Origin of the sequence: Streptomyces asoensis (assembly GCF_016860545.1) — a bacterium.
GTDB classification, from domain to species: Bacteria; Actinomycetota; Actinomycetes; order Streptomycetales; family Streptomycetaceae; genus Streptomyces; species Streptomyces asoensis.
Window position 1 is genome coordinate 1030157 of record NZ_BNEB01000002.1, and the last position, 57671, is coordinate 1087827.

Consider the following 57671-nt stretch of genomic DNA (forward strand, 5'->3'; position numbering starts at 1 on the left):
CCCAGCGGTCGGTGCCCTCGCCGTCCAGGACGAGACCGTGCCCGTCGTCCGCGTCCCCCTGGCGCGGCGGCCGCAGCCGGTTGTCGACGACGGCGGCCAGGGCGTCGGTCATCCGCAGCAGTACCGGCCGGACCGTCGCCGGGACGGGCACGCCCGCGGCGTCCGCCTCGGCCAGCGCGGCCAGCCCGAGCTCCAGCACCAGACCGTGGTACTCGGTGGCCAGTTCGCGGTTGAGTCCGGAGAGGAAGGTGTTGCCGCGCAGGTTCCGCTCCAGCGACCGCAGCGCGTCGGCCCGCCAGCGCGCCGAGGACGGGAACCACCCGAACGCGCAGGACGCGGCGAGCTGCCCGGCGGCCTCGGCGATCACGTGGTTGTTCGCCGACGACCCCCGGCTGGGGAAGGCCGCCAGCCAGCGCTGATGGTGCCAGATCTGCTCCAGCGCCACCGGGTTGTCCTCGAACAGGACGGCCGCGCCCGGCCAGCCGTCGAGCAGCCGGCGGATCCACACCCAGGACACCAGCCGGATCCCCAGCTCGATGCCGCTGGTCCAGTGCACCCCGCGCAGCGGCGGGTTGCCCGCCCACCACGACCGCAGATGCGCGTCGACCCGCTCGGCGTACCGCTCGTCCCCGGTGAGCGCGTAGGCGGCGGCGAGCACGGTGAGGTACTGGTGCCGGGACGGCTCCCAGATCTGCTTGATGTCCCCGACGGTCTCCTCGTCGCGGTAGGGCACGTCGAAGGCGTGGACCCGCGGGGCGCTGCGGCCGGTCTTCGGGTCGAACGACCAGTCGGGGTCGGCCAGATCGTCACGGGACACGCCGAAGAACACGGCGTGTCCGGCCAGCAGCCGGTCCGCCTCGGCGACCAGCCGCTTCGCGGCGTCCGGGGGCACCGCGGCGACCGCCCCCGCGGGCAGTACCGCGGTGAAGCGGGCGCCCCGCACGCCCGGTGCGTCCGGCAGCGACGAGCGCCACTGCCTCCGGCGCACCACGTCACGGGCCCGGCCGCCGACCTCCCGCGGCCCCATCCGGGACAGCCGCCGCAGGTACCAGCCCGCGCTCCCCGAACGCGCGGTCATCGCGCCTCCGCCAGCGTCACCGGGGCGCCGCCGGCCAGAGCGCTCTGCACGGCGAGGGTGGCCGCCGTGGTGGCGACCAGCGACTCCAGCGGCACCGGCATCGGCCCGCCGGTCCGCACCGCCCGGACGAACGCGGCCAGTTCGGCGGACTGGCCCTTGTCCCGGGCCTTGGGCAGCCGCGAACTGACCCACCGCTTGGAGGTGCCGTACACCGAGGCGCGCACGAAGTCGTCGAGCCGCAGCACCTTGCCGTCCGCGACCAGGTCCAGCGTCTCCTTGGGGAAGCCCGACGCCCCGGTCGTGACGTAACTGAGGGTCGCCGTCGACCCGTCCGGGTAGCGCAGCACGATCTGGAGGTCCTCGTTGCCGGGCGTGGCGACGGCGTACACCGAGACCGGGTCGGCCTCGAGGAGCCAGCTCGCCGTGTCGACGAAGTGGCCGCCCTCGCCCACGAACCGCGATCCCTCGGTACCCCCTCGCAGGTACCAGCTGCCGTGGTCGAGCCGCCCCGCGTTGACCAGGTAGCGCAGGCTCGCCGGACCGGTCCGGACGCCGAACCGCTTCCTCGCCTCCTGGAGCAGCGGCGCGAACCGGCGGTTGAAGCCCACCTGGAGCCGGTCGTTGCCGGACTCCTCCACCGCCGCGAGCACGCCGGACAGCTCGTCCTCGGTGAGGGCCAGCGGCTTCTCCACGAACACCGTCTTGCCGGCCAGCAGCGCCTTGCGGGTCAGTTCGGCGTGCGAGCTGTGCCGGGTGACGACGAACACCGCGTCGACGGAGGCGTCACCGAGCACGGCGTCGAGGTCGGTGGTCGCCCGGGCGAAGCCGAACTTGCGCTGCGCGTTGGCCGCGGACAGCGCGGTCGTGGTGACGACGGTGGACAGTTCGACGCCGTCGCGCTGCGCCAGGTGCGGCAGCAGCATCGACGTCGCGTAGTTCCCCGCGCCGACGAACGCGAGGCGCACCGGGGACTTGGCGGCCCGGGGTGGGGCGGACACCGTGCCGCCGGGACGCCTGACCGCGGGCACGGTCACCTCCGGGGTCCGCGCCGGCGGCTCCGCATCGTCGCCGGGGTACCGGAACAGCACGGCCACGGCCTTCAGTTCGCCGTCCTTCAGGCTCCGGTACGTCTCCACGGCGTCGTCGAAGTCGGCGACGTGGGAGATCAGCGGCTCCACGTCGACACGGCCGCGGGCGACGAGGTCGAGGAAGCACGCCAGGTTGCGCCGCTCCGTCCAGCGCACATAACCGATCGGGTAGTCGCGGCCCTCCAGCTCGTACTCCGGGTCGTAGCGCCCGGGGCCGTAACTGCGGGAGAAGCGGACGTCGAGCTCCTTCTCGTAGTACGCGTTCCACGGCAGGTCCAGCCGGCACTTGCCGATGTCGACGACGCGGCCGCGGTCCCGGCTCAGCCGTGCGGCCAGCTCGACGGGCTGGTTGCTGCCGCCGCCTGCGGCCAGGTACACCTGGTCCACGCCGTGCCCGCCGGTGAGTTCGGCGACGGCGTTCTCCACGGCGGCCGAGGCCGGGTCGCCGCAGGCCGCCGCGCCCAGACGCTCGGCGAGCTCACAGCGCGCCGGGTCCGGATCGGCCCCCACGACGACGACTCCGGAGGCCGCCAGCAGCTGCACCACCAGCTGCCCGATCAGTCCCAGTCCGACGACCAGCGCCACCTCGCCGAGCCGCGACTCGCCCTGGCGGACGCCCTGCATCGCGATCGACCCGACCGTGCCGAAGGCCGCGTGCCGCGGCGCGAGACCGTCCGGCACCGGCGCGTAGAGGTTCCTCGGCACCCAGTTCAGCTCGGCGTGCAGCGCGTGCTCGTTCCCCGCGCAGGCCACGAGGTCGCCGGCCTTCACGTCGTCGATCCCCGCGCCGACCTGCTCGACCACCCCGCACAGCGAGTAGCCCAGCGGCGTGTACGAGTCCAGCTTGCCCATCACCTTGCGGTAGGTGGCGGGCACCCCGTTGGTGGCCACGCTCTGCACGACCTTCGCCACCTGGTCCGGGCGGGAGCGCGCCTTGCCCAGCATCGACATGCCGGCCTCGGACACCTTCATGAGCTCGGTCCCGGTGGAGATCAGCGAGAAGGAGCTCCGGACCAGCACACCTCCCGGCTTGCAGCCCGGCGCCGGGACGTCGAGCAGTGCCAGCTCGCCGCTCTTGTAGTTCTGTACGACCTGTTTCACCCGAAGTCCTCTTGTCTCTACGCCTGGGAGGGGGAGTTCCGGCCGGACGCCGAGGTCGCGCCGCGGTACCAGTACTCGAGGGTCAGCACGTGCCACAGATGCTTGGAGTAGTCCTGTTGTCCGGCGGCGTCCGCGGCGACCATGCGCGCCAGCGCGTCACGGCGCAGCAGCCCCGAACGGACGAGCTCGCCGTCGTTCACCACCTCGCGCACCAGCGGCGCGAGATCGCGGCTCATCCAGGCCCGCAGCGGGGCGCTGAACAGGCCCTTGGGCCGGTACACGATCTCCCGCGGCAGGACCGAGGTGGCGGCCTCCTTCAGGACGGCCTTGCCCTGCCGGCCGACGATCTTGCGGTCGCCGGGCACGGCGAACGCCGCCCTGACCACCTCGACGTCCACGTACGGCACCCGCACCTCGGTCGACGCCGCCATGCTCGACCGGTCCGTGTAGGCGAGGTTCAGACCCGGCAGGAACATCCGGGAGTCGCCCAGGCACATGCGGTTCACGAAGTCGTCGAGGTCGTTGTCCTCGTAGACGTCCGCGTGCTCGGTCAGCACGTCGTCGACCGTCCCCGCCAGGTCCGGATCGATCAGGGCCAGCAGGTCGTCCCGGTCGTACATCGTGTAGCTGCGCCGGAACGCGGTCTCCTCCGGCAGGTCGGCGAAGGAGAGGAACCGCTTCGCGAAGCGCACCGACCGGTAGCCGCGCCGCGCCGTGGCCACCGGCAGCCGGTCCACGGCCGCGGACAGACCGCGCCGCAGCGGCCGCGGGACGCGCTGGTAGCGCAGCGCCATCCGGTTCGCCAGATGCTTGCGGTACCCGGCGAACAGCTCGTCGGCGCCCATCCCCGAGAGCATCACCTTGACCCCGGCCTCCCTGGCGGCCGAGCAGATCAGGAACGTGTTGATCGCGGCGGGGTCGCCGATCGGCTCGTCCAGGTGGTGCGTCATCTGCGGCAGCAGGTCGAGCACGTCCGGGGCGATCTCGATCTCGTGCAGGTCGACGCCGAACCGCTCCGCCACCTGCCGGGCGTACCTCAGGTCGTCCGGCATCGCCTCGAACCGGGCGTCCTCGGCGCGGAACCCGATCGTGTAAGCGGAGATCCCGGGCCGGTCGCGGGCCGCCAGCGCGGTCAGGTAACTGGAGTCGAGGCCGCCCGACAGGAAGGTCGCCACCGGCACGTCGGAGAGCAGGTGACGCCGGGTCGACTCCTCGACGACGGCGGCGAGGTCCGGCAGCTCGCCGCTCAGGGCGCGCTCGCGGCCCTCGGCGGCGACGTCCCGCAGGTTCCAGAACCGGCCGCGCTCCACCCGCCCGTCGGCCCGGCACCGCAGCCAGCTGCCCGGCGGCAGCTTCTCCGCCTCGCGGAACGCGCACCGCGAGTCCGGCACCCAGTAGTACAGCAGCGAGGCCACCAGCGCCGCGTGGTCCACCTCCAGCGACCCGCCGGTCACGGCGGCGAGCGCCTTGAGCTCCGAGGCGAACACCAGCCCCTCGCCGCGCCGCAGCAGGAACAGCGGCTTGATGCCGAGCTGGTCGCGGGCGAGCACCAGGTCACCGGTGCGCTCGTCGAAGACGCCGAACGCGAACATGCCGCGCAGCCGGGGCAGACAGTCCGTGCCCCAGCGCCGCCAGGCCTCCAGCAGCACCTCGGTGTCGGAGGTCCCGCGGAAGCGCACCCCGGCGGCCTCGAGTTCGGCGCGCAGCTCGGGCGCGTTGTACAGCTCCCCGTTGTACGTCAGCACGAGGCCGTCCGCGACCATCGGCTGGGCGCCGGTCTCGGACAGGTCGACGATGGCCAGCCGGCGGTGCCCGAGCTGTACCTCGCCGTCACCGAGGGGATGGCCGTACCGCCCCGACCCGTCCGGGCCCCGGTGGGCGAGGGTCTCGGTGAGCCGGTCCGTCACGGCCTTCCCGTCCGGCCACCGGTATGTGCCTGCGATGCCACACATGTGCTACCGCGCCTCCTGGTCGCTGTCCGGGACCCGTGCCGCCCACATGGGCGGCCGCTCCGTCCCCCGCCGTGCCTCGCCCACTGCCTGAACGGCGTGGGAGGTGCCCGCACCCTTGTGCCGGGCCGGGCGCTCGCCCTGGCCGCGCAGCGCGGTGTGCGGCCCGTTCCACAGCGTGCCGTCGGTCCGGTCCCGCGGGTCGGGGTCGATCAGCACCACACCGAGCACCTCGATGTGCTGGTCCGCCAGCTGCCGTGCCACCGTGTGCAGCCATGCCGCGCTGCCGTGCCCGGCCCGCACGACGAGCATCGTCCTGGTGCCGAGGTACTGGAGATCGGTCCACGCCGCGCCCGGCGTCACCGAGCCGACGCCCAGCCGGCGCTCCTCCGGCGGCAGGGCCGCGGCCTGCTCGCCGGTGACCACGGCCGGGTCGCCCGGCTTCGGGCCGCGGCCGGAGAGCTGCCGCCCGGGAAGTCCGTCGACGACGGCCACCGGTCCGTCCGCGGCCAGTGCCCTGGCCAGGTCCAGGGCGATCACGCTCGCGTTGCGCGCACAGCCCAGTTCCAGCAGCGACACGGGTTCGGCGCCCCCGCGCACGGTGCGGGCCAGGGACGTGGTGAGCCGTTCACGGGCCGCCCGGGCCCGGCGGCGCTGCCACCGCCCGCCCGGCCGGTGGGGCAGCTCGGCGACGACCGAGGCCCCCAGGTGCGTGGCTATCTCCCGGCGCAGCACGGGACGGTCCGCGACCACCGCGCCGACCGCGGCCGCGGCGAGCCCGAGGAAGAGCCCGAGGAACAGACCGATCCCGGCGTCGGTGGCGGCGGCCTTGGGCAGGGACGCCCGCACCGCGTAGGGGGCGTCCACGATCTGTGTGCCGGCGACGAGCCGGGGCGTGCCGATGCTCGCCTCCGCCGCGCGCTGGCTGAAGTCGGTGATCTGGGAGGTGAGTTCGGCCCGGCGGGCGTACAGGGACTCCAGGTCCGCCGAGGAATCCGGTCCGCTCGCGCCGTTGCCGTCCCCGATCGCCTTGTTGACCTGGGCCAGTTGGCCCTTGAGCTGGTCACGCTGGTCGAGCAGGGCCTTGGCCTCGGCTTTGGACGCCTCCTGTATCCGCTTCACGTGGTCCGCGACGAACGCGTCGGCCAGCGCCTTGGCGCGGCTCACCGCCTGCGCCTCGCTGTCGCCGGTCACGGTGATCTGGAGGACGTTGTTGGTCAGACCCGTACCGCTGTAGTGCTGCATGAAGTCCTCGGCCTTCTCCCGGGAGCCGAGCGACTTCAGGGCCTGGTCGGCGATCCGCGTGGTCTGGAGCAGCGCGACGTCGGTGCGGATCAGCGTGCCGGGATCGTTCGGCTGGTCCTCCTCGTGCGCGACGAGGATCTTGGTCACCGCGGTCGGCGGCTGCGGCAGCAGGAACGCCACCGCCGCACCGGCCAGCAGCCCCAGCAGCGCGAGGGAGGACCACAGACGGCGCCGCCTGCGCACCGCCGCGACCAGGGCCTGGAGGTCCAGCAGCGGAGAGGCCGCCGGCGACTCCGCGGTCGTGCTCGTCGTCACCCGGTGACCCCCCTCGCGTCGTCCAGTTCGCCCTCGAGGTCCGTGAGCGCGGGCTCCGCCGCGGGCCGCGGGACGCCGGCCGACCGCGTCGCGCGGACCGGACCCGCGAGGACGACGCCGACGACCGCGTGCTTGGCGTCCGCGCACGCCTCGGCGATGCCCGAGAGTTCCGCCGCGGTCCAGCTGCCGGCGCTGACCACGACCAGGGCGCCCGCCTCGTGGTCGCGGTCCGGCACCATCGGCCGGGACACCGGTACCGCGACCGCCCGCAGCGCCGGATTGCTCCCGGCCTCGACGACGAGCTGCCCGGCGGCCCGGCGGGCGATCTCGTCGCCCTCGGGGTGGACGACCAGCAGCCGCTGCGGGGCCGGCAGCCGGTCCCGCAGCCGGGAGCACACCCGCCGGTAGCGGATCTGTCTGCTGGCCTCGTCGCCGGAGGTCTGCGGGGCCGGGATGTCCCAGCGGACGTCGAGGCCCAGCAGCCGGCGCAGCCACGCCCGCGGGCCACGGCCCTCGGGCCGGTGCGTGGGCCGTCGCACGGGCACGTCGACCGTGCCCAGCAGCGCCGAGCCCAGCGCCGCGGTGATCTCCGCCTCGCCCCGCAGCCGCCGGCCCATCCGCGCGGCGGTGAGATGGCCGATGACCGCGAACAGGAAGAACAGCAGCGCTCCGCCCGCGACGAGCTGCGTCCTCGTCGGCGGCGCCTCGCCGGTCGGCCGGGCCGCCGACCCCATGACGACCATGTTCTTCGCCTCGTCGTCGACCGGGTCGGCCTGCTTGATGGTGCTGATGGCCTCGCGCAGGGCGGTGCGCAGCTTCTCCAGCTCGGTACGGGTCTGCACGCTCTCGACGGTGTCGCCCGGATCGGTCGCGTCGGCCAGCTTGCTGATGCGGCGGCTCGTGTCCTCCACCGACTTCTGGAGCGCGGCGAGTTCCTGCGCCGCCTCCGGGTCGGCGCTCTCGGTGGCGATCCGGGTGGCGTAGGAGACGAACTCCTTGGCCACCTGGTCGGAGAGCCGCTGCGCGCGCTCCGGTGTCTCGGCCGTGCCGGAGATCTTGATGATGTTGCCGTCGGTGGCCTTGGCGCCGACGTGGTTGCGCAGGTCGCTGCCGCTCACCCCGGCCCAGCCGAGTCTGGCGGCCGCCCGGTCGACCACCACCGAACTGGTCGCCACCTCCGTCTGGGTCAGCAGCTCGCGTTCCTCCCAGGTCCCCGGCAGCAGTACCGACGCCGAGGTCGTGTAGCGCGGCGGGAACAGCACCGAGGCGCCGTAGCCGAGGAGCGCGCCCACCAGGGCGAACAGGGCGAGCAGCCGCCAGCGCCCACGGATGATCCGCCCGATGGTGACCAGGCGTATCGTGTCATCGCTCAATGGTGCGGCCTTCTTCCCCTGCCGGATCCGGGTCGCGCGCGGTCACCGCGGACCGGTCACGGACGGCGGCGGCGTACGCGGCGAGCAGGGAGCGCTGGGAGTTCCGCCAGGAGAGCGGACCGTTGATCCGCTCCTGGCCGATCTTGCCCATGCGGGCCCGTTCCTCCGGATCGTCCATCAGCTGCGCGATGTGCCCGGCGAACGCGGCCTCGTCGTTGGCGGGGGCGTAGACGGCCGCGTCACCGGCCGACACACGCGCCTCCCGCAGGTCGAAGGAGACGATCGGCCGGCCCATGACCATGTACTCCAGGACCTTGTTCATGGTCGACACGTCGTTGAGCGGATTGTGCGGGTCGGGGGAGAGGCACACGTCGGCGGTCGACAGGTACCGCACCAGGTCGGCGTCCGGCACCCGCCCGGTGAACTCCACCTGCTCCGAGAGCCCCAGCCGCGCGGACAGCTCCACCATCGCGTCGAAGGTGTCACCGGCGCCGACGAACACCGCGTGCCAGTCGGTCCGCCCGAACTCGTCCCGCAGCTTCGCCAGGGCCCGCAACGCGTAGTCGACGCCGTCCTGCGGGCCCATCACACCGAGGTAGCACAGCAGATGGGGCTTGCCGCGCTTGAGCTCCGGCTCGGGCGGCACGGGGTGGAAGCGGTCGATGTCCGGCGCGCTGCGCACCACGAACACGTCCTGCGGCCGCCGGCCGCCGCGGCGCACCGCGGTGTCCCGGTAGCTCTCGTTCGTGGCGAGCACGACGTCCGCCGCCCGGTAGGTCCGCCGCTCCAGCGCGCACACGGCGCGGTAGAGCAGGTCCTTGCCGCGGTCGAACCGGGACAGGTACAGCTCGGGCACCAGGTCGTGCTGGTCGAAGACGAACCGCGCCCCGCGCCGCTTCAGCCACAGCGCCGGCAGGAACAGCAGGTCGGGCGGGTTGCAGGCGTGGACCACGTCGACCGGGCCGACCCCGCGGGCCAGCCGGAGCGTGTGCCAGAGCGCCGTTGCGTACTCCCGCAGGTAACCGGCCGGTCCTCCGGTGGCGGCGCGCAACGGGTAGCGGTGGATCCGCACCCCGTCGATCTCCGCCTCCGCCTCGGTGTCCCGTTTGGTCCCCTGCGGGCAGATGACGTGCACCGTCCAGCCCGCGTCGCGCAGGGTCGTGCACTCCTGCCACACCCGACGGTCGAAGGGCACCGACAGGTTCTCCACCAGGATCAGCGCGCGCCGCCCCGGCCGCTCACGGTCTCTCATGTCACCAGGCAAGGCCCACGTACCCCGGCTCGGCCCGGCGCGCGTCGGCGTCGGGGAGGTGGACGAGGTCGACGATCACGGGGCCGTCGGCGCCGTGCGGCAGCGCCGACAGCACGGCGGGGTCCCTGGTCCCGACCAGGCACACCTCGGCGTGGTCGAGGACCTCCTCGACGGAGTCCGCGAGCAGCTGCGCGAGATGCGGCAGCCTGGTCTCGATGTACTCGCGGTTGGCGCCCAGCAGCCGCGAGAGGCTCACGTTGGCGTCGTAGATCTTCAGGTCGTAGCCCTTGCCGAAGAGCCGCTCCGCCAGCTCGACGAGCGGGCTCTCGCGCAGGTCGTCGGTGCCGGGTTTGAACGACAGCCCGAACAGGCCCGCCCGGCGCTTGCCGGTGCGCTCGACCAGCTCCACCGCACGCTGGAGATGGTCGGCGTTGGAGGGCAGCACATGGGACAGGATGGGCACCGAGACGTCGGCCCGCTGTGCCGCGTGCACCAGGCTGCGCAGGTCCTTGGGCAGGCAGGAGCCGCCGAAGGCGAAGCCGGGCCGCAGGTAGGCGGGGCTGATGTTCAGCTTGCGGTCGGCCAGGAACACGTCCATGACCTGGTGCGAGTCCACCCCGAGCGCCTGGCACACGGCGCCCAGCTCGTTGGCGAAGCCGATCTTGAGGCCGTGGAACGCGTTGTCCGCGTACTTGATCGCCTCGGCGGTCGGGACCGGGACCCGGAACACCTCGCCGGGCAGGCCCTCGTAGAGCGCCAGCACCGCGTCGCCGCTCGCCGGGTCGAGTTCGCCGACGACGGTCTTGGGCGGGTCGAAGAAGTCCTTGACGCTCGTGCCCTCCCGCAGGAACTCCGGGTTGACCGCGACCCCGACGTCCACCCCGGCCGTGCCGCCGACGTACTTCTCCAGGATCGGCACCAGCAGGTTCAGACAGGTGCCCGGCAGCATGGTGCTGCGGAACACCACCGTGTGCCGCCCGCCCCGCTCGGCCAGGGCCGCGCCGATCTCCTCGGTGACCCGCTCCAGATACGTCGTGCACAGGCTGCCGTTGGGTTCCGACGGCGTGCCCACGCAGATCAGCGAGATCTCGCTGTCCATGATCGCCTCGCGGACGTCGCCGGTGGCGCGCAGCGCCCCGGTCCGCACGACCTCGGTGATCAGCTCGCCGATCCGTTCCTCCACCACCGGCGCCTTGCCGTCGTTGACCAGGTCGACCTTCACCTGGTTGACGTCCACCCCGACGACGTCGTGCCCCATGCTGGCCAGGCACGCGGCCGACACGCAGCCCACGTAGCCGAGCCCGAAAACGCTGACCTTCATGACCCGTTCCTCCCCCCGGGCAGGCCCTCGCGGCCTGCCGTCGGCGCTCCGGCCGGACGACGATCCCCGCACATCAGTAGGCCCCCTGCCCGTACAGCACCGCACGCAGCGTCTTCCACAAGATCACCGTGTCCAGGGCGAGCGACCAGTCCTCCACGTACCGCAGGTCCAGCCGGACCGCCTCCTCCCAGGACAGGTCGCTGCGTCCGCTGATCTGCCACAGGCCGGTGAGTCCGGGCTTGACCAGCAGCCGCCGCCGGATGTCCGGGCCGTAGGCGGCGGACTCCTCCGGCAGCGGGGGCCGCGGACCGACGAGCGACATCGATCCGGTGAGCACGTTGAAGAGCTGCGGCAGTTCGTCGACCGAGTACCGGCGCAGCACCGACCCCACCCGGGTCACCCGCGGGTCCCGGCGGAGCTTGAAGAGCAGGCCGGCGCCCTCGTTGCGCTCGGCCAGCTCCGCACGTGCCCGGTCGGCCCCGGCGACCATCGTGCGGAACTTCCAGATGGTGAACTCGCGGCCGTCCTTGCCGACCCTGCGCTGGCGGTAGAACGCCCCGCCCCGGCTGTCCGCCATCACGAGCAGTGCGACGAACAGCATCAGCGGGGCGAACAACACCAGCAGGAGCGCCGCGCCCATCCGGTCGACGACTCCCTTGACCGCCCGGCGGCCGCCGGTGAAGGTCGGCATGCTGACCCGCAGCAGCGGGATCCCGAGCACCGCGTCGATGTGCAGCCGCGGGCCGGCCACCTCCATCAGCACGGGGGCCACGACCATCTCGGCGTCCGTGCCCTCGAGGTTCCAGGCCAGCCGCTGCAACCGGTGCGGTGACCAGTGCGGGTCCGGGGTGACCGCGACGACACGGTAGCCGTCGCCGTGCACGTGCTTGGCGACGTCCGACAGGCGGCCGACGACCGGCACCCCGTCCAGCAGGTCACCGTCGAGCCCGGGACCGTCCGTGGTGCACACCGCGTCGATCCGCCAGCCGAGATGCGGGAACTTGCGGGTGCGGGTGATCAGGTCGTGCACGGTGGCCGGGCTCCCGGCGGCCAGCACCGGTCTCAGGCAGCGGCCTTCCTTGCGCTGTCTGTGCAGCGACAGGCGCAGCAGATAGCGCGCGGTCATGGTGACGAGCGCGATCGTGGGGATCGCGACGAAGATCCAGAGCTTGATGTTGCGCGAGGTGAGGGCGATCCCCCCGAGTGCGAGGACGACCGTCGCCGTGAACAGCGAACGACCGAGCCGACGGAACTCCTCGGCGCCCTGGCCGAGTACGGCGGGAGCCCAGGCCCGGCTCACCGCGAGCGCCCCGAGGACGAGCAGTTCGGTGCCGAAGGCGAGGATGCCCCACTTCTCGTGCCAGTTGGCCGCGTCACGGGCCCCGAAGAAGTTCCCGATCGCCGCCACCACGCAGGCGGTGGCCACGGTGTCGCTGATGATCACGGTACGGCGGTACCGCTGCTCCCATTCGATCGCGGGCCGGCTGATTGCCCCGTTCGCCAGACGCCCGCGCGCCGACGGAAACGGACTGACCAATTCCCCTTGCCGCACAGAACCCCCCAGGTCCCCAGTGGTTCGACGTGTACGCCGCACACTGTTTTTCTGCTGCCAGGAGGCCCCCGCCTCCCGCACTGTCCCTCCCCTCGGGAGGCCCCCGCCTCCCGTACAGCGCTGCTCCTCCCCGCGGAAGGCCCCCGCCTCCCGTGCCTGAGATCCCGCCCGTTTCAGAGCCGCTCGAACTGCCCACCCCTACGGCTGCGGACGTGAATGTCCAGCCGGACGCGAGGTGTGCGGAAACCCGTCGAAACCCCGGATGCTCCCCGCAGCCAAGGCCCCCCCTCGGGCTCCAGGAATTGATCACCCCCACGTCCGGCGCCGGGACGAGACCGCTGGCTTTCCGTGGCGCTGGACCTATAGATCGCTATAAGTCGCCTCGTGTCCGAACAGCTGAAGCAAGGTCAATCTAGACCATCAGAACCGGTATGAAGAGAGGATGTGAGTAATTTGTGCTTAACCTTTGGTGCTTGATCGATCGGGCGGTGACCTCCTGTGGGTCCCCTGGCCTCACCCGGCGCTCGGGCCGCTCGCCCGGCCCCGGGGTACCGCTTCCGGGTGATCGTGATCTACGTTTCCCAACGGTCTTTTGGATCAGACGAGTTGACCGAAAACGCGCCCGTGGCGGTGTGCCGCGCAAGGCCGCGGAGGCGTCCGGCCGCCGTATGACCGTGGCCTTGTGCGGTATCGGCAGAAAGCCCTTGCGGTGTCCGGCGAAAGGCCCTGAACTGCACTTCCGCACCTGTGGCGGAGAAGTGGCCGGGGTATTGCGGAAGGCTTTTCTTGATCATTGCGCCGTGAACGATCAGTGATCGTCCTGATGAGTTCCGGACTCCTATTCCGGCCGGTCGCAGGCCTGTTCCGGAGAGCGGAGGAATGGGGTCCTCTTCGACGTGTACCGAGCGGGATGGTTCACGGTCCGCCGACGGCGCCCGCCTTGCATGTGGCTGACCTGTGGAAATAGCCTCTGCGAAAGCCGGTGGGGGGTCACCGGCCCGGGAATGGCCCGGATCATGGCCGGGGCGCGATCCGGCCGAGGTCCGAGGCCCGCTCGGGCAAGGGGCCCCGGTCCGGGTCCTCCATCGATTCCGGAGCGGTTCAGTGCATGATGTCGGCCCCCTCGCGCTGGCGCTGTCAGCAGGCTGCGCGGTCCGCGCAGCCTCGTTCCACACCCGTGCCGCCCCCGCGCCGGCGTCGGGCGGACGGCGCACCGGCGGCGGCCGGCCGCGGGACGCACGCGGGCTGACGCGGGGCGCACGCGGACGTACCCGGGACGCGATACGCCGGTGTACGCGACGGACGGGGGACGCCCGGCCGTGACCCCTGCACAGGTCCACGAGCTTCCCGAGCCCTCAGGGCGACGGACTCCTCGCCGGGCCCGTACAGCGTCCGCACCGCACCGGGAAAGCCGATATGTCCCTACAGTCCTCCACCCTGCCGGTTCCCGCCTCGCCGCAACCGCCGTCCGCGGCGCGACGCCGCCGGCAACGCCGCTCGCCCGTACCGGCGAAGTACCGTGTCCCGCTCCTCGCCATCGTCGCCTTCCTCCCCCTCTACTGGGGGTGGGACGCCGTCCTCGCGACGGGCGGCGGTGACCTCGCCGCCCAGTACGCGTGGGCGGGCTTCGTGGCCAGACACCCGGACACGCCCTACGGGCTGTTCTGGTTCGGCGGCACCCACACGGTCAACTACAGCGTCATATCACCGCACTTGATGGCCCTGATCGGGGTCCGTGCCGTGTCCGTGCTGTCCGGGGTGTGCGCCACCTGGCTGCTGGCCGTACTGCTGCGCCGCACCCTCGCGCGCGTGGCGCTGTGGCCGGCGCTGGTCGGCGCGCTGGGCCTCTGGTACAACGTCGTGCTCGGCCGCACCACGTTCGCCCTCGGCCTCGCCTTCGCGCTCGCGGCCCTGGTCGTCCTCGCCGACCGCGCGCCCCGGCCCGCCCGGCTCGCCGCCGCAGCCGTCGGCGCCCTGCTCGCCACCATGGGGAGCCCGGTGGCCGGACTCTTCCTGCTGGTGGCGGGCGCCGGATACCTGCTGGACCGGCAGTACGCCAAGTGTCTCGCCCTGACCCTCCCGCCCGTCGCCGTCGTCGGCGTGACGACCCTGCTCTTCCCGTTCCAGGGTGAACAGCCGATGGCCGCCGGCCGGATGATCCTGCCCGTGCTGCTCGCCGGCGCCGTGGTGTGGGCGTCCCCCCGCGAGTGGCGGGTGGTGCGGGCCGGCGCCGCCCTGTACGCCGTCGGGGTCGTCCTGACCTGGGCGGTCCCCTCGCCGGTCGGCAACAACGTGGAGCGGCTCGCCCTGCTCTTCGCTCCGGCCGTACTGCTCGCGGCCGCGCTGCACCGCCGTTGCCGGCCGCTGCGCAACGGTGTGCGCCGACGCCGTATGCGCGCCATCGCGCTGGTGACCGCCCTCGCCGTCTCCTACCTCTGCGTGTCGTCGCTGACCCACCTGCGCGGCCCCGACCCCGTCCCCGGCTGGGTCACCCACACCGACGGAGTGATCGCCGCGCTCTCCCGGCTGGGCGCGGACCGCGGCCGGGTCGAGCTGCCGACGGACCTCGACCACCGCGGGGCCACCCTGCTCGGCCCGCACGTCGAATTGATGCGGGGCTGGAACCAGCAGCTGGACGTCGAACGGGGACGCCTGTTCTACGAGGGCGACCTCGACGCACCCCGCTATCACGCCTGGCTGCGTCACTGGGCGGTCGGCTACGTCGTCCTGCACGACGGCACACCCGACCGGCACGCCGAACGCGAGACCGCTCTCATCAACGAGGGCCAGGACTGGCTGCAACTCGTCTGGCAGGACCGCTACTGGAAGATCTACCGCGTCCGCGACACCCTGCCGCTGGTCTCCCCGCCGGCCGTGCTGGAACGCGCGGGGGAGGCGGAACTGACGCTGCGGATGCCCCGCGCCGGCACCACCGTCGCGCGGATCGCCTTCTCGCCCTGGCTGCGGGTCGAGGGCGCGTGCGTCACGGCCGACGGCCCGTGGACGCGGGTGACCGTACCCCGGGCGGGCGTGTACCGGCTGACCTCGGACTACACGGAGGGATCGGTCGACGCGAACGGCTGCTGGCTCCCGGACTGAGGCGCGCGGGGGTGAGCTGCGCCGGGTTGAGCTGTCGCGCGCCGGGGTGAGCTGCGCTGGGGTGGCTGTCCCCGCCGGGGACGAGCCGCGCCGGGTGGCTGTCGCGCGCCGGGACGACGTGCGCGGGGATGAGGCGGGCCGGGGTGCGTTGCCTGGGGCTGAGGCGGCTTGGGGTGAGCTGCCTGGGCCCGGGCGCCCGAGTCCGAGGCGCTCCAGACCGAGGCGCCCGAGTCCGAGGCGCTCCAGACCGAGGCGCCCGAGTCCGAGGCGCTCCAGACCGAGGCGCTCCAGACCGAGGCAGCTCGGACCGAGCTGCACTGCCCTGGTGCTGCGGGTGCTGCGGGTGCTGCGGGTGCACGGGGTCCGGGCTGCGCCCGTGAGTGCGCGCGGAGCGCGGTCCGCGCGCCGGGTGGGCGCCGGACGCGTGCCGGACGGGCGCCGGACGCGTGCCGGGCGAATGCCGGACGCGCGCTGGGCGGGCGTCCGGCATTCGGCGTCCGGGGGCGGCGGCTGAGGTGCGACCGCCGGGGTCCCGCGGCCCGGGTCCGAGGTCCGGCGGTCAGGGTCCCGCGGCCGGGGTCCGGGGCACAGGGCCCTCGCGTCGTCGTCATCCGCTCCGCGATACGGTGCGGGCCGCCTCCCTGACGGCGCCGATGGCGGGTTCGTCGCGCCGCTCGGCGAGCCAGGCCAGGGCGGCTGTGCAGGGCGACAGGTCGGTGACGTCGACGTAGCTGATGCCGGGCCGGGGGAACAGATCGCGCGCGGCGGCAGGGAGGAAACACATCGCCTCGCCGTCGGCCACGGCGTGCAGCAGGGACTCCACGTCGGTCGCGACCGGCCCGTACCGTACCGGGCTGCCGTCGGGACGCGGATCCACCGCCCAGAAGTCCCACCACACGCGCGGCACCTCCTCGGGCACGGCGACCACGGGCCGGCCGGCGAGCTGCGCCAGCGTGACACCAGGCAGCGCGGCCAGCGGATCACCGGCCGCAAGACACGCCACCCGGGGCTCGATGGCGAGATGGTGCAGCTCGATGCCGGCCGGTACGGGGGGCCGCAGGAACATCACGTCGACCTCCTGGCGCCCGAGTGCGGCGAGATGGTCGGCGAAGTTGAGCCCGACCACCCGCACCGTCGTCCGGGGACGACGTTCCAGCAGCGCGCGCAGCACGGCACGGGTGTGCGGCATCGCGGCCTCGGCCCCGACGGTTCCCACGACGAGTTCGTCCGACAGCCGGCGCGCCTGGGCGTCGGCGATCCTGCGCACCCGGGCCACGGCGTCGACGGCCGCACGCGCCTCCGGGAGCAGCGCCCGCCCGGCGTCGGTGAGGGCGACCGCACGGCTCGTGCGCTCGAACAGCCTTAAGCCCAGGCGCTGTTCCACGTCCCGGATCTGCTGGCTCAGCGCCGACTGCGTGATGAACAGGCGTGCGGCGGCGCGCCGGAAATGGAGTTCCTCGCTGAGGACGACGAACAGGCGCAATTGGTGGACGCTCGGTTCGGCCGGCCTCTCGGATCCGGTGCCGCCTATGGCAGCCGCCCGCTTCGCGCATGCATGAGGATCACCTTATCGACCGGATGGGAATCCGCACGACGGGATCCCATGACAACCGGGGGGCCTCCGTGTGAGTGTTCTGAACGCTGCCCCCGGTGGCCGGGACCGACCCTCCCGGGCCGAGGCCGGGGCGCTGCCGCACCAGCTCGCCGCAGGGAACGAGACGGGGGACCGAGCTTGAACGTCCACACCATGCCGTGGCCGGAACACTGCCGCACCATGAGATCGGTTCCCGTCCGCAAGGGCGCGCGACGCACGGCGCGGGCGGGCACGGCCTGAGGTCCGCGCCGACGTCGGCCGTGACGTGCGGGTGCGCTTCCCTGAAGGGGCGACTCCTGACGGGGCGTCCGGGCAGGAGGGCTCGGGGTACGGGTGCCCGCGCACGAGCCCCCGGACGACGGCGTCGGGCCCTGCGCCGACTGCCGGTCGGCCGCCGCCGCCCTCCCTCGGCGGCCCCGGCGACACGGGGTCCGGCGACGCCGGTCCGGCTCGGCCCGCGTCACCCTCGTGGTCGGGAACCGGTACCGCGTCCGTCGTGCTCTTAGGGGCGGAGGGGACTGAACGCCGCCCACCTGCGCGGCACTTGACCGACCGATCACCGGCCCCGCACCGAGCCGTGCATCCGCCGGGCCGCACCGCGCAGCCCGGAGCGCCCCGTCCGCACGGGGACCGCGGGCGCCGGTTCTGTCGGTTCTGCAAGAAGAGAGGAGAGGAGAGCATGAGCGGCGTACTGGTTCACCTGCCGTCGGACGGGAGGACGGAGACCACGCCCGCCCGGGGGCCGGTGAGCCTCCGGCTCGGCCCGGGGGACGTCGCCCGCTTCGGGCGCGGCTCCGCGTCCGTCCCCGTCGACCTGCGGCTGGCGGACCCTGCGGTGTCCCGGCTCGCGGGAGAGATCCGGGTGACGGAGGACCACTGGCAGTTGAGCAACCTCAGCACCTCACAGACCTACCTGGTGGAGAACCCCGAGGGGGCGGGGGAGTACTTCAGGGTCCCGCCCCGCAGGGCCGGAGCGCCCGTGCCCTTCGAGTTCGCGCGCGTCGTCCTGCCGGCCCGCGGCTCCGCCGTGACGTTCCAGGTGTTCGCCCCGGACCACGCGTACCTCGGCACGAACGGCACGGCCGTCTCGGCGGGCACCGGGACGCTCGCGGGCTTCTCCCTGGACGAGACCTCCACCTACTTCCTCGTCCTGCTCGCACTCTGCGAACCGCGGCTGCGCGACGAGTCCCCGGTGGCGGTGGCGACCACTCCGCAGATCGTCGAGCGGCTGCGCCACCGCCCGGGGTGCGAACGGCTGACCGCACGGGCCGTCAGCTCCCACATCGACTACCTGGCGGACGAAAAGCTGCGGATCACCACCCCGGCGGCGGACGCGACGGCGGCCGGAGCGGGCCGCGGCGTCAGGCGCACCGGCAAGCGGGAGGCGGTGGCCGCGCTCGCCCTGCGCTTCGGACTCGTGCGCGAGGAACACCTGGGCCTCCTGCCGCCGCGGCGAGCGGCCCTCCAGCGGACGGGGGTGACGCAGGGGTGAGCAGCGGATCCGTGGAGGTGGTCCCGCGCGGCTACCGGGTCGGCGAGTGGGAGGTCACCGACCTGATCGGCGCCGGCGGCTGGGGGACGGTGTACGCGGCCAGGCGCGCCGACGTTCCTGTCGACGACGGTCGCAAAGCCGATGCCGATGCCGATACCGAGGCTGGTGCTGGTGCTGGTGCTGGTGCTGGTGCCGACGCCGAGGCCGGTGCGGAGGCGGTCCCCGACGAGGTCGCCCTCAAGTTCCTCCCCACGGCCGGGCTCGCGCCGCGTCAGGCACGCGGCCTGGTGGAGACCGCCCGCCGCGAGACCGAACTCAGCCGGCGCACCCGCCACCCCCGGCTGATCCGGCTGTTCGACTCTCTCACGCTCGGCGAGTCGGCCGGTTCGGCCTTCGACGGAGCCGTGGTGCTCGTGATGGAGCGGGCCGAACGGAGCCTGCGTGAAAGGCTGGAAGCTTCCTCCCCCGGCCGGGCCGGAACCGAGCCGCTGTCGGTGCGTGAGGGTGCGCGGCTGCTCACCGAGGTCTGCGAAGGACTGGCGCACCTGCACGGGCTGGGGTGGGTGCACGGGGACCTCAAGCCCGACAACGTTCTCATCATGGCGGACGGATCGGCGCGCCTCGCCGACTTCGGCCTCTCGGTGGAGCTGACCGGCACCCACGCCTACATCCCGCCCCTGGGCACCCCTGACTACCTCCCACCGGAACGCTGGTCGGCGGCGCTGGGCGAACGGGGCGTGCAGGTACGGCAGAGCACCGACATCTGGGCCCTGGGCGTGATGATCCACCAGGTCTTCGCCGCGGGCGCCTCGCCGTTTCCCGGAGCCACGCCCGCGGCCCGCGGCGCCGCCGCGCAGGAGTACGCCGACGGACGCGCACCGCTGCGGATGGATCTGCGCGTGCCGGCGTTCTGGCGCGATCTGGCGGCCGACTGCCTCGGTCCCGCCCACGCCGACCGCGCCGCGCACACCGTCGAGAGCCTCCTGGAACGCATCCGGGCGCAGCGGGCACAGGAGCAGGACCACGAGCAGGACCACGAGCAGGGACAGGAAGAGGGCCAGGGGCAAGGGCAGGGTCAGGACGGGGACCGCGAGGGCGGGCGCGAGCCGGAGCACGTGCGGTCCGCGGCGCCGCCCCCGCGGTCCCGGCGCAGACGTACGGTCCTGGCGGCCGCCGCGCTGGCGGTGACGGCGGGCGGTGCGGGCGCCGTCGGATGGCTCCAGCTCGCCGACGACGACCGGTCACCGGGCGGCGGCGCGTCGGGGAGCGGCAAGCCGACGGCGAGCATCGTGTCGAACGCCCGCCTCGAGGTGTACAACGCCGAACGGTCCTGTCACCGGCCCGGCGAGCGGGACAACCTGTGCAGTCTCGGACTCGCGATCGACCCCCTGCTGCCGTACGACATCGACAACGTCGCGCTGACCAGGGTGTGGGACGGAGACGTCCTGACCGCCGACTGCCAGGTCCTCCAGGGCGTGCCGGTCGCCGACGAGGCGGGCACGCGCTCGGTGCGCTGGTACAGGGTGCGCCTGACGGCGGAGAAGGGCCGGACCGCGGCCTGGCTGCCGGCCGTGCGGACGAAGGACCGTCCCGCACTCGCGCAATGTCCGGCGCGCCCCTCTCCGGGCTGACCTCGGTCGGCCCGGAGAGGGGCGTGGCGTGGCCCCGGGTCAGCACAACCGGATGTCGCGCCCCTCGTTGTCCTTCGCCTCGTCGTTCCCCCACCTCTGGAGGTAGTAGGCGGAGATGTACGCGCGTCCCGAGCCGCCCGGTACCACCTCGTCGAGATCGGTGAGCAGCCACCAGTGGTTGAAGGAGTTCCCCACGCGCACCTCGTCGCCCGCCTTCTTGCACAGGACGTAGTTGGTGCCCTTGAGCAGCTTCCCCTGGACCGCGCAGCGCGGGGCGCTCTCACCGACGCAGTCGACCGCCGCGTAGCCGGGGGCGTCGTCGAAGGTGTCCACCCAGTACCGGTCCGGTGAGGTCCCGCCACAGGCGTTGGTGCTGGTGACACGGGGGAACGGCCCGGACGGGGAGAGCCGGTACTCGGTGCCCTGGATCACCGGGTGCACCATCTCGTCCGTCTCGCCGTCGTTGTCGCCGTTGGTGTCGTACAACTGCTCGTAGTGCAGGTGCGCCGAGGTCGTCCCGACGAGTCCGAGCCTGCCGAGCTGCGTGCCCGAGGCGACCTGCTGGCCCAGCGTCACGTCCCTGCGGTCCATGTGCAGGTACACGGAGAACCAGCCGCCCCCGTGGTTGATCTCCAGACCGCCGGGCTCGAAGAACTCCGTGACCGTTCCCGCGGCCGAGGCGACGACCGAGGCGCCGAGGGTCTGCCCGCCGACGCGGTACATGTCGAGCTTCTTGTCGTCGGGTGCGTGGCCCGCGTACGTCTGCAACTGCCAGGTCTCGCCGCAGGCGAAGGGCAGCCGGAAGTCGGGCCGGGCGCCCGCGGCCGCCTGCGCGGCGGACGCCGGGGCCGCCCCGCCGGCCGCCCACAGTCCCAGCACCGCGAGGACCGCCGCGAGGGCGAGGACGAACGGCCTGGGCAGCGGCGAGCCGTGGGCCCGTCTGCTGCGGGATGTGCGCATGGATTCCCTCCTTGCCCGCCCGGCTGGGCGCCGGACGGTCGTCTCCTACGGGGCGGTGGCTGCTCGTGGTGCGGCGGCGTCACCCATATGGCTCAGTGCGGCCCGGCGTGTTCGGCGGTGCCGGATCGCGTCAGCAGCGCCGCAGGCCGTACGCGGTGGGGTTCGCGTCGAACCAGCTGGGCGTGAGCACCCAGTCGGCCGGCACGTAGCCCTCCTGGCCGTCGCTGCTCCAGTCGGGCACCGTGCGGTACCAGGTCGTGTTGCCGCCGCCGTGCAGACCGCCCGGCGACCAGCAGGTGAAGTAGCTGAACGTCGACTGGAGCAGACCGGTGATGGGGCTCTCGTGGAACGGCTGCTGCCGGGTCGGCGCCGATCCGCGGTTCCCGCACCACAGCCGGTTGTCGTGGGCCCGGACACCGCATTCGGCCGCGGCCGCCGCTGTCTTCGCCGGGGCCGCCGCCGGCTTCGGGGCCGCGGCCGCCTGGGCCGAGGGCGCGGCGAGGACGCCGGTCAGGGCGGCGGTGGCCACCGTGACCGACGCCGCGGCTGTGCTGAAACGCTTCCCGATCATGAGTTCTCCTCGGTCGTCGTGCAGGGTGCGACAAGCTCGTCACCGGCCGCCCCCCCCCGTGGTGGCCGGCCGGTGTCCGGAACGTATCCGTGCCGGTGGGGCGGGCGGCATCCGGAACATTCCGGAGTGACACGCGTCCGGGTACCGGCTCGAGCCCCTTTGCCCGGCCGTCGCGTGGGTCGTGGGTCCGCCGTACGCGATGTCCGGTTATCGCCGTTCCGGGGTAAATGCGTGGACCGAATGCCTCCGTTAACGGGACACTTCCGACTTCCGAACCGCTGGGAGTGTGATGGGGACCACAGAGATGCACACGTCGACGCCGGGCAGGAGCGCGGTCGTCGAGGCGCTGCGCCGCTACGGCGCGGAACTGCTGCGGCTACGACGACTGACCCTGCCCGCGCTGCTGTTGCCTGCCGTCGGCAACATCGGCACCCGCTACGTCGCACCCCTGCTGATCGCCAGACTGGCGGGGCAGGCCGCCGACGACGGTGGTCTCAGCCTCGGCTCGGCGCTGCCGTACGTGCTGGGCTTCGGCGCGTCGCTGCTGCTCGCCGAGGCCGTCTGGCGGGTCGGTCAGCACTGCCTGAACCGTGTGGACGCCCTGGGCATGGAGCACCTCTACGTGAGCGGCATGGACGAACTCCTCGCCAAGGACGCGGCGTTCTTCCACGACAACTTCGCCGGTTCCCTGACCAAACGGGTGCTCAGTTTCGGCAAGCGCTTCGAGGACTTCGCCGACACCCTGACGTACCGGATCGTGGGCAGTCTCGTCCCGCTGCTGTTCGGCGCCGTGGTGCTGTGGAGCTACGAACCGATGCTCGTCGTCGGTCTTCTGGTGATGATCGCGCTGACCGTGGTGGCCGCGACACCGCTCATCCGCCGACGTCAGCGGCTCGTCAACGACCGTGAGGCGGCGCTCGCCAGGGTCTCCGGCCATGTCGCCGACAGCCTCGCGAACATGGAGACCATCCGGGCGTTCGCGGCCGAGCGGCGGGAGGCCGACGAACACCGCAGCCGTGTCGCGGACTCCCGACGCCTGACGCTGAGGTCGTGGGACTACGGCAATCTGCGCGTCGACGTCCTGATCGCGCCCCTGTCCGTCCTGACCAACGTACTGGGTCTGCTGATCGCCCTCGCTTTCGGCGGGCCGGACCAGGGGGTGGAGGAGATCGTCGTCGCCTTCACCTACTACTCCAACGCGACCCAGATCATGTTCGAGTTCAACCAGATCTACCGGCGTCTGGAAAGCTCGATGACCGAGGCCGCGCAGTTCACGGAACTGCTGCTGGACCCGCCCACCGTGCTCGACCCGGCGCAGCCCGAAGCGCTCGCGCCGCGGGACACGGGCATCCGCTTCGAGGCGGTGACCTTCGCCCACGGCGGCGCGAAGCCGATCTTCCGGGGGCTCGACCTCGACGTGCCCGCTGGCGCCCGCATCGGTCTGGTCGGCAGGTCCGGCGGCGGCAAGACCACGCTCACCCGGCTCCTGCTGCGGATGTCGGACATCGACGAGGGACGCATCCTGATCGGCGGTCAGGACATCAGCCGGCTGCGCCAGACCGACCTGCGCTCACTGATCGCCTACGTCCCGCAGGAACCCGCCATGTTCCACCGCAGTCTGCGGGACAACATCGCCTTCGCCCGGCCCGGCGCCACCGACGCGGACATCCACGCCGCCGCCGCGGCCGCGCACGTCACGGAGTTCGCCGACCAGCTCCCCGACGGTTTCCGGACACTCGTCGGGGAGCGGGGGGTGAAACTCTCCGGCGGCCAGCGCCAGCGGGTCGCCCTCGCCAGGGCCATCCTGCGCGACGCGCCGATCCTGCTGCTCGACGAGGCGACCAGCGCGCTGGACTCGGAGAGCGAGCTCCTCGTCCAGGACGCCCTGTGGCGGCTGATGGACGGACGTACGGCGCTCGTGGTCGCCCACCGTCTGAGCACCGTCGCCGGCATGGACCGGCTCGTCGTCCTCGACCGCGGAAGCGTCGTCGAGCAGGGCTCCCACGAGCAACTGCTCAAGGCCGACGGCGCCTACGCCAAGCTGTGGCAGCACCAGTCGGGCGGCTTCCTCGGCGAGAACGACGACCCGGCTCCCGACGCCCCGCCCCCGGGAACCGGCCACGACGACCTGCCCGCCCCGGCCGACGGCCGCGGTCTGCCCTCGCCCGCCCCCACCGGCACCCGCTCCGCATGAGCGGGACGTCCGGCGGCCGCCCGGGTTCGTCGTCTGCTGCTGGTACTCGCCCGACGTCGCGTCCGGCTGCGACGGAGGGGGGAATCGCCACGGGACGGCCCTCGGACCGGTGAGCGTTGCCCGACCCTGTGCCGCGTCGCCGTACGAGCGCCGGCGTGTCGCGTGACCCGGGCGGGCTCGGCCTTCCGCCGAGTCCGCCCCGCCGGCTCCGCACCGGAGCCGGACCCGTGTCACGCCGTCAGCGCTGCAATGTCAGCAGACCCGGCCGGTAGGGCAGGAGGCCGTAGTCGACGCCGTCGGAGCCGGGGCTGCGTCCCTGGTAGAGGAACTGAAGGTTGCAGGGATCGACGGTCATGGTCTGATCGGGGCCGGTGCGGATCAGTTCGCCGTGGCTGATGTCGTTGGTCCAGGTGGCGCCGCTGTTGGCCTTGCCGGCGAAGGGACTGCTCTCGGTCGCGGCCTGGGGTGTCCATGAGCCGTCCAGACTGGTCGCCGTGAACGAGCGGAAGTAGCGGCCCTGCGAGCCGATCGCCTCGACGATCATGAGGTAGCGGTTCTGGCCCTGCAACTTGTAGACCTGCGGGGCCTCGAACAGGTTGTTCCGCGTATCGCTCAGGACCACTGCCGAGGACGTGCCGAAGCTGCCCGGGAAGTTTCCGATCGGCATGACGGCCCGGTAGATCTTGCCGTTGTCACCGGCGAAGAACAGGTACATGTTGGTCCCGTCACCGATGAGCGTCTGGTCGATGGGTCCTGTTCCGGAGTCGGAGATGCTCCCGGAGAAGAGCGCCTGCTCCGACGACCAGCCGTTCGGGTTGGTGGGGTCGCTCGACGTCCGGTAGGAGAAGGCGGTCCTGCCCCACTGGTAGGTGAGCACCCAGATGTTCTTCGGCGCGAAGTAGAAGAGCGTGGGCGCGACGGTGGAGGCTGCCGACATCGTGTTCTGGCCGGCCGACGCCATCTCGGACCAGTTGGTGAACAGGCCGAAGTTCATCGACCCCCACTTCGTCCCGGTGTCGTGCGTTGTCGCGTAGACGAGTTGCCTGCCGTTGTAGGGGACGACGGTGAAGTCCTTGAGCGAGACCCATCCCGGCTTCGGCTGCGCCAAGGCGCCCGTCGACGTCCAGCGGTACGCCGACGGGAGAGCGCACGGGCCGGGGTTGTCGCCGCCGGCCTTGACCAGCTGCCACTGCTGGTTGGCGCCGCCCCAGTCGTCGTACTGGACGATGTTCGCGTTGTCGGTGGTGGAGGCGCCTTGCACCTCGAGCGCCTTGTTGCTGTGGCGCGAGATGAGCCTCACGTAGCCGTCGGAGCTGTCGGCCAGCCGCCACTGCTGGTTGGTGGCGTTCTGGTCGGCCCACTGGACGATCGGGCCGCCGTTCGCGGTGGACCAGTTGTAGACGTCCAGCACCTTGCCGGAGTGGCGGGACTTGATGCGGTAGTAGCCGCCTCCGGAGTCGAGGAACTGCCACTGCTGCTGGTTCTGATCGTTCCTGGTCCACTGGGTGATGCGGGCGCCGTCGTCGGTCGCCAGGTTGTAGACGTCCAGGGCCTTGCCGCTGTTGCGGTTGACCAGCACGTACGAGGCGCCCGGGTCCACGGTGGCCGCTCCGGCCGGCTGGGCGCCGAGGAAGGTGGCCACGAGCAGCAAGGGCGCGAGGGCGGCGAGCAGGCTTCTTGGACGGAGCGGGGACGGGCGGCGAAACCACATCACGGGGCCTCCTTCGGGGGTGGGGGTGAGGTGACCCGATGCACCGCGGAGTGGACGTGCCGAGAGACAGGGGCATTTCTCGAATGTTTCGAATAGCTCTCCGGATGCTTCGACGCCACAAGCTAGGAACGCGGGGCTCTCCGGTCAAGGTGTGTCGCCGATCTGTCCACAAAACAACGCAGCCTCTCTGGGCCTGACAGGTCGTCGCGCCAGCCGGATCCGCGCTGGGAACTGCGGATACGGCTCGTCGGTCCGCGGTGGCAGCCGTCGACGGAGGTGCCGAAAATTCGCCTTCCGGCTCGGCGGAAGTTCGAAATATTTCGGTCGCCAAGCCGAAACATATTCTGCGGGAAGTATTGACGATCCATCGTCAACAGCTCAATCATCCGTGTCTGGGAAACGGGCCATGGTTCGAGTTTTCGAACAACGTCGGCCCTGCGCAAGGGAACACCGCCGCCGTACGTCACCCGACGGCCGCCCGGGTTCCGGCCCGCCCTGTCCGTCTGCCGAGTGGGGACGGACGACGCATTTCCCCTTGATCTCTACCTTGGAGGCACAGTCATGGGCACGTACGCCCCTCCCGAATCCGTTGTCCGCCGGAAGATCCGCGGCCTGTTGTGGGTGCTGGTCGCCGGCGTCCTCGGTGCGGCCGCCGTACTGGTCGCGCCGCCGACCGCACAAGCCGCCGAGACCACGCTCGGCGCCGCGGCGGCGCAGAGCGGCCGCTACTTCGGCACCGCCATCGCCTCGGGGCGGCTGGGCGACTCGGCGTACACGACGATCGCGGGCCGTGAGTTCAACTCGGTGACGGCCGAGAACGAGATGAAGATCGACGCCACCGAACCGCAGCGGGGCCAGTTCAACTTCGCCGCCGGTGACCGCGTCTACAACTGGGCGGTGCAGAACGGCAAGCAGGTGCGCGGTCATACTCTGGCCTGGCACTCCCAGCAGCCCGGCTGGATGCAGAGCCTCAGCGGAAGCACGCTGCGCCAGGCGATGGTCGACCACATCAATGGCGTGATGGCTCACTACAAGGGCAGGATCGCCCAGTGGGACGTCGTGAACGAGGCCTTCGCCGACGGCAATTCGGGGGGCCGGCGCGACTCCAACCTGCAACGCACAGGCAACGACTGGATCGAGGTCGCCTTCCGCACCGCGCGCGCCGCCGACCCGGCCGCCAAGCTCTGTTACAACGACTACAACATCGAGAACTGGACCTGGGCCAAGACCCAGGGCGTGTACGCCATGGTCCGGGACTTCAAGCAGCGCGGCGTGCCGATCGACTGCGTCGGTTTCCAGTCGCACTTCAACAACGACAGCCCGTACAACAGCAACTTCCGCACCACCCTTCAGAGTTTCGCCGCCCTCGGCGTCGACGTGGCCATCACCGAACTCGACATCCAGGGCGCCGCGGCCACGACGTACGCCAACGTGACCAACGACTGCCTGGCCGTCCCGCGCTGCCTCGGCATCACCGTCTGGGGTGTGCGCGACACCGACTCCTGGCGAGCGGAGCAGACGCCGCTGTTGTTCAACGGCAACGGCAGCAAGAAGCCCGCCTACACCGCCGTCCTCAACGCGCTCAACGGCGGCACCTCCACACCTCCTGCGGATTCCGGACAGATCAAGGGCGTCGGTTCGGGCCGCTGCCTGGACGTGCCCGGCGCCGGCACCACCGACGGCACCCAGCTCAACCTGTGGGACTGCGGCAGCGGCACCAACCAGCAGTGGACGTACACCACCGCCGGTGAGCTCAGGGTCTACGGCAACAAGTGCCTGGACGCCGCCGGCACCGGCAACGGCACCAAGGTCCAGATCTACAGCTGCTGGGGCGGCGACAACCAGAAGTGGCGCCTCAACTCCGACGGATCCATCGTCGGCGTCCAGTCCGGTCTCTGCCTCGACGCCGTCGGAGCCGGCACCGCCAACGGCACCCTGATCCAGCTCTACTCCTGCTCGAACGGCAGCAACCAGCGCTGGACCCGCACCTGAGCGGACCCCCGCCACGGACGAAAGCCGCCTGGTGGCGCCGACCCTCGCGATCGGCATGCTCGCCGCAGCGCAGCCGGCGCCCGCCGAGGCGCCGACGGCGGATGCGGCAGCAGGGCCTCCTGGTAGACCTCGGCGCCGTCCCTGGCCCGGCCGTGGACCGGATCGTGCGGATCCGGTTCCTCGGAGCGGGCCACTGCTCGGTGGGACGGATGCCGAGGTCGCCGTGCCGGGGCCGATGTCGCCACCGTCGCCGGTCAGCCGACCGCGGCCTCGGCGGGAGCCGTCAGGAAGGCCGGTACCCGGGTGCCGAGGCCCAGTGACGCGGCCCGGCGGCGGACGAGGTCGGCGAGGGCGAGGTCCAGGGTGCCCAGGCCGAACGGGGAGAACACGGTGACGCGGTCCTCGGCGCGTCGGAAGGGCTTTCCCGCGTTCAGTACGGCACCGATCGAGGTGGTGATGAAGTCCCGGTTGCCGCAGAGCTGTTCGGCCAGGTGCAGGGAGGTCGACTCGCGGCACACGTGGTCCGCGTCGTCGACCACGTTGACGGCGGTCAGGATGCTTCCCGGTGTCAGGTCGCGCAGGGACACGTGCAGGAGGAGGGTGCCGGGCCGGCAGGCGTCGGTGGTCAGGTGCGGGGCGGCGGCGGTGGTCGCCGAACAGACCAGCCGGTGGGCGGCGAGCGCCTCCTCCGCGCTGACGGCGACCTCGGTCCTCAGGTCCGGCCAGCGGGCCCGGCAACGGGCGGCGAAGGACTCCGCCCGGGTGCTGTCGAGGTCGAACACGGTGACCGCGGCGAGGCCGGGCAGCAGAGCCCGGAGGTAGGCGAGGATCTCGAAGCCGATCACGCCGCAGCCGATCAGGGAGACACCGGTCTCCGGGACGGACGAGCCCAGCGTCGCCGCCGCGAGGGCGGCGCTCGCCGCGGTGCGCCGCGCCGAGATCACCGAGCCCTCCAGCAGGGCCTCCGGCTGCCCGGTGGTCATGGAGTTGAGGATCACCGCGGCGGAGGCGCGTTCCAGGCCCCGCGCGGTGTTGCCGGGGAAGGAGGCGATCCACTTGATGCCCGCCACCGGCTCCTCCTCGCCGAGGTAGGCGGGCAGTCCGATGATCCGGTTGCGCGGGTCGTCCGGAAAACGGAGGAAGACCGAGTGCGGCAGGGCCGTACGGCCCCGCTCGTGCAGCAGGTACGCGCGGCGCACTGCTGCGACGACCTCGGCCTCGGCGTCGTCGAGGACCTGGTGGACCTCTCCCGCTCCAAGGATCAGCATGATGCCCCCTTCATGGCCAACTTCGTCTCCTTCCACAGGTGGGACACGTCGCCGAAGTGGCGGGCGACCCATGCGTCGTCGTAGATCGTGTCGAGGTAGCGCTCCCCGCGGTCGGGCAGGACGACCGCGCAGCGCGCGCCCGCCGGGATGCGGTCGGCCATCAGGCCGACCGCCGCCACCAGGGCCCCGGAGGAGCCGCCCGCGAGGATGCCCTCCCGGGCGGCGAGCCGCCGGCAGCCGACCACGCAGTCGAGGTCCGTCACATGGACGACCTCGTCGGCGAGACCGTCGCGGTAGAGCGCCGGCCGTACGGCCGCGCCGTGGCCCGGTATCAGCCGGGGTGCCGGAACGCCGCCGAAGATGGCGCTCCCTCTGGCGTCCACCGCGACCACGGTCACCGGAAGCTGCCGGTCGCGCACGTACTCCGCGCAGCCGCGCAGGGTGCCGCAGGAACCCGTCGCGCAGAACAGGTAGTCGATCCCGCCCGGCACCGCCTCCAGGATCTCGCGCATCGTCCGCCGGTGCGCCTGGGGGTTGAGCGGGTTGGCGTACTGGTTGGGCCAGTAGGCGCCGGGGATATGAGCGACCAAAGCGTTGATGCGGCGGATCCGGACGGGCAGGTACTCGCCCGTCGCCGGGTCGCACTCGCTCACCACTTCCACCTCCGCACCGAGGGCCCGCATGACGGCGATGTTCTGCCGGTTGGTGCGGGGGTCCACCACGCAGATGAACCGGAGCCCGTAGTAGGCGCAGATCTGGGCCAGTCCGATGCCCAGGTTGCCGGAGCTCGATTCGACGACCACCGAGCGGCCGGGCACCAGGGTGCCGCCCCGGATCAGCCCGCGCAGCATCTCCAGGGCCGAGCGGTCCTTCATGCTGCCGCCGGGGTTGAAGGCCTCCAGCTTGGCGTAGGTGGTGAAGTGCCGCCCCGGAGCGAGCTTGGCGAGTTCGACCAGCGGCGTGCCGCCGATCGTGCCGAGAACGCCGGCCGGCCCGTCGTCAGGTTCCGGCATGGTGGCCTCGCCCCGTCGGATCGGGGCGGGGCCCGAGCATCGTGCGGAACACGCTAGTTCCTCCTGTCAGCACTGGATCGAGGGGTGGTGCGGCGGCCGCCGCCCGGCCGGGTTCGGTGCGGGCGTGAGCCGGGGCCGGGCCGGGGCCCGGAGGGTCACCGCGCCGGCGCGTCGGGCGTGACGCGTACGGAGCGGGCGAGGGAGGCGGCGCCGGCGATCAGCAGCATCCAGCCCGCCAGGGCCAGCGCGGCGGTCCGCGCGCCGGCCGAGTCGAGCAGCAGACCGCCGAGCAGCGAGCCGATCGGCAGCGCCCCGTTGGACAGCGTGGTCATCGCCGCGAGCACCCGGCCGCGCAGCCGGTCCGGGGTGATGACCAGTTGGTAGCTGCCGAGTGCCACGTTCCACAGCGGTCCGACGAACCACATCGCGGCGTAGGCGGCGGCGAGCGTGAACGGGTCGCGGCTGAAGGCGATCACGGCCATCAGCACCGCCCACGCCCAGTTCGCGCCGATCACCAGGGCGCCCAGGGTGACCCGGCGGGCGAACCACGGCGCCGCCAGCGAGCCGAGGACACCCCCGCCCCCCGCGACACCGACCATCAGGCCTATCCCCGCCGAGGACGCGCCGACGTCGGTGGCCAGCACGATGGTGACCAGAAACAGCGCCCGGAACATCAGGTTGCTCCCCGCCACCAGCAGGGTGGTGGTGCGCAGGAAGGGCTGTCGCCACAGCCACCCCAGGCCCTCGCGGACCTGATCGCCCATGCTGCCGGCGCGGGCCGACCGCTCGGCCTCGAACTCCTTGCGGATGAACAGCAGTCCGGTCAGCGAGACCAGATAGCTCAGCGCGTCGGCCAGGAACGGGACGGCCCGGCCGAGGCCGAACAGCACACCGCCGAGCGGCGTCCCGAGCATCACGGCGGCCCGCCCCCGCGCCTCATTGCGCGACAGGGCCAGCGAGAGCTGGCTCTTGGGTACCACGTTCGGGACGGCCGCGTGCGCGGCGAGCCCGTGGAACACCGTCAGCGCGCCTTCGACGAAGCCCACGGCCAGCACCAGCGGCAGGCTCAGGACGTCGAGGGCGGCGGCGACCGCGATGGCCGCCGCGCCGAGCGCGCGCAGCGCGTCGCACCAGATCATCAGCCGCCGGCGCGGCCAGCGGTCCACCAGGGCGCCGGCCGGCAACGGGAGGAGCAGCGCGGGCAGCAGCGTCACGAATCCGGCCAGGCCGGCGGCGAACGGCGAGCCGGTGATGGCCAGGACCAGCAGCGGGTAGGCGATCGTGGTGGCCGTCGACCCGAGCAGGGAGACCGCCGAGCCGCCCCACAGCAGCAGGAAGTCGCGGTTGCGGTGCAGTGGCACCACCGGGCCGGCGGTGGCCGTGTCCGGTGGGTCCGGTGGCCGTGGTTCCGCCGGCACCCTGGTGTCGGGGCTTGTCATCTGTCGCACTCCAAGTCCGGCCCGGGCCGGACGCCAGGGCCTGTCCGGCGGATCGCGTCCGAGACGCGGGGTCCGGCACGCGCTCCTCCGTCTTGCAGCCGGACGCACCGGACCCTCTCACCCGGGCTGCAAGGCACCGCTGTCCTCCTTCGACCTGGTCCGCCGGGCAGGCGCTAGCCCCGCGCCGCCCCCTCCATCTGCCGGCGCAGGCTGAGCGGTCGCATGTCGGTCCAGACGGTGCCGATGTGGGCCAGGCACTCGCTCCGGCTGCCCTCGGTGCCCTCGGCATGCCAGCCGAGCGGCAGCTCGCGGTCGGCGAGCCAGACGGAGTACTGCTCCTCGTCGTTGCGGACGACGCGGTAGGTGCGCTCGTCGGTGTCTTCCTCGGCCACGGCGGGCCCTCCCTCGGATGAACTGCCGCGTCACGAACCTCACGTGACCGGTGGCGGCGCCGCAGAGCCTGCCGCAGCAGCCCCCTTCGACCCCAGAGAAGGAGGCGCAGTCACCGTGGCGCCGACCCTGCCGATGTGACTGCCGGTTGTTCTCTCGGAGCGGCGACGGCCTGCCAGCGACGCTGAGGTGCATGACTGCGAACTCCTCCATCCGGACCGCGCCGCCCGAGCGCGCCCAGGAGCGCGACGTGAGCTCCGCGCTGCCCCTGACGCTGTCCGCCGAGTCCCCCGGTACGCCCCTGTCCGCATACCTGTCGGCCGCCCGACCGCTCGTCCGCGGCCGGCTGCTCGAACACGGCGCGGTGCTGCTGCGCGGCTTCGACGTCGGCGGTGTGGACGGCTTCGAGGCCGCGGTCCGGGCGGTGTCCGGCACACCGCTGCCCTACGCGGAGCGGTCCTCGCCGCGGAGCACCATCAAGGGGCAGGTGTACACCTCGACCGACTATCCGCCGGACGAGGAGATCTTCCTCCACAACGAGAACTCCTACCAGGCGGACTGGCCGCTGAAGCTCTTCTTCCACTGCGTGCAGCCGCCGGACACCCTGGGCGCGACCCCGCTCGCCGACACCCGCCGGGTGTACCGGGCGATCGACCCGTCCGTCCGGGAGGAGTTCGCCGCCCGGGACTGGATGGTGGTGCGCAACTTCTCCGACGGCTTCGGCGTGCCGTGGCAGCAGGCTTTCAACACGGCCGACCGCGGCGAGGTCGAGGCGTACTGCGCCCGCAACGGCGTGGAGACCGAGTGGACGGCGAACGGCCTGCGGACCCGTGCGCGCCGCCGGGCGGTGCACCGGCACCCGGTGACCGGCGAGACGGTCTGGTTCAACCACCTCACCTTCTTCCACGTGACCACGCTGGCCGAGGAGGTGTGCGGCGCGCTGCGGGAGATGTACGACGACGCGCAGCTGCCGACCAACACCTACTACGGCGACGGGCGGCCGATCCCGGACGAGGTCGTCGCACACCTGCGGTCCTGCTACCGCGCCGAGCAACGCCGCTTCGACTGGCAGCGGGACGACGTGCTCCTCGTGGACAACATGCTGGCGGCGCACGCCCGCGAACCGTTCACCGGACCGCGCCGGATCGCCGTGGCGATGGCCGAGCCCTGCTCGGCGGCCGTGCGGTCCGCCACGTACCCGGAGGTGACCGATGTCCGCCGATGACAGCGGCCTGCCGCTCTCGTACGCCCAGGAACAGCTCTGGTTCCTCGACCAGCTCCGCTCCGGTGCCTCCACCGAGTACCTGATGTGCGAGGCGTTCCGCATCCGCGGCCCCCTCGACACGCAGGTGCTGGAGGCGGCGTTCACCGAGATCTCGGCACGCCACGAGGTGCTGCGCACCCGCTACGGCACCGGGCGAGGCGCCGGCGCGCAGTTCGTGGCCGAGCCCGGCCCGGTGCGGCTCGTCCGGGTGGACCTGACGGGCACGGCGCCGGCGGACCGCGAGGCGCGCGTGCGCGAGCTGCACGCGGCCGAGCTGCGCACGCCGATCGACCTGCGCACCGCGGCCCCCTGGCGGCTGACCCTGGTCCGGTTCGCCGAGGAGGACGCCGCCCTGCTGGTGACGGTCCACCACATCGCCTTCGACGGATGGTCCTGGGGCGTCCTCGCCCGGGAACTGCACGAGCTGTGCACCGCGTTCGCGGCCGGCCGGCCCTCGCCGCTCGACCCGGTACCGGTGCAGTACGCGGACTTCGCGCAGTGGCAGCGCGACACCTGGGCGGCCGCACCCGCGCGGGCCGAGCAGCGGCGCGGATACTGGCGGGAGCGGCTGGCGGGCCTGGAGCCGCTGGAGCTGCCCGCCGACCGCCGGCGTCCCACGCACTGGGACGCGGCCGGGGACAGCGTCGCGTTCACGGTGCCCAGGGAGCTGGCCGGGCGGCTGGCGGTGCTCGGCCGGGACGCCGGCGCGACCCCGTTCATGGTGCACCTGGCCGCGTTCCAGCTGCTGCTCGCGCGCTGGTCCGGCCGCACCGACGTGGCGGTCGGCGTGTCCGTCTCGGACCGTGACGAGGTCGAACTGGAGCCGCTGGTCGGCCTGTTCCTCAACACCGTGGTGCTGCGCTCCGACCTGTCCGGCCACGGCTCGTTCCTCGACCTGCTGGCGCGGGTCCGGGAGACCACCCTGGACGCCTACGAGCACCAGGACGTGCCGTTCGGCTGGGTGGTGGCCGACCTCGCGCCCGAGCGGGACCCTTCCCGCAACCCGGTGTTCCAGGTCGGCTTCGCGCTGCACAACGCCGAGCGCCGCCCGCTGCGGCTGCCCGGACTCGACGTCGCCAAGGTCGAACCGGCCACCGATCACTCCGCCTTCGACCTGTCGCTGCACCTGTCCGAACTCCAGGACGGCTCGATCGCGGCCCGGCTCATCTTCCCCACCGCGCTGTTCGACCGCGCGCGGATCGAGCGGATGGCGGCGAGCCTGCTACGGCTGCTCACCGGCATCGCCGAGCACCCGGACGCCCCCGCGGACGCGTTGGAGACCGTCCCCGCCGAGCAACTGGCGTCCTTCGAGCGCTGGAACCGCACCGAGACCGAGCGGCCGCGGCAGTCGCTCGCCGAACTGTTCTTCGCCCAGGCCCTGGCCACCCCGGACGCGGTGGCCGTGGTGTCCGGCGAGCGGGAGACCCGCTACGCCGACCTCGTCGAACAGGTACGGCTGCTGGCCGGGCTGCTGCGCTCGCGCGGCGTGGGCCCGGAGAGCGCGGTGGGCGTCGCGCTGCACCGCGGCACCGACCTGGTCGCCACCGTTCTCGCCGTGCTCACCGCGGGCGGCGTGTACGTGCCGCTGGCCCCGGAACACCCGGCGGAGCGGCTGGCCCACCTGATCGGCGATGCCGAAGTGACCCTGCTGGTCACCGAGGAGGCGCTGTCCGGACGGCTGCCGGACCACCCGAACACCCTCGTCCTCGACGCCGTCCGGCCCCCGGAGTCCGAGCAGGCTCCGCCCCTCGAACCGGAGGGCGCGGCCGGCACGCGGGCCGCGTACGTGATGTACACCTCCGGTTCGACCGGCCGGCCCAAAGGTGTCGTCGTGCCCGAAGCCGCGATCCGAAACCGCGTGCTCTGGTCGGTGGAGCGCTACGGCCTGGGCCCCGGCGACCGGGTGCTTCAGAAGACCACCATAGGTTTCGACGCCGCGCTGTGGGAGTTCCTCTCCCCGCTGGTGTGCGGGGCCGCGGTGGTGACGGGCCCCCAGGACGCCCACCGCGACCCGGCGGTGATGGTCCGTGCCGTGGCCGAGCACCGGGTCACCGTGCTCCAGGGCGTGCCCTCGATGCTGCGCCTGCTGCTGGAGGAGCCGGCCCTGGCCGACTGCGCCTCACTGCGCCTGCTGTGCTCGGCGGGCGAGCCGCTGCCCGCCGACCTGGCCGACCGGCTGCGCCGCACCCTCGACGCCGAGGTCGTCAACACCTACGGCCCCACCGAGTGCGCCGTGGACGCCACCGCCTGGCACTTCGACCCGGACGAGCCCGGCGACCTGGTGCCCATCGGCCTGCCGCTGCCCAATGTGCGCACCTACGTGGTGGACCCCGAAGGCCGTCAGGTGCCCGTCGGGGTGACCGGCGAGCTGCACGTCGGCGGCCTCGGACTCGCCCGCGGCTACGCGGGTCGGGGCGACCTCACCGCGGACCGGTTCGTCCCCGACCCGGACGCGGCCGTGCCCGGCGCGCGCCGGTACCGCACCGGCGATCTGGTGCGGCGCCGCGCGGACGGCCCGCTGGAGTACGTCGGGCGCGTCGACGACCAGGTCAAGATCGGCGGAGTGCGGATCGAGCCCGGCGAGATCGAGGTCCTGCTGTCGGCCCATCCGTCGGTGGCCGCCGCCGTGGTGGCCGTGCAGCGGTCCGACGCGGGCGACGCGCGGCTGACCGCGTACGCGGTGCCCGCCGCGGGGGAGCGGATCGATCCGGAGGCGCTGCGAGTCCACCTGGCCGCCACGCTGCCGGAGGCGATGCTGCCGTCCGCCGTCGTCGGACTCGACGAGCTTCCCCTCACGCCGAACGGAAAGGTCGATCGCCGCCGGCTGTCGGCCGTCGCCGAACCCGGCCGGCCCGCCGCCGAGGACCGGCAGGGCCCGCGCACCCCGGCCGAGGAGGCCGTCGCCACGCTGATGGCCGAGATCCTGGGCGTCGAACGGGTCGGCGCCCAGGACGACTTCTTCCTGCTGGGCGGCCACTCCCTGCTCGCGATCAGGCTCGTGCTGCGGCTGCGGCGCGCCTTCGGTACCGAACTGACCGTCGGCGAGCTGTTCCAGGCGAGGACGGTCGCCGCGCTGGCCGCCCGGCTCACCGAGGCCGGCGCCGGCACCGGTGAGCCGGCCCCGGACACCGATCCGGACGCCGTCCGGCCCGCGGGCCGGGACCGCCCGCTGCCGCTCTCGTTCGGCCAGCAGCGGATGTGGTTCCTCGACCAGCTGGAGCCCGGGACCCATGAGTACGTCGTCCCGCTGGCGCTGCGGCTGACCGGACCGCTCGACACCGCCGCGCTGCGCCACGCCCTGGACGCGCTGTCCGCACGGCACGAGATCCTGCGGACCAGGTACCGCTCCGAGGGCGGCGAGCCCGTCCAGGTCGTCGACCTCGCCGGGACGGTGGACTTCACCCTGACCGATCTGACGGGCGCGCCCGACGCCGGGCCACGGGCCCGGGCCCTGGTGGACGAGCTGGCCCGCCGGCCGTTCGACCTCGAACACGGACACCCGCTGCGGGCGACCCTGATCCGCACCGCTCCCGAGGACCACCTCCTCGTGCTGACCCTGCACCACATCGCCTTCGACGCCTGGTCGACCAACGTCTACCTGCGCGACCTCGACCTCTCCTACCGGGCCTTCACCGCGGGCGATCCGTCACCGCTCACCCCGCAGCCGGTGCGCTACGCCGACTTCGCGGTGTGGCAGCGCGAGCAGCAGCGGGCCGGCCGGCTGGACCCCCAGCTCGCCTACTGGCGCGACCGCCTGGAAGGACTCACGCCCGTCGAACTGCCCACCGACCGGGTCCGCTCGGCGGTCCGCGACGCCCGCGGCGACAACGTCGTCGTCGAGGTCGCGCCGGAAGTGGCCCGGGCCGTCACCGAACTGGCCGGCCGGCACGGCGCGACCCCGTTCATGGTGACGCTCGCCGCGTTCCAGGTGCTGCTGCGGCGCTGGACCGGCCGCGACGACCTCGCGGTGGGGACCCCGGTCGCCGGCCGGACCCGCCAGGAGACGGAGGACCTGGTCGGGTTCTTCACCAACAATCTGGTGATCCGCAGCGATCTCGGCGGCAACCCGGCCTTCGGCGACCTGCTGGAGCAGGTCCGCCGCACGGTGCTCGACGCCTTCGCCCACCAGGACGTGCCGTTCGAGCACCTGGTCGACGCGCTGCAACCGGAGCGGGACCTCTCCCGCAACCCGCTGTTCCAGATCATGTTCGAACACCAGCACCTGGCGGGCGTCCCCGACCGGCTCGGCGCGGCCGCCATGGAACCGGTCCGGGCCGGACTGGAGACCGCCAAGTTCGACCTCACCGTGACCGTCAAGGAGCGCGGCGGGCGCATGTACTGCTGGTTCGAGTACGCCACCGCGCTCTTCGACCGGGAGACCGTCGAACGGATGGCGGGCCACTACCTGACCCTGATCGCCAGTGTGACGGCCGCCCCCGGCGCGCGGATCGGCGACCTCGGCATGCTCACCGAGGACGAGCGGCAGCGCGCCCTCACCACCTGGGCCGACCCGGAGTCCGCACGGGCCGCGGTGCTCGACCCGGCCGACGAACACGGTCTTTGCGTACCGGAGCTGTTCGCCCGGCAGGTCCGGCGGGCCCCGGACGCCATCGCCGTGGTCTTCGGCGACCAGCAGGTCAGCTACGCCGAACTCGACGCGCTCTCCGACCGGTTCGCCGCCCGCCTGCGCTCCCTCGGGGTCACCGCCGAGACGGTCGTCGGCTCCTGCCTGGAGCGCGGCGTCGAGGCGGTGGTGGTCCTGCTCGCCGTACTGAAGGCCGGCGGCGTCTACGTGCCGTTCGACCCCGGGCACCCCGCCGAGCGGCTGGAGCTCATGCTCGCCGACGCCGGCCCGGAACTCGTCGTCACCACCCGCGCGTTCGCCGACCGCCTGACCGGAGCCCACCGGGTGGTCCTGGCCGACGCCGACGCCCGGGACGAACCCGTCCCGGCCCCGGCGGGCCCGGCGCCCCTCCCGGCCCGGCCGCGCAACCTCGCCTATGTCATCTACACCTCCGGCTCGACCGGCCGCCCCAAGGGCGTGATGATCGAGCACCGTGCGTACGCCCACCACTGCCGGGTGATCGCCGACGCGTACGGCATCGTCCCCGGCGAACGGGTGGCGCTGCTGTCCGCCCTCACCTTCGACGTGGCGATGGACCAGACCGCGGCCACCCTGGTGGCCGGCGCCACCGTCGTCGTCGCCGACCCGGTGTTCTGGACCCCGGACGAACTGCCCGCCCGGCTCGCCGAGCACGGCGTCACCGTCCTGGAGATCACCCCGTCCTACTACCGGGCCGTCCTGGAATCGCCCGACCTGCACCTGCTGGACTCGCTGAAGCTGATGAACGTCGGCAGCGACGTGGTCACCGCGCTGGACGCGCGGCGCTGGTCCGAAACCGGCCTGCCCGCCCGCTTCCTGTGCAACTACGGACCCACCGAGGCCACCGTCACCTGCCTGCTGCATCCCGTTCCCGAGGCGTCGGCGGAGGGCGACGCCGCCCGTGCCCTGCCGCTCGGCCGGCCCGTGCCCGGCACCCGGGCCTACATCCTGGACGCCGACCTGCGACCCGTCCCCGTCGGCGTCCCCGGCGAGCTGTACCTCGGCGGCGTCCGGCTGGCCCGCGGCTACCACCGGCGGCCGGACCTCACCGCGGAGCGGTTCGTGCCCGACCCCTTCGCCACCGAGCCCGGCGGGCGGCTCTACCGGACCGGCGACCTGACCCGCCACCGCCCCGACGGCACCATCGAGTTCCTCGGCCGGATCGACCACCAGGTCAAGGTCCGCGGCCTGCGCATCGAACTCGGCGAGATCGAGACGGCCCTCGCCCGGCACCCCGCTCTCCAGGAGGCGGTGGTCACCGCCCCGCAGACGGCTCCCGGTGAACGCCGGCTGGCCGCCTACCTGGTGGCGCGTCCCGGCAGCCCGATGCCCGACGTGGCCGAGCTGCGCGCGCACCTGGGCGCGCTGCTGCCCGAGTACATGATCCCCTCCGTGTGGGTGCCGCTCGACGCGTTCCCGCTGACGGCCAGCAAGAAGATCGACCGCAAGGCCCTGCCGGACGCCTCGGCCGCCCTGACCGGCGGCGCCCGCGAACACCTCGCCCCGCGCGACCCCGCCGAGGAGGCCGTCGCCGCGATCTGGTCCGAGGTCCTCGGCCAGGAGCGGATCGGCGCCCACGACGATTTCTTCGCCCTGGGCGGGCACTCACTGCTCGCCACCCGGGTGCTGGCCCGGCTCCGCGAGACGTTCGCCGTCGAGCTGCCCCTGCGCCTGCTGTTCGAGGCCACCACCGTGGCCCGGCTCTCCCAGGCGGTGTCCGAGGCCGTGGAGGCCGACGTCGCCGCGCTCTCCGACCAAGAAGTGGCGGGTCTGCTCGCCGAGGAAGGCCTGCGATGACCGACACCAGGGACCGCGCGCACCTGAGGCAGGAACTGCTCCGCCTGCGCCTCGCCGGACGGGCCGCCCCGGCCCCGGCGGACGGCATCGCACGCGCGCCGCGCGGCGGCCCGCTCCCGCTGTCCTTCGCCCAGCGCCGTCTGTGGATCCTCGACCGGCTCCAGCCCGGCGGCACCGAGTACCTGATGACCGTGGCGCTCAGGCTGCGCGGCCCTCTCGACCGGGCCGCGCTGCGTACCGCGCTGGACGGGATCCTCCACCGGCACGAGGTGCTGCGGACCCGCTATCCGGTGGCCGACGGCGAGCCCGTGCAGATCGTCGACGAGCCGGGGAGCGTCCCCCTCGTCGAGGAGGACCTCGGCGCACTCGACCGGGCGGCCGCGGACGCCCGGATCGCCGCCCTGGCCACCGGCGCGCGCCGGCCGGTCGACCTCGCCGAGGGCCCGGTGTTCTCCGCCGTGCTGGCCCGGACGGCAGCGCAGGAGCACGTCCTCCTGCTCACCGTCCACCACATCGCCTGTGACGGGCGGTCCGAGGACGTCCTCGTCCGCGAACTCGCGGAACGCTACGCCGACGCGGTCGCCGGGCGCCCCACCCGCTCGCCCGAGCCGCAGGTGCAGTACGCCGACTTCGCCCTCTGGCAGCGCGAACGGCTCTCCGGTGCGGCGCTGCGCCGCCCGCTGGACCACTGGCGCGAGCGGCTGGCCGGGCTGCCGCCCCTGGAACTGCCCACCGACCGTCCCCGTCCCGCCGTACGCGACTCGGCGGGCGGGCTGGCGCCGCTCGCCGTGCCGGCCGGCACCGCCCGGCGGCTGACGGCGCTCGCGCGGGAGCACGGCGCCACCCCCTTCATGGCGCTGCTGGCGGCGCACGCCGTGCTGCTGGGCCGCTGGAGCGGCCGGCGCGACGTCGCCGTCGGCTTCCCGGTGGCCGGGCGCGACCGCGCGCAGCTCGAGGACGTGGTCGGCCTCTTCCTCAACACGCTGGTGCTGCGGGTCGACCTGGCCGCAGCGCCGTCGTTCGCGGACCTGGTGCGGCAGGTCCGCGAACGCGCCCTCGACGCCTACGCCCACCAGGAGCTGCCCTTCGAGCGGCTGGTCGAGGAGCTGGCACCGGAGCGGGACCCGTCCCGGACGCCGCTGTTCTCCTCCATGCTGCTGTGGCAGGACGCGGCCGGTTCGCCGGCGCCGGCGAAGATGGGCCCGCTGACGGCCGAGCGGCTGCCGGTCGGCGAGAGCAGCGCCAAGTTCGACCTCACCGTGGGGCTCGCCGAGCAGCCGGACGGCTCGCTGTCCGGCGGCGTCAACTACGCCTCGGCGCTGTTCGACCCGGCGACGGCCGAACGGTTCGCCGCGCAGTTCGCCCGCCTGCTGGAGAGCGCGGTCGCCTCGCCCGGCACCCCGGTGGACGAACTGGAGATCCTGCCCGCGGCGGAGCGCGACCGCCAGCTCGTCGACTGGAACGCGACCGGCCGGCCCTACCCGGCCGGCACCCTCGTGCAGCTGTTCGAGGCCCAGGTCGCCCGCACCCCCGACGCCGAGGCGGTGCGCCACGAGGGCGTCGGCCTCGGCTACCGGGACCTGGACGAGCGGGCCGGCCTGCTCGCCCAGCACCTGCGTACCCTCGGCGTCGGACCCGAGTCCGTGGTCGGCGTCTGCCTGCACCGCGGCACCGACCTCGTGGTGGCGCTGCTGGCGGTGCTCAAGGCCGGCGGCGCCTACCTGCCGCTCGACCCGGACTACCCGGCCGACCGGCTCGCCCTCATGCTGGAGGACTCCGGCGCCCGCGCCGTGATCACCGACCCCGGACTCGCCCCCCAGGTGCGCGACCGCGCGCCGCACCTGGTCGACATCACCGCGGACATCCCCCGCGCCCGCGCCCACCCCCCGGCCGTCGCGGCGTCCCCCGAGCACCCGGCGTACCTGATCTACACGTCGGGCTCCACCGGCCGCCCCAAGGGCGTGCTGGTCGAACACCGGGCCATCGTCAACCGGCTGCACTGGATGCAGGAGGCCTACGGTCTCGGCGCCGACGACCGGGTGCTCCAGAAGACGCCCTACAGTTTCGACGTCTCGGTGTGGGAGTTCTTCTGGCCGCTGATCACCGGCGCCACCCTGGTGCTCGCCCGCCCCGGCGGCCACCGCGACCCGGCCTACCTGGCCGGGCTGATCGGCACCGAGGCGATCACCACCGTCCACTTCGTACCGTCGATGCTGCGGGCCTTCCTCGCCGGGCCGCTGCCGGCCCTGCCCTCGCTGCTGCGCGTGGTGTGCAGCGGCGAGGCGCTCCCCGCCGACCTGGTCACCGCCGTGCACGAGCGGATCGGCTGCGAGCTGCACAACCTGTACGGACCGACCGAGGCCGCCGTGGACGTCACCGCGACCCGGTGCGAGCCGGGCCTCCCCGTCACCATCGGCCGCCCGATCGCCAACACCCGCACCTACATCCTGGACGACGCCCTGCGGCCGGTGCCGATCGGCGTGCCGGGCGAACTCCTGCTCGGCGGCGTCCAGCTGGCCCGCGGCTACCTGAACCGTCCGGCGCTCACCGCCGACCGCTTCGTGCCCGACCCCTTCGCCACCGAGCCCGGCGGCCGGCTGTACCGCACCGGCGACCTGGCCCGGTACCGCGCGGACGGCGCCATCGAGTACCTGGGCCGGCTCGACCACCAGGTGAAGATCCGCGGCCAGCGGGTCGAACTCGGCGAGATCGAGGCGGTGCTGGCCGAGGTGCCCGGCGTCGCGGCCGCGGCCGTCGCCGTGCACGACGAACAACTCGTGGGATACCTGGTGCCGCTCTCGGCCGACGTCGAGGCGGCCCGCGAGCACCTGCGCGGGCGGCTGCCGGAACACATGCGGCCCGTGCACTGGACCCTGCTGGAGACCCTGCCCCTGACGCCCAGCGGCAAGACCGACCGCACGGCGCTGCCCGCACCCGACCGGACGCGCTCCGGCCTCGTCGGCGCGTTCACCGCCCCGAGCACGGCGATCGAGCGGACCCTCGCGGACGCGTTCGCCACGGCCCTGGGCGTCGACGAGGTCGGGGTGCACGACGGCTTCTTCCAGCTCGGCGGGGACTCCATGCGCGCCATCCGGGCCGTCGGAGCCCTGCGCGACCACGGGCTCGACCTCACCGTGCAGGACGTCTTCGCCCGGCAGACCGTCGCCGAACTGGCCCCGGTGGCGGCCGCCCGGCCGGCCGCCGAGCCCCAGGAGACCACCCTGACCGGCCGGTTCGAGCTGCTCGCCCCGGGCGACCGGGACCGGCTCCCGGAGGGACTGGCCGACGCCTACCCCATGGGCCAGGTTCAGGTGGGCATGGTCTACGAGATGCTCGCCGACCCCGAGCGCAACACCTACCTCAACGTCAGCACCTTCCAGATCCTGGACGAGGGCCCGTTCTCCGCCGAGGCGTTCACCGGCGCGGTCCGCCTGCTGATCGAACGGCACGAGATCCTCCGCACCTCGTTCGACCTCACCGGGTACTCCGAACCGCTCCAGCTCGTGCACCCCGCCGACGGCATCGAGGTGACGACCGGCGTCACCGACCTGCGTGGTCTGCCGGCCGCGGAACAGCGGGCGCGGGTGCGGGACTTCCGCGCCCGGGCCCAGCGCACCCCGTTCGACATCGGCCGCGCCCCGCTGCTGCGGTACCACGCCCACCTGATCGGCGACCGGGAGTGGCTGCTGACCCACGTCGAGTGCCACGCCGTCCTGGACGGCTGGAGCCACCACTCGGTCATCGGCGAGCTGCGCACCCTCTACCGCGAACTGTCCCGGGGCGCCGCCACCCCGCCCGCGGCCCCGCCACGCGTCCGCTACGCCGACTTCGTCGAGCTGGAGAAGCGAGCCCTGGCCTCGTCGGCGGACCGGGAGTTCTGGCGGGAGCGGATCACCGGCCACGACCGGCTCCGGCTGCCCGCCGACGGCGCCCTCGCCGAGGCGGACTCGCCGGCCCCGGAGGTGCGGCTGCCCTGGGCGCACCTGGAGCCCCGGCTGCGCCGGCTCGCCGCCGACACCCGGACGTCGCTCAAGAGCGTCCTGTACACCGCCCACCTGAAGGTGCTCGGCCTGATCAGCGGCCAGCACCGGTTCTTCGCCGGCGCCGTCACCAACGGCCGGCCCGAACTGCCGGGCGGCGACCGGGTGCGCGGTATGTACCTCAACACGGTCCCGTTCGCCGTCGACCTGCGGGCGCGGAGCTGGCGCGAGCTGGTGCGGTCGGTGTTCGCCGAGGAACTGGCGCTGTGGCCGCACCGGCGCTATCCGTTGCCCGCGATGCAGCGCGCATGGGGCGGCGGCGAACCGCTCGTCGAGGTGGTCTTCGCGTACCTGGACTTCCACGTGCTCGACGGGCAGCGCGCGGACATCGGCACGGTCGACGACCACAGCCCGAACGAGTTCACCCTCGACGTATGGACCTTCCCCGGTGAGCTGCGGATGACCTGCCGGCCCGGCTGGGCCGGCCAAGAGCGGCTGGCGGCCATCGGCGACGCCTTCCTCGGCGTCCTCACCGCGATGGCCGACGACGCCGACGCGGACCCGCGCGGCTTCCGGGCTCCCGGCCTGGAGCAGACCGACGGGACGCCGGCCGGCAGCCGGCCACTGCCCGAGGTCTGCGTGCCCGAACTGATCGCCGCCCGCGGTCGCCCCGACGCGACCGCGCTGGAGGACGGCCGGCGCGCGCTCACCTACCGGGAACTCGACGCCTGTTCCAACCGGCTGGCCCACCTGCTGCGCGGGCTCGGCATCGGCCCGGAGCAGCCGGTCGCGCTCTGTCTGGACCGCGGCATCGAGGCTGTGGTCGCCATGCTCGCCGTCCTCAAGGCCGGCGGGTACTACGTACCGCTCGACCCCGGTTACCCGGACGCCCGCATCGGCTACGTTCTGGACGACGTCCGTGCCGGGGTGGTCCTGTGCCGCCCGCAGGACACCGGCCGCCTGGCCGGGTTCGCCGGCCTCCGCAGCGTCCCCCTGGACGCCGGGTGGGCCGTCCTCGACGGGCTGCCCGAAACCCCCGTCGACGCGGGCACGGTCCCCGACAACCTGGCGTACGTCACCTACACCTCGGGCTCCACCGGCCGGCCCAAAGGCGTGCAGGTCACGCACCGGGGCATCGTCCGGCTGGTGCACGACCCGAACTACGCCGACCTCGACCCGGACCAGGTGCTGCTCCTGCACGCGCCGCTCGCCTTCGACGCGTCCACGCTGGAGGTGTGGGGAGCGCTGGCCAACGGCGCCCGGCTCGCCGTCTGCCCGCCCGGGGCGACCACGGCCGACGAACTGGCCGAGGTGGTCCGCCGGCACGGCGTGACGCTGCTGTGGCTCACCGCCGGCCTGTTCCAGCACATGGTGGAGACCCGCCCGGAGCTGCTGGCCGAGGTACGTCAGGTGCTCGCCGGCGGCGACGCGCTCTCGCCCTCGCACGTACGCACCGCCCTGGCCCACAAGGTGGCGCTGACCAACGGCTACGGCCCCACGGAGTGCACCACCTTCAGCACCGCGCTGCGCGGAGTGACCGAGGCCGACGCCGACCGGGGTGTGCCGATCGGCACACCGATCACCGACACCCGGGTGCTGGTGGTCGACGAGGACCTCGACCCGGTGCCGGTCGGGGTGCCCGGCGAACTCCTGGTCGGCGGCCCCGGACTCGCCCGCGGCTACCTGGGCCGCCCCGATCTGACCGCGGACCGCTTCGTGCCGGACCCCTCCGGGAGCGTCCCCGGGGCGCGCCTGTACCGCACCGGCGACATCGCCCGTCGCGACGCCGACGGCACGCTGTCCTTCATCGGACGGCGCGACGGCCAGGTGAAGATCCGCGGTCACCGGGTCGAGCTCGCCGAGGTGGAGGCCGCGCTCGGCGGCCTCCCGTCCGTCCGGGCGGCGGCGGCCGCGGTGCATCCGGGACCGGACGGCCACAAGCGGCTGGCCGGCTACGTCGTCCTCGAACCCGGGCACGGTCCGCTGGACGTCGCCGCGCTGCGCGAGCAGTTGCGGCGCCAGGTGCCCGACCACCTGGTGCCCGGCGCCTGGGTGGAGCTGGCCGCCCTCCCGCTCACCGCCAACGGGAAGATCGACCGCGCCGCGCTGCCCGAGCCCGCCGGGCCCGCCCCGACAGCGGCCCATACCGCCCCGCGCACACCCACCGAGCGGGCCGTGGCCGAGGTCTGGGGCGAGGTGCTCGGTGTGCAGCGGGTCGGTGCCGACGACGACTTCCACGTCCTCGGCGGGCACTCGCTGGCGATCCTGCGGATCATCGCCCTGCTGCGCGAACGGCACGGCATCGAGCTGACCGTCCGGTCGTTCCTGGAGCGCCCCACCGTGGCGGGTCTCGCCGCGGCCGCCGAGGACGGCACGCCGGCGGCCCGGTCACTGGTGTGGCTGCGGCGCGAGGGCACCCGGCCGCCGCTGTTCTGCGTGCACCCAGGGGGCGGCAGCGCCCACTGGTACCGCCCCCTCGTCCCGTACCTCGACCCCGACCAGCCGGTCGCGGCCTTCGGCTGGCCCGGCCTACAGGCCGAGCGCGGCCCCGTCCCCTCGACGGAACAGATGGCGGACCGCTACCTGGCCGAGTTGCGGGCCGAGGCACCGCACGGGCCGTACCGGTTGTTCGGCTGGTGCGGCGGCAGCGGCATCGCGAGTGAGCTGGCGCACCGGCTCACGGCCGAGGGCGAGGAGGTCACCTTCATCCTGCTCGACCCCGGCCTGGACAACCACGAGCGGACCGAGCTGTGGCGGGAGTACTGGCTGATCGAGAGCTGTGTGGCGAAGCTGACCGAGCTGGCCGCCGCGCCGTCCGGGCAGGACACCTCGGCGCTGCGGGCGGAGGCCCTGGCACTGCTCGAACACCTGGTGGACGACGTCGATCCGGAGGTCGGGATCACGCTGCCGGAACACGGCGCCGGCGAGGTCTGGCTGCCCTCCGCGAAGATGTGGCGCGAGGTCATGGAGATGTGCCTGACCTACCGGCACCGCCCGTACCCGGGCCGGCTGCACCTGATCGCCAGCGACGAACTGGCCGACGGCGAGCACGAGGTGGCCTCCGGGCAGACGTTCCCCGACTACCTCGCCCGGTGGCGCGAGCTCACCGGGGACGTGACACTGCACCGGATCCCCGGTGACCACTTCGGCGTGCTGAGGCCGCCGCACCTCGGCCGGCTCGCCGAGACCGTCACCGCCGTCCTCGGCGGCGGGGGCACGGAGAACGCCGGCTGACGCGGCCGGGCGGGACGGCCGGGAGGGCGGGGGCGCGCTGGGCGCCCCCGCCCTCCGGTGCGTCACGGACCGGATCGCGGTCGGCGCCGGAGGGCAGGATCACGCCGCGCACCGGACCGGCCGTGACGACCGGCCTGCGTCCGTGCGAACGACCCCGTTCCGCTGCCGCTCAGGCCGGGCCGGGCCGGGCCGGGCGGCAGACTCCCGACCGGGTTGTCGGCATCCAGGCGGGCGCACCGGCCACCGCGTCGCCCGGCCCGGCACACGTGACCTCGGCCGTCCCCCGGCCCGGCTCGGCCGTCCCCCCACCCGGCCCGGACGTCCCCCTCACCGACTGCCGGGCTCCACACGCGCGACCGGGCCGGGCTCCTGGAGCGGAGCCCGGCCCGGTTCGGCGGTGCGGGGTGGATCCGCGCCTCGGCAGCGCGGTTCCGGTCGGACGGTTCAGCCGGTGACGGCGACGAGGCGTAGTTCGGAGGTGTAGTGGCGGCCCTGGTCGTCGGTGAGCCAGGTCTGTTCGGGGGTGGGGAGCATCTCGGTGACGGTGAGTCGGGCGTCGGGGTCCTTGCGGGCGAGGCGGCGGGCGGCTTTGGCGAGGATGTTGACGTAGACGGGGCTGTCGAAGTCGACGAAGAAGGGCCGTGGTTCGGTGGGGGAGACGACGAAGACGAAGCGGGGCAGTTCGTGGGTGTCCCGCCACTGCCGGGCTCGGACGAACCGTCTGGCCTCGCTCTTGTCGTCGGCGAAGGCCAGCGCGGAGCCGGCGAACCGCCAGCTCTCCCGCGCCACGGTCATCCGGTCGATGGTGACCCGGGGCGAGCGGTCGGCTTCCGGCAGGAGCCGGAACCGGTCCGTCACCAGCGTGGTCAGCACATGGGCGAAGACCTCCACGGCCGGGAACACCGCGCCGTCGGGCAGCACCACACAGAGCCGGCCGTCGTGCTGCTCCACCACGGCGTCCGCGCTCGGCACGGTGCGCTCGCGGTGCGGGTCCGCCGTGTTGTCGAGGAGGGCGACCTGGTAGTCCCGCGGCCGTACCAGCGCGTGCCGGATCCGGGCGGAGAGCCGGGACTTGTGCTCCTTGGGCAGCAGCGGCATGAGCCGTGGCGCCGGATGGTCCCGGTCGGTCCGGTCGAACAGCTCGCGGGTGTCGGGGTGCTGGTTGACGAACAGTTCGTTGCCGAGCGTGTTGGAGGCCAGGTGGAGTTCGCCGAGCGTGAGGTGGAACTCGCCGCGCCCGACGGCGGCGGCGTCCTCCGCGCCGATCATCACGTCCGGGCTGATGTACCGCGCCGCGGCCCAGCCCGGTGCGGTGACCGGCCCGAAGGCCTCCGCCACCCGGCCGGCGATGTCCGTCCCGACGACCGTGACCCGGCGCACCCCCTCCGAGGCCGGGAGGATGCCTTGCCAGCGGCGCTCGAACTCCGCCTGCAAGCCGGCGGCGTCGGCGACCGCGGGCCCGTGCAGGACCGGCATACAGGCGAACCAGAAGGCGGCGAGGTCCACCGGCCGTCCGGGTCCGGCGTCGGCGCGCAGCCGCTCGTAGACCTCGGTGACGCGCTCCGTCACACGGGCGGCCAGGGCGGAGCAGAGCCAATCGGCCGAGGACATCAGCAGGTCGAGCGGGGCCAGCGCGGCCAGCACATGGCTGCCGAGCGTCACCCGGGCGGAGCGGCGGCTGTCGGAGTAGACCACGGACCGGCCGGGCGCCGTGGTGGTGCTCTTCTCGCGTTTGGCGGCCGCGTCGGTCACTCGTTGGAACGTCTGCTCCACGTGGGTGAGAGCCGCGACCAGTCGCTCGGGGTCCTCGGCCGCGGCCCGGACGCCCTCGACCGCGCGTTCCAGTTCGTCCATCCGGGCGACGGCGGCGCCGCGCAGCGCCGGCTCGCCGATCCGCTCCAGGCAGGCGCGCAGCCGGCGGTCGGGGCGGATGTCGGCGGGAACGTCCAGCCGCCAGGTGATCCAGCGAAGCCGGACCAGTTCGTCGAGCAGGGCGGGCACGTCCGTGTCCGGGCCGATCTCCTCCTGGAGGGCCCGGACGGAGCGGGTGCCGTCGCACAGGCGCAGCAGCCGGAGCGTCCGGGGCGGCACCGGGTGCGGCGGCCTGGCGGGGGTCCGTACGGCGTTCTCCTCCAGCCGTACGAACGGCACCCGGCGGGGCGCCGTCCAGGGGCGCACCGCCGGGTCGGCCTCGATCTCCCGGGCCACCGCGTCGACCGACCAGCTGGAGAAGAAGACCTCCGAGGACGCGGTCAGTCCGGTGCCCGGCTCGACGGCCACGCCGGTCCGGGCGGTGTCGAAGACGCCCCAGCCGACCGGTCCGAAGAAGCCGATGGTGTCGTTCTTGACGCAGAACCGCTGCCAGTAGTGCGCGACCAGCTCCTCGCGCTGGCGCTGCTTGAAGGTGCGGCCCGCAGTCGCCGGTGACCAGTTGAGGAACGGCCGGATCGCCGAGTCGAGCACCCCGCGGTTCTGCCAGGCGACCGCCGCCCGGAACAACCCGGAGGCGGCGATCTCCTGCGCGCTCGCGGCCGCCCGTACGGCGGCCTGCGCGAACTCTGCCTCGAAGGCCTTCCAGGCCGCGCCGGACAGTGCGTCCCGAGGCCCGAACTTGTCCGCTGCCGCGGCCAGGCCCTCCGGCGCGAGCCGGAGCACCCCGTTCGCAGGGAACCCCGCGCCGCGCACCGCGACCTGGTCCCACAGCCGCCAGCGGCCGCTCAGAGAGACGGATCCCTCGTGCATCTCGGCGCCCCCTAGGCCGATGCGGAAGCGAGCGACAGGTCGTCGACGACGACCTGCGCGAGCTCGGCCGGCGACGGATAGGTGAAGACCAGGGCGACCGCGATCTCGGCGTCGAGCAGTTCCTGGAGACGGTGGACGATCTGGAAGGCGGCGAGCGAGTCGCCGCCCGCCTCGAAGAAGTCGCTCGTGGCGTCGAGGGTGTCGTCGCCGAGCGTCTCGCGGTAGTAGCCGGTGATCAGCCCGGTGAGTTCGGCGGTGTCGATGGGGTTCATGGCCCGTCCTTCTTCGGAGTGGTGTGGATGTGGACAAGCGGGGCGGTGCGGAGCGGCCGGTCGGCGGCCTGTGCCGGTGTGCGCGGCTCCGGCGGCGGCCAGGGCGGCGGCGCTGTTGCCGCCGGAGACGACGACGGCGCTGCGGCCGGGGAGGTTGAGCCGGAGGGCACCGGCCAGGGCGGCCGCGCCACTCGGCTCGGCCGGAATGCCGGCGCGGTGCAGCAGGGTCATCGCGCGGAGCACGGCCGGGTCGCCGACTCCGATCAGTTCGTCGACCCGGTGCCGGACGATCGGCAGGATCACCTCGCCGGGCCGCTGGCCGCGCAACCCGTCCGCCACCGAGTCGCTGGGCGGCACTTCGACCGGGCGGCCGGCGGAGAGGGAGCGGGCGTAGCGCCGGGCCCCGTCGGGCTCCACGCCGATGATCCGGACCGCGCTGCCCAGATGGGCGGCGGCGAGGCAGACGCCGGCCAGCAGGCCGCCGCCGCCCACCGGTACGAAGATCGCGTCGAGGTCGGGGGCGTCCCGCAGCATCTCCAGACCGACGGTGCCCTGTCCGGCCACCACGAGGTCGTGGTCCGAGGAGGGCACCAGCGCGGCTCCGGTGCGGGCGGCGAGCTCCTTCGCGTACCGGTCGCGGGCGGCCACCCCGCCGGGTACCCGGACGACCCGGCCGCCGAGCGCCCGGACGGCCGCTTCCTTGGTCTCGGCCGCGCCGGCCGCCATCACCACGGTGACGCGGACGCCGAGGCCGCGGCCCAGGGTGGCCACCGCGATGCCGTGGTTGCCGGAGGAGCCGGCGACCACGGCGTCGGCGCCGAGCGCGAGCAGCGCGTTGGCCGCGCCGCGGAGCTTGAAGGACCCGCTGTGCTGGAGGTGTTCGGCCTTGACCAGCAGTCCGGGCAGCAGGTCGCGGCGCAGCAGCGGGGTGTGCCTCACGTGGGAGGCGATCCGCTCGGCGGCGGCCTGCACGGCGGCCGGTGCGATCCGGGTGTCCGCGGCCGTCACGACACCGGCTCCGGAACGCTGTCGCGCAGCGCCCGCCGGTCGGCCTTGCCGCTGTGCGTGACGGGCAGGCGCTCCAGACGGGCGAACCGTCTGGGCATCAGGTGCGGCGGCAGGGTATCGGCCAGATGCGCGCGCAGCTGGGCGTCGGTGGTGCTTTTGAGCGGACCGGTGACGTGGGCCCGGAGCCAGGTCCGGCCCCGGTCGTCGGTCTCGGCGGTCACCACGGCGCCGGTGACCTCGGGGTGGGTGAGCAGGGCGGCCTCGACCTCGGCAGGGTCCACGCGGTGACCGCGGATCTTGACCTGGCGATCGGCCCGGCCGAGGTACTCCAGGGCCCCGTCGGGGGTGCGTCGGGCGAGGTCGCCGGTCCGGTACAGCCGTGCGCCGGGCGGCCCGTACGGGTCGGGCGGGAAACGGTCGGCCGTCAGGCCGGGCAGACCGCCGTAGCCACGGGCGACGCCCGCGCCGCCGATGTGCACCTCGCCGGTCCGCCCGTCGGGGACTTCACGCCCCCGTGGGTCCAGCAGGCGTACGACGGTGCCGTCGATGGCGGTGCCGACGATGTCGGCGCAGGAGTCGGGGGCGGTCGGCACGTCGTACCGGGTGGAGGTCATGGTGCACTCGCTGGGCCCGTACTGGTTGACCAGCCGGCCGCCGACCAGCGCACGGCCGCCGGCGGCGAGGAAGGGACGCAGCGACTCGCCGCTCGAGCACACCAGGCGCAGGGAGCGCAGCCGATCCGCCGCGCGGGGCGACTGGGCGAGGAAGCCCAGGAAGGAGGGAGTGGTGCTGAGGAGAGTGTCGACGCCGTACTCGGCGACGATGTCGGCGAAGGACTCGGCGCGCAGCAGGCGCGCGCGTTCCACCAGGACGACGCACCCGCCCGCGACGAGCGGTGCGAAGGTGTCCCGGATGGACGCGTCGTAGCCGGGCGGGGCCAGCTGGAGGCTGACGGTGCCGGGCCCGAGGGCGTTGTCGCGGACGACGGCGCGGAGGTACCTGTCCAGGCCGCCGTGCTCGATCAGGACGGGATGGGGGGTGCCGGTCGAGCCGGAGGTGTGGCTGACGTAGGCGAGCGAGCGCGGAAGGGGGGCGCGGAAGGCGGCCGACGGCGGGCCGGCGGCCGGGAGCCGGTCGAGCAGGACGGTGGGTGCGTCGACCAGCGGTCCGAGGCGGTCGGCGAGGGCGGCGCAGGTGAGCAGGTGGGCCGCGCCGCCGCCGGCGGCGAGCGCGGCGAGCCGCCGGTCGGGCAGGCCGGTGTCCAGGGTGAGGAACGCCCCGCCGGCCCGGACGACCGCGGCGGTCGCGACCACGGCGTCGGCGCCCGGAGGCAGGGCCACCGCGCAGACCCGCTCCGGGCCCACGCCCCGGGAGGCCAGGTGGGCGGCGATCCGGTCGATCCGGGCGGCCAGTTCGCCGTACCCGGTCGGGCCGTCGGCGGTCAGCAGGGCCGGGGAGCGCGGTGCGCGGACGGCGTGCGCCCGGATGGCCTCGACGAACGTCGACCCTGCGGGGGCGGTCATGCCCGCTCCCCGGGGGCGGTGCTCCGGTCGACGGCGACGAGGCGTAGTTCGGAGGTGTAGTGGCGGCCCTGGTCGTCGGTGAGCCAGGTCTGTTCGGGGGTGGGGAGCATCTCGGTGACGGTGAGTCGGGCGTCGGGGTCCTTGCGGGCGAGGCGGCGGGCGGCTTTGGCGAGGATGTTGACGTAGACGGGGCTGTCGAAGTCGACGAAGAAGGGCCGTGGTTCGGTGGGGGAGACGACGAAGACGAAGCGGGGCAGTTCGTGGGTGTCCCGCCACTGCCGGGCTCGGACGAACCGTCTGGCCTCGCTCTTGTCGTCGGCGAAGGCCAGCGCGGAGCCGGCGAACCGCCAGCTCTCCCGCGCGACGACGGTGGAGTCGATGGTGATCCGGGGCGAGTGGTCGCCGTCCCGGCGCAGGGTGAAGCGGTCCATCACACGGTTGCTGAGCGCGTGGCAGAACACGTCGAGCAGGTCGAAGACCGAGCCGTCGGGCAGCACGGCCGCGAGCCCGCCGTCGCGCTCCTCCACCCGCACCTCGCCGGAGCGGACGGTGCGCGGGCGGTGCGGGTCGGCGCTGTGGTCGGCGAGTGCGACGTAGTGGTCCTCCGGGCGGTCCAGGGACTGCCGGCTGCGGGCGGACCACTTGAGCGGAAGCTCCTTGGGCAGCATGGGCAGCAGCCGTGGGCCGGGGAAGTCGCGGGTGGTCTCGTCGATCAGCTGCTCCCGATCGGGGTGCTGGTGGACGAAGAGCGACTGGGCGAGGGTGTTCATGGCGACGTGCAGCTCGCCGATGACGAGTTGGAACTCGCCGCGTTCGACGGCGGCCGCGTCTTCGGCGACGATCATCAGGTCGGGGCTGATGTAGCGGCTGAGCGACCAGCCGCGCCCGCCGTCGGGGAACGCCTCGTGCACCCGGTCGGCGATGGCGGCACTGGAGAGCGAGACCCGCCGGGCGCCGGCCGGGGCGTCGATGATCCGCGCCCAGCGCTCGCGCAGCTCGGCCTGGATGCGCTCGATGTCGGTGAGGGATTCGGGGTGCGGGGCGGGCAGGCAGGCGAACCAGAGCGAGCCGAGGTCGACCTGCTCGTGCAGCTTCCGCAGCTCCTGGTAGGCCTCGTGGACGCGGGCGACGATGGCCTCCGCGTACCGGTTGGTCATCCAGCGCGCGGCGGTCAGGCACAGCTCCAGCGGAGCGAGCCTGGCCAGCACGGCGGTGCCCACGGTCGCCGTGGCGGACCGGCGGCAGTCGGCGTACACCAGGGCGCGGTTGGGCGCGGTGCGGGCCCCCTTCTCGCGGACCGCCGACACCTCGGTGATCTCGGCGAAGCCCGCCTCCAGGGCGGCGAGCGCGGCGGTCAGCTCCTCGGGGTCGGCACCCGCCCGCTGGACCCGGTCGCGGCCGGTCTCCAGCACCGCCAGCTTGGCCAGGGCGGGTTCCCGTACCGCCGGGTCGCCGATGCGCTCCAGCATGGCGCGCAGTTCCCGCTCGGGGTAGGTACCGGCGGGCACGTCCAGCTTCCAGCCGATCAGGCGGCGCGAGACCAGCCACTCCAGGGCCTCGGTCACCTCCCCGGCCGGCAGGTCGCGGCCCAGCTCCCGGGCTGCCAGGGCGGTGATCTCGGCGGGCGTCCGGCGCCCGTCGCACAGGCGCAGGACGGTGAGCGCGGGTTCCGGAGCCGGCTGCGGCGGGCGGCCGGGCAGGCGCACCGCGCCGTCGACCACCCGGACGAACGGAACCTGGCGCGGCGGCGTCCACGCGCGCACCCGCGGGTCGCGGTCGATGGCCTTCGCGAGGGCGTCCATCGACCAACTGGAGAAGTAGACCCGGGACTCGGCGACCAGACCCGTGCCGGGGTGCACCTCGATGTCGTGCCGGGAGGGGTCGAAGGTGCCCCAGCCGACCGGTCCGAAGAAGCCGATGGTGTCGTTCTTGACGCAGAACCGCTGCCAGTAGTGGGCGACCAGTTCCTCGCGTTGGCGGGGCATGCTGGTGCGGCCCTCGGCGGACGGTGTCCAGTCGAGGAACGGCTTGATGCCGGTGCGCAGCACCGTGCGGTTCTGCCAGGCGACCGCGGCGCGGAACGGTGCCGAGGCGGCGATCTCCTGGAGGTCGCGTGCGGTGCGCACCGCGGCCGCCGAGAAGGCCTCCTCGAACGCCTGCCAGTCCGCCCCCGCCGGCACCTCCCCGGGGGCGAACTTGTCCGCGGCCGAGGCCAGGCCCTCCGGGGCCAGCCGTAGTACTCCCGCGGCGGGGAAACCGGGCCCGCGCAGTGCGAAGTGCGTCCACAGGCGCCACCCGCCGCCGGGCATGCGTATGGTGTCGGACATTGCTGTGCTACCTCCCTGGGAAGAGTGCGCCGGGCCGGCGGTCGGCCGGTCGTCAGGCCGGCTCTGCCGGGATGCCGCCGAGGCACCACTCCAGAACGGCGCGGGCGCTGTGGTACTTGTTCTCGGCCTGCTGGAACGCGATGCTCGCGGGGCCGTCCAGCACCTCGCCGGTCACCTCGTCGCCGCGGTGCGCGGGCAGGTCGTGCATGAAGACGGCGCCGGGGCAGGCCGCCAGCACGGCGGCGTCCACCCGGAAGGGGGCGAACACGCGCCGCCAGTCGGGGTCGGGCTTGGTCGTGCCGGTGGTCTGCCAGCGGGTGGTGTAGACGATGTCGACCTCGGGCAGGTCGGCCATGTTGTGCCGTTCCTCGACCAGCGCGCCGGACTCCTTGGCGTGCACGGCGGCCCGGTCGAGGAAGGCCGCGTCCAGTCCGTAGCCGGGCGGGGTCCGCAGGTGCAGCTCGGTGCCGCGGAACCGGCTGAGGGCCAGGGCGAGCGCCGAGGCGGTGTTGTTGCCCTCGCCGGCGTACAGCACCCGCAGTCCCTCGATCCGCCCGAAGCGGCCGAGCATCGTGGTGAGGTCGGTGAGGGCCTGGGTGGGGTGCTCGGCGGCGCTCATCGCGTTGATCACGGCCATCCGCTGCTGGGCGGCGTAGGCGCGCAGCTCCTCGGTGCTGCCCGCGGTGCGCGCCACCAGCACGTCGAGCATCCGGGAGAGGACGTCGCCGGTGTCCTCGGAGCTCTCCCCGGTGTTCTCCTGGAGGTCGCCGGGACCATAGGTGATCAGCCGCGCGCCGAGCCGGAGCGCGCCGGCCGAGAACGCGGTCCGGGTACGGGTGGACGTCTTGCGGAACAGCACGCCGACGACGGCGTCGGCGAGCGGCCGGGCACCCTCGCACTCGCCGGCGGCGTACTGGGCGCCGCGGTGCACGAGCCGGCGCAGCTCCCGGTCGGTCAGGTCGTCGACGGAGATCAGGTGGTGGCGGTCGGGACGGGGCATCGCGGGGTTCCTCCTCGGGTGGCCGGCCGTCAGTTCGCTTGCAGGGCGTCGAGCAGGATGCCGAGCCCGTCGTCGAGCAGACCGGGCTCGATCGTCAGCGGGGGCATCACCTTGAGGACCTCGTCGTAGCGGCCGCAGCGCTCGACGATCAGGCCGCGCTCGAAGGCGTGTCGCTGGACGCGCTCGGCCCGCTCCGCACCGCCGGCCCCGGCGGTGTCGACGCCCAGCACCATGCCCCGGCCGCGCACCACGAGGCCGGGGTCCAGCGCGGCCGCGTCGGCCCGGAACCGGGCCAGCCGCTCCGCACCCTGCTGAAGGCCGCTCAGGAAGTCGTCTTGCTGCCACAGTTCACAGGCTGCGGTGGCCGCGACGAAGGCGAGCTGGTTGCCGCGGAACGTGCCGGTGTGCTCACCGGGCTGCCACAGGTCCAGCTCGCGGCGGAACAGCGTGAGCGAGAGCGGCAGCCCGTAGCCGCTGAGGGACTTGGAGACGGTGACGATGTCCGGCACGATCCCGGACTCCTCGAAGCCGAAGAACGCGCCGGTGCGGCCGCAGCCGGTCTGGATCTCGTCCAGGATCAGCAGCACCCCGTGCCGTTCGGTGACCTCGCGCAGCCGGCGCAGCCACTCCCGGCTCGCCGGGTAGACGCCGCCCTCCATCTGTACCGATTCGACGACGACGGCCGCGGGCGGTTCGGTGCCGGAGGACGGGTCCGCCCACAGCCGCTCGATCAGGCCGATCGAGTCGAACGGGCCGAGCGGGCCGTCCTCGAAGGGGACGAAGGTCACGTCCCCGCCGGCGACCGTGCCCGCGCGGCGGGCGCGGCGGCTGCCGGTGACCTCCAGCGAACCGCGGGACATCCCGTGGTAGGCACCGGTGAAGGCGGTCAGGCCGGTGCGGCCCGTCGCCCGGCGGGCCAGTTTGAGGGCCGCCTCGACCGCGTCGGTCCCGGTCGGGCCGGTGAACTGCACCTTGAAGTCCAGGCCGCGCGGCTGCAACACGACCTCGGTGAGGCGGGTGAGGAAGTCGCGCTTGGCGACGGTGTGCATGTCGAGGCCGTGCATGAGGCCGTCGTCGGCGAGGTAGTCGATGATGCGCCGCTTGACGGCGTCGTGGTTGTGTCCGTAGTTGAGGCTGCCGGCGCCGCAGAAGAAGTCGATGAAGGGCCGGCCATCGTCGGTGTGCAGCAGCGCGCCCTTGGCGCGCTCGAACACCACGGGGAAGGTACGGCAGTACATCCGCACCTCGGACTCGATCTTCTCGAAGACGGAGGTGTCGGTGGTCGCGAGGAGTGTCATGGCGGTCCTTGGGCGAGGAGGTGGTTGCGGTCAGCGGCCGGCGGTCGTGCGCGCGCCGCGCGGGCGTGCGGTCAGCCGCGGCAGGGGGCCGTCCGGGGCCAGCGGTGGATAGCCGTCCAGGGCCGTGGCGAGGGCGGCGACGGTGGGGTGGTCGAACAGCGCCCGTACGGGGACGTCCACCCCGAGGGCGGCGCGCAGGCGCACGGACACCCGGGTGGCGAGCAGCGAGTGACCGCCGAGCAGGAAGAAGTCGTCGTGGGCGCCGATCCCGGTGGCGCCGAGGACCTCTTCCCAGACCCTGGCCACGGACCGTTCCCGCGGGGTGCGCGGAGCGGCCGCCGGGCCGGCCGCCTGCGGCGCCGGCACCGGGAGCGCGTGGCGGTCCACCTTCCCGCTGACCGCGGTCGGGATGGCGTCCAGCAGGACGAACGCGGCCGGCACCAGATGGTGGGGCAGGGAGTCGAGCAGTTCGGCGCGCAGGGCGTCGGGGGTGGGAGGGTTCCCGGAGTCGTCCGCGACCAGGTACGCGGTGAGCTGCTGACCGCCGTCGGCGTCCGGCGTCGGGTGCACCACGGCGGCGCGGACGCCGTCGAGAGCGAGGAGCGCGGCCTCGATCTCGCCCGGTTCGATCCGGTGGCCGCGGATCTTCACCTGGTGGTCGCTGCGGCCGAGGATCTCCAGTGAGCCGTCCGGACGGATCCGGCCGAGGTCGCCGGTGAAGTACAGCCGGCCGCCGGGCGCGGTGGCGTGCGGGTCGGGGAGGAAGACGCCGGCGGTCTGGGCGGGCCGCCCCCGGTAGCCCCATGCGAGGCCGTCGCCCCCGATGCAGACGTGCCCGGTGACGCCCTCGGCCACCGGCTCCAGCCGGTCGTCGAGCACCCGGACGGTCGTGTTGTCCACCGCCGCCCACCGCTCCACCCGTCCGTCGGCGCCGTGCCGGGCCACGCTGGTCCAGATCGTGGCCTCGGTCGGCCCGTAGAGGTCCAGGACCGGGG

At 73.4% G+C, this 57671-nt stretch carries 31 protein-coding genes (2 of these 31 running past the window's edge); 8 read left to right on the forward strand and 23 right to left on the reverse strand.

What is annotated here, in order from left to right; genetic code table 11:
• From Saso_RS07725 to Saso_RS07760, 8 genes are all read right to left on the reverse strand, one after another.
• Positions 1 to 1078, reverse strand: partial view of a heparinase II/III family protein gene (locus Saso_RS07725; RefSeq protein WP_189928373.1) — the 5' portion only. The gene continues 902 nt to the left of window position 1, outside the view; the window shows 1078 of its 1980 coding nt (coding positions 1-1078); the start codon lies at positions 1076 to 1078; its stop codon lies off the left edge, out of view.
• Positions 1075 to 3267, reverse strand: coding sequence for a bi-domain-containing oxidoreductase (locus Saso_RS07730; RefSeq protein WP_189928371.1), 2193 nt, complete (start codon positions 3265 to 3267; stop codon positions 1075 to 1077). Before Saso_RS07730 ends, Saso_RS07725 begins: the two co-directional genes overlap by 4 nt.
• Before the next feature lie 17 nt (positions 3268 to 3284).
• Positions 3285 to 5219 (reverse strand): asparagine synthase (glutamine-hydrolyzing), encoded by a 1935-nt coding sequence (asnB, locus tag Saso_RS07735; RefSeq protein ID WP_189928370.1) that lies wholly within the window; start codon positions 5217 to 5219, stop codon positions 3285 to 3287.
• A 3-nt stretch (positions 5220 to 5222) separates the two neighbouring features.
• Positions 5223 to 6776: a Wzz/FepE/Etk N-terminal domain-containing protein gene (locus Saso_RS07740; RefSeq protein ID WP_189928368.1), complete on the reverse strand. Its 1554-nt coding sequence runs from the start codon at positions 6774 to 6776 to the stop codon at positions 5223 to 5225.
• Complete coding sequence (locus tag Saso_RS07745; RefSeq protein ID WP_189928366.1) at positions 6773 to 8149, reverse strand: Wzz/FepE/Etk N-terminal domain-containing protein; 1377 nt, start codon at positions 8147 to 8149, stop codon at positions 6773 to 6775. Before Saso_RS07745 ends, Saso_RS07740 begins: the two co-directional genes overlap by 4 nt.
• Complete coding sequence (locus Saso_RS07750) at positions 8139 to 9401, reverse strand: glycosyltransferase family 4 protein (protein ID WP_189928364.1); 1263 nt, start codon at positions 9399 to 9401, stop codon at positions 8139 to 8141. The genes Saso_RS07745 and Saso_RS07750 overlap by 11 nt, the downstream gene beginning before the upstream one ends.
• A 1-nt stretch (position 9402) precedes the next feature.
• Positions 9403 to 10722: a nucleotide sugar dehydrogenase gene (locus Saso_RS07755; protein ID WP_189928362.1), complete on the reverse strand. Its 1320-nt coding sequence runs from the start codon at positions 10720 to 10722 to the stop codon at positions 9403 to 9405.
• A 73-nt stretch (positions 10723 to 10795) separates the two neighbouring features.
• Positions 10796 to 12274, reverse strand: a complete 1479-nt coding sequence (locus tag Saso_RS07760) for a sugar transferase (RefSeq protein ID WP_189928359.1) — start codon at positions 12272 to 12274, stop codon at positions 10796 to 10798.
• Positions 12275 to 13690: 1416 nt separating this feature from the next.
• Between Saso_RS07760 and Saso_RS07765 the strand changes: the two genes are divergently transcribed.
• Positions 13691 to 15373, forward strand: coding sequence for a hypothetical protein (locus Saso_RS07765; protein WP_229901604.1), 1683 nt, complete (start codon positions 13691 to 13693; stop codon positions 15371 to 15373).
• A gap of 607 nt (positions 15374 to 15980) precedes the next feature.
• Here the strand turns inward: Saso_RS07765 and Saso_RS07770 are convergent.
• Complete coding sequence (locus Saso_RS07770; protein WP_307822223.1) at positions 15981 to 16850, reverse strand: LysR family transcriptional regulator; 870 nt, start codon at positions 16848 to 16850, stop codon at positions 15981 to 15983.
• 796 nt (positions 16851 to 17646) lie between these two features.
• Between Saso_RS07770 and Saso_RS07775 the strand changes: the two genes are divergently transcribed.
• Both Saso_RS07775 and Saso_RS07780 read left to right on the forward strand, forming a co-directional pair.
• Positions 17647 to 18459, forward strand: a complete 813-nt coding sequence (locus Saso_RS07775) for an FHA domain-containing protein (protein WP_189928357.1) — start codon at positions 17647 to 17649, stop codon at positions 18457 to 18459.
• Complete coding sequence (locus Saso_RS07780) at positions 18456 to 20090, forward strand: serine/threonine-protein kinase (RefSeq protein ID WP_189928356.1); 1635 nt, start codon at positions 18456 to 18458, stop codon at positions 20088 to 20090. Before Saso_RS07775 ends, Saso_RS07780 begins: the two co-directional genes overlap by 4 nt.
• Before the next feature lie 39 nt (positions 20091 to 20129).
• On the opposite strand, the gene Saso_RS07785 is transcribed toward Saso_RS07780, so the two are convergent.
• Together Saso_RS07785 and Saso_RS07790 are read right to left on the reverse strand one after the other, a co-directional pair.
• Positions 20130 to 21050 carry a M23 family metallopeptidase gene (locus tag Saso_RS07785; RefSeq protein WP_189928354.1) on the reverse strand — a complete coding sequence of 307 codons (921 nt, stop codon included), beginning with the start codon at positions 21048 to 21050 and terminating at the stop codon, positions 20130 to 20132.
• A 130-nt stretch (positions 21051 to 21180) separates the two neighbouring features.
• Positions 21181 to 21621 (reverse strand): hypothetical protein, encoded by a 441-nt coding sequence (locus tag Saso_RS07790; protein WP_189928353.1) that lies wholly within the window; start codon positions 21619 to 21621, stop codon positions 21181 to 21183.
• Positions 21622 to 21910: 289 nt separating this feature from the next.
• On the opposite strand from Saso_RS07790, the gene Saso_RS07795 reads away from it, so the two are divergent.
• Positions 21911 to 23815, forward strand: a complete 1905-nt coding sequence (locus tag Saso_RS07795; RefSeq protein ID WP_189928351.1) for an ABC transporter ATP-binding protein — start codon at positions 21911 to 21913, stop codon at positions 23813 to 23815.
• Positions 23816 to 24053: 238 nt separating this feature from the next.
• On the opposite strand, the gene Saso_RS07800 is transcribed toward Saso_RS07795, so the two are convergent.
• Positions 24054 to 25526, reverse strand: a complete 1473-nt coding sequence (locus tag Saso_RS07800) for a non-reducing end alpha-L-arabinofuranosidase family hydrolase (RefSeq protein WP_189928350.1) — start codon at positions 25524 to 25526, stop codon at positions 24054 to 24056.
• Between the two features lie 561 nt (positions 25527 to 26087).
• Here Saso_RS07800 and Saso_RS07805 point away from each other — a divergent pair.
• Positions 26088 to 27518, forward strand: a complete 1431-nt coding sequence (locus tag Saso_RS07805) for an endo-1,4-beta-xylanase (protein WP_189928348.1) — start codon at positions 26088 to 26090, stop codon at positions 27516 to 27518.
• A gap of 254 nt (positions 27519 to 27772) precedes the next feature.
• On the opposite strand, the gene sbnB is transcribed toward Saso_RS07805, so the two are convergent.
• From sbnB to Saso_RS07825, 4 genes are all read right to left on the reverse strand, one after another.
• Positions 27773 to 28786, reverse strand: a complete 1014-nt coding sequence (sbnB, locus tag Saso_RS07810; RefSeq protein ID WP_189928347.1) for a 2,3-diaminopropionate biosynthesis protein SbnB — start codon at positions 28784 to 28786, stop codon at positions 27773 to 27775.
• On the reverse strand, positions 28780 to 29799 hold the full coding sequence (gene sbnA, locus Saso_RS07815; protein WP_189928345.1) for a 2,3-diaminopropionate biosynthesis protein SbnA: 1020 nt from the start codon (positions 29797 to 29799) through the stop codon (positions 28780 to 28782). The genes sbnB and sbnA overlap by 7 nt, the downstream gene beginning before the upstream one ends.
• A 155-nt stretch (positions 29800 to 29954) precedes the next feature.
• Positions 29955 to 31238, reverse strand: coding sequence for an MFS transporter (locus tag Saso_RS07820; protein WP_189928343.1), 1284 nt, complete (start codon positions 31236 to 31238; stop codon positions 29955 to 29957).
• A 173-nt stretch (positions 31239 to 31411) separates the two neighbouring features.
• A complete protein-coding gene (locus Saso_RS07825; RefSeq protein WP_181809641.1) occupies positions 31412 to 31630 on the reverse strand; it encodes an MbtH family protein in 219 nt (72 codons plus the stop codon).
• Between the two features lie 191 nt (positions 31631 to 31821).
• On the opposite strand from Saso_RS07825, the gene Saso_RS07830 reads away from it, so the two are divergent.
• Genes Saso_RS07830 through Saso_RS07840 form a run of 3 tightly spaced genes read left to right on the forward strand, consistent with a single transcriptional unit; the run spans position 31822 to position 46506 of the window.
• The gene (locus Saso_RS07830) at positions 31822 to 32853 is read left to right on the forward strand and encodes a TauD/TfdA family dioxygenase (RefSeq protein WP_189928341.1); all 1032 of its coding nucleotides are present in this window, start codon (positions 31822 to 31824) and stop codon (positions 32851 to 32853) included.
• A complete protein-coding gene (locus Saso_RS07835; RefSeq protein ID WP_189928339.1) occupies positions 32840 to 39292 on the forward strand; it encodes a non-ribosomal peptide synthetase in 6453 nt (2150 codons plus the stop codon). Before Saso_RS07830 ends, Saso_RS07835 begins: the two co-directional genes overlap by 14 nt.
• A complete protein-coding gene (locus tag Saso_RS07840) occupies positions 39289 to 46506 on the forward strand; it encodes a non-ribosomal peptide synthetase (RefSeq protein WP_189928337.1) in 7218 nt (2405 codons plus the stop codon). The genes Saso_RS07835 and Saso_RS07840 overlap by 4 nt, the downstream gene beginning before the upstream one ends.
• Before the next feature lie 444 nt (positions 46507 to 46950).
• Here Saso_RS07840 and Saso_RS07845 read toward each other — a convergent pair whose 3' ends face one another.
• The 7 genes in view from Saso_RS07845 to Saso_RS07875 are tightly spaced (at most 52 nt apart) and all read right to left on the reverse strand, a layout consistent with a single transcriptional unit that may run on beyond the window.
• Entirely contained in the window at positions 46951 to 49248 is a 2298-nt protein-coding gene (locus Saso_RS07845; RefSeq protein ID WP_203833510.1) for a lantibiotic dehydratase, read from the reverse strand.
• Positions 49249 to 49259: 11 nt separating this feature from the next.
• Entirely contained in the window at positions 49260 to 50528 is a 1269-nt protein-coding gene (locus Saso_RS07850) for a pyridoxal-phosphate dependent enzyme (RefSeq protein ID WP_189928738.1), read from the reverse strand.
• Positions 50525 to 52051 carry an amino acid adenylation domain-containing protein gene (locus Saso_RS07855; protein ID WP_189928737.1) on the reverse strand — a complete coding sequence of 509 codons (1527 nt, stop codon included), beginning with the start codon at positions 52049 to 52051 and terminating at the stop codon, positions 50525 to 50527. The genes Saso_RS07850 and Saso_RS07855 overlap by 4 nt, the downstream gene beginning before the upstream one ends.
• On the reverse strand, positions 52048 to 54378 hold the full coding sequence (locus Saso_RS07860) for a lantibiotic dehydratase (RefSeq protein ID WP_203833511.1): 2331 nt from the start codon (positions 54376 to 54378) through the stop codon (positions 52048 to 52050). Before Saso_RS07860 ends, Saso_RS07855 begins: the two co-directional genes overlap by 4 nt.
• A 52-nt stretch (positions 54379 to 54430) precedes the next feature.
• Positions 54431 to 55378 (reverse strand): ornithine carbamoyltransferase, encoded by a 948-nt coding sequence (locus Saso_RS07865; protein WP_189922825.1) that lies wholly within the window; start codon positions 55376 to 55378, stop codon positions 54431 to 54433.
• A 29-nt stretch (positions 55379 to 55407) separates the two neighbouring features.
• Entirely contained in the window at positions 55408 to 56676 is a 1269-nt protein-coding gene (locus tag Saso_RS07870; protein ID WP_189922823.1) for an aspartate aminotransferase family protein, read from the reverse strand.
• 30 nt (positions 56677 to 56706) lie between these two features.
• Positions 56707 to 57671, reverse strand: the end of a protein-coding gene (locus Saso_RS07875; protein ID WP_189922821.1) for a non-ribosomal peptide synthetase. Its footprint extends 2227 nt past the window's final position; the window shows 965 of its 3192 coding nt (coding positions 2228-3192); the start codon falls outside the window, past its right edge; the stop codon is at positions 56707 to 56709.

Excerpts from the sequence above, each read along its gene's own strand:
- Saso_RS07840 (WP_189928337.1), top strand. The coding sequence starts at position 39,289 with ATGACCGACACCAGGGACCGCGCGCACCTGAGGCAGGAACTGCTCCGC.
- Saso_RS07800 (WP_189928350.1), bottom strand. The coding sequence starts at position 25,526 with ATGTGGTTTCGCCGCCCGTCCCCGCTCCGTCCAAGAAGCCTGCTCGCC.
- Saso_RS07865 (WP_189922825.1), bottom strand. The coding sequence starts at position 55,378 with ATGCCCCGTCCCGACCGCCACCACCTGATCTCCGTCGACGACCTGACC.
- asnB (WP_189928370.1), bottom strand. The coding sequence starts at position 5,219 with ATGTGTGGCATCGCAGGCACATACCGGTGGCCGGACGGGAAGGCCGTG.
- Saso_RS07755 (WP_189928362.1), bottom strand. The coding sequence starts at position 10,722 with ATGAAGGTCAGCGTTTTCGGGCTCGGCTACGTGGGCTGCGTGTCGGCC.
- Saso_RS07785 (WP_189928354.1), bottom strand. The coding sequence starts at position 21,050 with ATGCGCACATCCCGCAGCAGACGGGCCCACGGCTCGCCGCTGCCCAGG.
- Saso_RS07790 (WP_189928353.1), bottom strand. The coding sequence starts at position 21,621 with ATGATCGGGAAGCGTTTCAGCACAGCCGCGGCGTCGGTCACGGTGGCC.
- Saso_RS07765 (WP_229901604.1), top strand. The coding sequence starts at position 13,691 with ATGTCCCTACAGTCCTCCACCCTGCCGGTTCCCGCCTCGCCGCAACCG.
- Saso_RS07845 (WP_203833510.1), bottom strand. The coding sequence starts at position 49,248 with ATGCACGAGGGATCCGTCTCTCTGAGCGGCCGCTGGCGGCTGTGGGAC.
- sbnA (WP_189928345.1), bottom strand. The coding sequence starts at position 29,799 with ATGCCGGAACCTGACGACGGGCCGGCCGGCGTTCTCGGCACGATCGGC.
- Saso_RS07860 (WP_203833511.1), bottom strand. The coding sequence starts at position 54,378 with ATGTCCGACACCATACGCATGCCCGGCGGCGGGTGGCGCCTGTGGACG.
- Saso_RS07795 (WP_189928351.1), top strand. The coding sequence starts at position 21,911 with ATGGGGACCACAGAGATGCACACGTCGACGCCGGGCAGGAGCGCGGTC.
- sbnB (WP_189928347.1), bottom strand. The coding sequence starts at position 28,786 with ATGCTGATCCTTGGAGCGGGAGAGGTCCACCAGGTCCTCGACGACGCC.
- Saso_RS07855 (WP_189928737.1), bottom strand. The coding sequence starts at position 52,051 with ATGACCGCCCCCGCAGGGTCGACGTTCGTCGAGGCCATCCGGGCGCAC.
- Saso_RS07870 (WP_189922823.1), bottom strand. The coding sequence starts at position 56,676 with ATGACACTCCTCGCGACCACCGACACCTCCGTCTTCGAGAAGATCGAG.
- Saso_RS07820 (WP_189928343.1), bottom strand. The coding sequence starts at position 31,238 with ATGACAAGCCCCGACACCAGGGTGCCGGCGGAACCACGGCCACCGGAC.
- Saso_RS07775 (WP_189928357.1), top strand. The coding sequence starts at position 17,647 with ATGAGCGGCGTACTGGTTCACCTGCCGTCGGACGGGAGGACGGAGACC.
- Saso_RS07830 (WP_189928341.1), top strand. The coding sequence starts at position 31,822 with ATGACTGCGAACTCCTCCATCCGGACCGCGCCGCCCGAGCGCGCCCAG.
- Saso_RS07805 (WP_189928348.1), top strand. The coding sequence starts at position 26,088 with ATGGGCACGTACGCCCCTCCCGAATCCGTTGTCCGCCGGAAGATCCGC.
- Saso_RS07835 (WP_189928339.1), top strand. The coding sequence starts at position 32,840 with ATGTCCGCCGATGACAGCGGCCTGCCGCTCTCGTACGCCCAGGAACAG.
- Saso_RS07750 (WP_189928364.1), bottom strand. The coding sequence starts at position 9,401 with ATGAGAGACCGTGAGCGGCCGGGGCGGCGCGCGCTGATCCTGGTGGAG.